Source organism: Acinetobacter sp. AB03 (assembly GCF_058107045.1).
In genome coordinates, this window is sequence record NZ_JBUEBA010000002.1 from 488,447 (window position 1) to 543,801 (window position 55,355).

The following is a 55,355-nucleotide window of genomic DNA, read 5'->3' on the forward strand; positions in this document are numbered from 1 at the left end:
TTAATATATAATTACAGCCTTTTTTTAAGCTGTAAATCCATTCTTGTTTTTCTTGAATTTGTTTATTGTTTTTTGATATATATTTTTTTATTCCCCATAATGTTGAAAAAAGCTCTTTATCAATTTTATTTTGAATTGGGTATTTATTTAATAGCTTATGTAAGATAATTGCATTATTTATAATGTAATGCATTTTTTGATTAATTTTCTTGGTTGTGGAGTTTGGGTTGTATTGATAATAATAAATTGAATTTATCTTTATAACCTTTTCTGAGTGTAAGAAATTTAATCTGGTTATTATTTCATCATTATTCAAAAAGTTTTCTTTTTTGGTATTTAAGGTGTGATAAAGATCATAGCTTTTTAAAAAAATATTCTTTTTCGTACACATGAAACCAGAGATTTTCCATCCTCCTATAGAGTTTTCTAAACATTCAAAACCATTATAAATATTTCTGCTTTCATCAAAGCAGGGAAGAGCTTCATATTTACCAGATTTATCTTGCATCATTACATCAAAAACAATAGTATCTACTTTAGAATTTTTTATTACATTAATTATATTGTTAATCATATCATTTGATATAGAGTCATCACAATCAATAATTAAACAGTATTCCTCTTTTACTATTTTTATTGCATTTAGTCTAGCTTGGGCTGCTCCTTGGTTTTTTTGACTAATGATAGTGTACGAAAAAATATTTGATTTTAAGTTTTGATTCAATAGTGAAACTGTTGAGTCAGTAGAGCCATCGTCAATAAAATATACATGAAAGTTTTTATTTTTTTGGTCTACTAAGCATTGAATAAAATTTAATATATTTCTTTCTTCATTAAATAGAGGGGTGATGATAGCAATTCTTTCGATGTCCACTTAGATTGTACCTATGATTAATAAATTTTCACTATTTTACATAAGTGACTTAAACTATAATATATTTTTCTCTTTTTTTATCATTTATGAATATCATGATAGAGCCAAATATAACGATTGTGACAGCTTTTTTCGATATTGGTCGCGGAGATTGGACTAAAGATAAGGGACATCCTGGTTATTTACATCGGCCTACGTCTCAATATTTTGAATACTTTAAAAACCTTGCTGAATTAGATAATCCTTTCATTGTCTATACTTCATCTGATTTTGTGGAAAAAGTTTTAGAAATTCGAGAAGGTAAACCGACGACTGTTATTTCTATTGACCTTAAAGAAAAATTTTCATCTGTTTTAGAAAGAATAGACGTGATACAGAATGATGAACATTTTCGTTCAAAGGTAGATGATAAGCAGCTACGAAATCCCGAATATTGGTCTCCTTATTATGTATTGGTCAATAATTTAAAGTCCTATTTTGTTTATGAATCTATCAAGAAAAATTTAGTCACGACAGATTTAGTTGCTTGGTTGGATTTTGGATACTGTCGAGATAAAAAAACTTTAAGCAAGCTACGACAATGGAACTATAGCTTCGATACTTCAAAAATACACTTGTTTACCATTGCGGAAGAATTCGAATTCAGTGAAGCTAATGTACTTAACTCAATTTTAGGTAATGTACCTTATATCATTGGTGGCGGTATCGTTGGTAGTGTTGAAAAATGGCCAGATTTTTACAATCTAATCTTACGTAGCCAAATGGAATTGCTTAATAAGAATTTGGTTGATGATGATCAAGGAGTTTATCTCTTATCAAAATTGAGAAATCCAGATATGATCCAGTTAAACTATTTAGGCAAAAACAATTGGTTTGGAATATTTAAAAAATTTAGACAAACAAATGGCTTGCTTGATAAGATAAAATTATTCCTGAATTTTTAGTAGTCTGTTTTTATGGAAAAGTGTTCCGAATTTCGCCCTGTTATTATGGGAGCAGCAACAGGTTATTCACCCGACAAAGTTGAATTATTTCTTAACAGTATATCTCGGACAAATTATACAGGTGTCGTAACTTTATTTTTAAATGGATCTCAGGTTACTGAATATAAAGATTTTTTCAAAAACAGAACGAATTATAAGTTTAGTTTAGAGTTTGTGGACTCTAAGATAGGAACCTTCAGTAGCTCTAAGAGCATTAGTAAAAACTTCAAGAAATGTATTCGTTTTTTAAGTAAATTTATTGTCTCTTCAGAACCTAAACTTAAGAAAGATTTTATCTATTTTCTTGCACCGCCTCATGTTTCTCGTTTTTTTGATTACTATGATTATTTGCAGCGCAATAATTTTAGTCATGTCGTGCTGACTGATACTCGAGATGTAATTGTTCAGGGTGATTTGAACGAGCTAAATCAGGATGGGCTCTTTTTAGGAATGGAAGATAAGAGTTTACTATTAGGTAAAGATTCTTTTCATATTAAGTGGATTAGTGATGTTTATGGTAAAAACTATCTGAAAGAAATTGCTGATAAACAGATTTCTTGTGCTGGGGTAACCTTCGGTGATTATCAGTCTATGAGCAAATATCTTGATGTAATGATCAATGAATTTATGAGCTTGCCTTACTATACGATGGTGAGATCGAATTACGATCAAGGTATTCATAACAAGTTATTGTATTCTGGTGCATTTTCTGCATTGCACTTATGTCAGCCCTTAGAGTCTAAAATTGCAACATTAGGTGTTATGAATGTTGATAAAATAAATTTAAATGAGGATGCCATCCTTTTAAATTTAGATGGAACAACCCCTCTATTTGTTCATCAATATGATAGACATGAAGAGTTAGAAAACATCTTCACAGCGAAATATTTATAATTATTGAGTGAAAGGGCGGATAATTACTCCTTATCCGCATTTCCTTTTAAGACCATATAAATTAAACCGACAAAAATGACAAAAGCACCCGCAAGGCTACTTACACAGAAAAAGACAATACGGTCATAGGTGGTTAAATTAAATAATTGATTGTCTAGAATATAGCGCATGAAAAACCATTGCACGATTGCAAAAACAATTAGCACAATACCACGACGACGGACTTCAGGACGCATAGCCATTTGGTTGCTCACAACTTATCTAAAACAGTGCGCTATTATGCCACTGCTGAGAATTGATCTCAAATGAATAAAAGTATTCTATTCAGGCCGTTAGAAAATAGCATAAATTATTCTTTCGAAATTCTTGAAATCACATGCTGGTTTGTGGAGTCTACCTTGGTGGCTGTATCTGATAAGCATTGATGTTGCCATAACAATTTCGAAAACGTTTATAGGACCAAATATATTGTTCAGGTGCTTGGTTAATTATATCTTGCATAGCAAGGTTTAAACTATCTACAGACTGTTGTAGATCTTTCGATAAAATATCTTGAGATAACTCAGTACAGTACACATCAAAACCCGCTGCGTCAGCATTACGAATACAACTTAATCCAATCACATTGCATTGCGTTTTAGCCGCCATTTTAGAGACCAGTGTCGTGGACAAAGTATTCTGCTGGAAAAAATATGAATAAATACCGCCACTAGGTTTGGGTAGATGGTCCGGTAAAATCACCGTCAGCCCACCTTGTTTTAAGTGTCTGAAGATACTGCGGATACCTTTTTCATCAGTAGGAACAAGGGTTGCATTAAACTTTTGCCGTGCAGCTAGAATATAGCGGTTAATTCCTTTAATTTTATAGGGTTTATACATGATCATCGGTTGCGTATAGACATTTAACCATGCATTTAACAGCTCCCAACAACCAAAATGCGGAATGACCACAATCACGCCTTTTTTATTGGCTAAAGCCTCGGTTAGAACAGATTCACCATGAATGTTTTTCAATAAATCTAGGTTGTATTGTGGAGGCATTCCCCAACATTTTAAAAATTCAATATAGGTCTGACACTGGCTTTGAATACTGAGATGAACGCGTTTCTGGAGTGTTATTGGGTCAAGTTCAGGGTAGGCCAACTGAACATTAATGGTGGTGATACGCTTGATTGAAGAGTCACTATAGTAAAGCAGGTGCGCAATTCCGCGTGCGATGTATTGTAAAAAGGACAATGGAAAAAGTGAGATGATTTTAAGTAGATAATAAATAGCCATATTTTGACTCAGAAATCTTTTTAAAAGATGAGATGAGAGAAAATTTTGCAAAGAGACTTAAAAATCTAAGATAGATAAAATCAAAAAAAGATGAGCGTCTTAAGAACAAAATAAATGAATAAATCAATAGAGTGATTCAGTGCCAGAACTGCTGCAATAAAATATAGACTATCGTGAATCACTGTAAGGGGGATAGATCAAAAGTTCAAAAGAAATTTTGGAAAATTTGAAGCGAAAATAATATCTATGGAATGGATGGTCTGGTCTTGAATGAAAAAACCCTGCGCATGGCAGGGTTTCTTTAATCAAAATCTAAAGATTATTTAGTTTCTTCAGCTTTTGGTTTTTCACGTAAGCGAATACCTAAATCACGTAGTTGATTTGATTCAACTGGTGCAGGCGCTTGCGTTAATGGACATTCAGCAGTCTTGGTTTTCGGGAATGCAATCACATCACGAATAGAAGCACCACCCGTCATGAGCATGACTAAACGGTCTAGACCGAATGCTAAACCACCATGCGGAGGAGCACCGTAACGTAATGCGTTGAGTAAGAAACTGAATTTCTCTTCAGCTTCTTCTTCACCAATACCTAAAGCTTCAAAGATTGCTTTTTGCATTTCTAGGTTATGAATACGTAGTGAACCACCACCAATTTCGGTACCGTTTAACACCATGTCATAAGCCACAGAAAGCGCAGCACCTGGGTTATTTTTCACATCTTCAACGCTTGATTTAGGCAGTGTGAATGGATGGTGAACAGAAGTCCATTTGCCATCATCTGTTTCTTCAAACATTGGGAAGTCAACCACCCAAAGCGGTGCCCACTCGCAAGTCGACATTTTTAAGTCATGACCGACTTTAATACGTAAAGCACCCATGGCATCGTTCACAACTTTAGCTTTGTCTGCACCGAAGAACACGATATCGCCATTTTCTGCGCCAACACGTTTCAATAGATCAAGCACGATCGGCTCGATGAATTTCACGATTGGAGATTGTAAGCCTTCGATGCCTTTTTCAAGCTCGTTTACTTTGATGTACGCTAAACCTTTTGCACCGTAGATGCCGACAAATTTCGTGTATTCATCAATTTGGCTACGTGGTAAAGAACCTGCACCTGGAACACGTAATGCAACGATACGGCCTTTAGGATCTTTAGCAGGACCTGCGAATACTTTGAATTCAACGTCTTGCATCAGGTCTGCAACGTCAACCAATTTCAAAGGAATACGTAAGTCTGGTTTGTCCGATGCATAGTCACGCATAGCATCTGTATAAGTCATGCGTGGGAATTTATCGAATTGAACGTCAAGAAGTTCTTTGAACATCTTAACCGTCAACGTTTCCATTAAATCCATGATGTCATCGTCACTCATGAACGATGTTTCAACGTCGATCTGGGTGAATTCTGGCTGACGGTCGGCACGTAAGTCTTCATCACGGAAACATTTTGCGATTTGGTAGTAACGATCGATACCACCCACCATCAACAATTGTTTGAATAATTGTGGTGATTGTGGAAGTGCGTAGAAGCTACCATTTGAAACACGGCTTGGCACTAAGTAGTCACGCGCACCTTCAGGCGTTGCACGGGTTAAAATCGGAGTTTCAACGTCTAAGAAACCATTGTCTTCGAAATAGTTACGAATGAGGTTGGTTAGCTTAGAACGGAAACGTAACCGATCTAACATTTCAGGACGACGGATGTCCAAGAAACGGTATTTCAAACGAATTTCTTCAGAAATATTGGTGTTGTCGTCATTCAATGGGAACGGCGGAGTTTCTGATGCAGCAAGAACTTCGATTTCTTTACCCAACACTTCGATTTGACCGCTCACCATATTGGCATTTTCTGTGCCTTCATAACGGCGACGTACACGACCTGTAATTTTTAATACGAATTCTGAACGTACTTTGTCTGCAGTTGCGAATGCTTCAGGAGTGTCTGGGTCAATAACCACTTGCACAAGACCATCACGGTCACGCATATCAAGGAAGATGACACCACCGTGGTCACGGCGACGGTGTACCCAACCGCAGAGGGTTACTGTTTCATCAATTTGAGTTTCGGTTAAAGAACCGCAGTAATGAGTTCGCATCATGGCGTTAAAAATCCAACTATATGGCTAAAGGTAGCGAATACGTAAACAGCGTACCGCCAGAAATAAAGGTAGGATTATGCCTCTTTGGGCATTGACTCTCAAGGTATAGCTTAAAAAAGGCTGGAAATAGCATTTAAACGTTGGTTTAAATTCAGCCTAAACGATAGTCTCGATCTAAAAATAAAAACAGAATGCAGCCAAAGATTAGAATTAGCAAAGCGACTTGGCTAAACTCATTAATACTTCGCCCAGTAAAATAATACAGGTCTGACTGCCAAACTTGCGTGGGGATATAACGTGCATAGTCCCAAACACTGACTAAACCACCCAACAGGCTCAGTATGAAAAGCCCCATCGCAAAGCGTTTGATTTTTAGACTGACAGGAAAATGTTGCTGATAGGTTCGGTAATAGCGCCAACTCATCCACGCCAACAAGGGGAGGGCCAGTGCTGATGTGCCAATTTGTAAAATGCGGTGTAGCGGATAATATTGCCCTAACAGTGAGACCTTCTGGCTTAGAAACTCATGTCCGAACAAGGTGCGGAAGTCAGCATGGGTGAGTCCATCCCATAACAGATGCGTTGCTGTACCCAGCAGTATCGCAAGAATAACGGCCATAGAAAATTTAAAAAAACGCAGCATACTGCTGAGCATTAACTCATGCTGAATACCTAAAAAACGATAAAAACAGGGCCGCAATAGCGCGTACCACAAAACACAAAAACTGAGTCCAATCCAAAGATCGGGGTGAATCAGTGAAGTCCAGTAGTGGGTCGTATTTGAATTGGCTTGTGTAAACAGTCGATAAAGATCAGGGGTCATACTACCAATAGCAATGGCAGCAATGGGTAATCGGTCACCACTGAGTTTGGCTAGAGGAGGCGCGAGAACAGCATGTGAAATGGTAAAGGGCATTGATCTGTTGGCGTTGGCATCGACTTAGATGGATAGGGAAGTTTATCTTTTTTCTATGATTGGAATGTTTTTTATTGCAATGAATTTGAAATGTTATATTATAACAATATTCAAAAATTGTACGCTTGAGTGAGTTCCATGTCTTTCCATAAAAATTTGAAAAATTTGATAACGCTCTCTATTTTGGCGGTGGCCACACCTGCCGTTTTTGCAGATGACACAACAACACAACAACTTGAAACGTTGACCAGCCAAGCACATCCACTCGTTCAGACCGCTGCTGATTTTGCAGTCGCCGATCAGGTTATCGAGCAAAAAAGTTTAAAAGAACGTGCACCGACTATTGGGGATGCTTTGGCCGATGAGTTGGGGGTATATTCAAATCAGTATGGTTCAGGTTCAAGTCGACCCGTGATTCGTGGTCAAGATGGCCCACGCGTGAAAGTCTTACAACATGCTTCAGAAACAGCCGATGTCTCGAGTTTATCGCCAGACCATGCCGTGACGGTCGATCCGATTTTGGCCAAGCAAATTGAAATCATCCGTGGCCCTTCAACCCTGTTATACAGTGCAGGCACCGTAGGCGGTTTGGTCAATGTCACCGATCAAAAAATTCCAACCAGCATGCCTGAAAAAGGTTTAGAAGGTACGGCTGGATTACGCTACAACTCTGGCAGTGATGAAAAGTTGGCCAGCGCTGGGGCGACGGTTGCTTTGGGGAGTCAGTTTGCTTTGCGGGTTGAAGGTTCAAAGCGTGAAGCGAATGACTATATTGCGCCGAACTATTTCCATGAGCATGAGGGGGAACTCGAAAAAGAACGTCGTGTCGGAAATACCTTTGCCAAAGGCGAAACTATCAGTGTTGGTGGTTCATGGATTGGTGATCGTGGTTTTGCGGGTATTGCTTATACCAACCGTCAAGATCAGTACGGTTTACCTGGGCACAGCCATGAATATGAAATTTGTACTGTATCAGGTAATTTATTAATGGGATGTGGTGAGGAAGATTATGGCGACGAACATGAGGCAGGGCCTTGGGTTGACTTAAAGTCGGAGCGTTATGACTTCCGTACAGAAATTTTAAATCCGATTGCAGGATTTGAGAAGTTACGTGCCCATGCCAGTTATACCGACTACCAACATGATGAAATTGAAGGTGATAGCGTTGCAACTACCTTTAAAAGTAAAGGTTATGATGCGCGTCTAGAAATGGTGCATCAGCCGATTGCGGATTGGGAAGGTGTGGTTGGCGTACAGTACAATCAACAAAAACTAGATATCACGGGTGAAGAGTCTATTTTAGAACCGACCAAGACGCAAAAGTGGAGCGTGTTTGGTTTAGAACACAAGCAGTGGAATGACTTCCATTTTGAGTTAGGGGCACGTGTCGATCAGCAGACCATTGATATTGAGTCAGATCGAAAAGACTATGATGATTATGCCGTGTCTTATTCGGGTGCTGTGAATTGGATGTTTGCACCGAACTATAAACTGTCTTTGGTCGGGTCACATCAAGAGCGTTTACCTTTGGCGCAAGAGCTTTATGCCGATGGTAAGCATCTTGCAACCAATACCTATGAGCGTGGCAATGAAAATCTCGATGTCGAAAAGTCTAATAACCTAGAGTTAGGTTTCCATTACGATACGGATAAAATTGATTATCACGTTCATATTTACCACAACTGGTATGACAACTACATTTATGCTCAAACTGCCTACCTTTACGAAAACTTCCGTCTAGTGGACTACACCCAAGACAAAGCGCGTTTTTATGGGACTGAAGCAGAAGCCTCTTATGCCATCAATGATGTTTATAAAATGAGTGTCTTTGGTGACTATGTACGTGGCAAAATTGACAATGAAAATGCTCCACGGGTGCCTGCTGGCCGTTTAGGAACAAAAGTGAATGCGAACTTTAGTGGCACGTGGTCAGGAACAGCAGAGTACTACCATGTGTTTGAGCAAGATCGAATTGCAAGCTATGAGACCGAAACCGAGGGCTATAACATGGTGAATCTGGGCTTGGCGTATAATGGTCAGTATATGCAGGGCAATGATTATCGCGTGTATTTCAAAGTCAATAACCTCTTAGATGAGACGGTTTATTCGCATACTTCTTTCTTATCGACCATTCCACAAGTGGGGCGTAACTTCACGGTCGGACTCGACTTTAGTTTCTAAGGTGCTATTTCAAGCTTCAACCCAACCTCTCCTTAAATGAGAGTTTAGGGAGAGGTTGCCAAAACATTGACAACAGAAATCCTCTTGAAAAATCAAACAATAAAACCTAGTCTGAGTATATTGGATTAGGTTTTTTGTTATGCGTATCTTTCGAAAATTACATCAAAAGCTCAACTGGACATCGACCCGTTATGTCGGTGTCGTGGTGGGTTTATTGGCTCTGACTTATTTAACGTCTGCAGTTTACCATAGCGTTAAACCACTGCCTGATGGGCTGGACTATACTGGCAAGTTACGTCATGCCGATGTCAAATTTATTGCAGATCAAACCTACATCGATGTACAAGGCAAACAGCAACAAGATCATCATATTTTCAACGCAGTGTTTAAACTGATTGAAGATGCACAAACCACGATTGTGTTGGATATGTTCTTGTTTAATGATGAAGTGGGGACATCTCAAGCATCACAACGTGCTTTGACTCGTCAGCTAACCGATGCGTTGATTGTCAAGCGAAGCTTGCATCCGAATATTGGAATCAAAGTCATTACTGACCCGATTAACTCGGTATATGGTGGGCTATTACCTGAGCATTACCGTAAGTTACGTCAGGCAGGCGTGGATGTAATTGAAACCGATTTACGTCCGCTCCGCGCATCGAATCCCATTTGGTCTGGTTTTTGGTATATCTGTTGTCAAAACGCAGGCAATAATCCCGACGGTGGGTGGTTAAAAAACCCGTTTGGGGATGAAAAAATCACTCTACGTAGTTATCTCAACTTATTTAACTTTAAAGCCAATCACCGCAAAACTTTGGTGGTCGATACCGTTGAAGGTTGGAAAACCTTGGTCACATCGGCGAATCCACATGATGGAAGTTCGCGACATTCCAATGTAGCGCTGTTGGTGACAGGCAATACCGCAATTGATGTGTTGAAAACAGAGCAAACTGTGGCTCACATGTCTCAGGGCGATGTACCGATGGTGATTTTGGGCGAAATTGCAGGAAATCCATCGCAGCCTCAGGTGCAGGTGCTGACTGAAAAAGCAATCCTAGATGCAACCCTCAATTTGTTGAATACAGCAAAAGCCAATGATCAGATTGATTTGGCGATGTTCTATTTATCTGAGCGTCAAATTATCAATGCTTTAAAAGATGCGCAGAATCGCGGTGTTAAACTTCGGATTTTACTCGACCCAAATAAAGATGCATTTGGTCGTCAAAAGAATGGAATCCCCAACCGTCAAGTTGCGTCTGAGCTTAACGATGCCGGTATTACAGTGCGGTGGTGTAATACTCAAGGAGAGCAGTGTCATAGCAAAATGATTTTAAAACGCCATGCACAAGAAGCAGAGCTCATTTTAGGTTCAGCGAATTTTACCGCACGGAATTTGAAGAATTATAACTTAGAGACCAATTTGCGTGTGATTGGCCAGTCTAATGCAGCGGTGTTTACAGATGCACAGCAATATTTTGATGGGGCATGGTCGAACTTAAATGGTCGTCAAATGAGTGTGGGCTATGAGCAATATAAAGATGAGTCAAAACTCAAATATGGGCTATACCGCTTTATGGAGTGGAGTGGTTTATCGACGTTTTAGAGATTTTTTTCCTTGTTAGAAAAGGCGTAGCACAGCTAGGTAAGAGAAAAACTAAAATAGAAAAAGCGCAATATGCGCTTTTTTTATTTGGACTTACTGTTCAGGATTCGGCGGGATGATTTGATCCAAATCTTTATCGGTCATCTTATCGAGTTCATGTAGATCGGTTTTGATTTTCCATTTTTCGGCATCATCCACTGGGCTCGGTAGACGTGCTTCTAACCAGTCACAAATGACATCGGGTGGAAAATCAGGATGGTTACACTGAATGACCCATGCCAAGAATTGCTTGGCTTCACCATTCATATACGGCGGTGGTGACACAGGTAAAAACTGCGTCGGTAGGCGCTCATTTCTAGAAATATAGTTCAGTACATGTCCCAGCTCTTGTACCGTTTGCCATGCCAAAGGATGATCTACATCAATTTGAAACTTAAACCACCATGCACTTTTTCCATCTGTGCCATAAGCATCAATCAGATTTTTTTGAATACTGGGCACTTTTGCAAAATATTCATAGAGTCGATCAAAACTTAATTCAGCCACGATTGTTCATCCAATACATTTATAAACAAAGATTAATTATAAACTGAAAACTCATGCATTTTTTGCTTTTCAAAGAAATCCTGCTTCAAACCTTATAGCGGTGATAATGGCTAGTGATCTAAAATTGATAACTTGTACATTTTTTATCCATAAAATAGGTTTAAAATAATAATATTCACCTCAGTGGAGGAAGAAGATGATGAAATATTTAAAAATAATCTATGGAATAAGTTTACTCAGCTTATTTCCTGCACTGAGTTTTGCTCAACCAGCGACGCGTTATTATGGAAAACCGCTGACTTCGCAAACGCAGCGTTTCCCAACCTATGCTGGGCCGTATCAAGGAGCAATGCCCAGACCTACATCACCGCCTCAAATTGAGCCCCCCCATCACAGACCACCTCCACACCATCCACCACATGGCGGATATCCGATGCGACCGGGTGTGAGTATTATTTACCGAGCACCCAGCTATTCAACCTATAGTCAGGAAACCAATAGCTATGTGTATGGGGATGGCGACTCCAGTATCGAAAGCCGTGATTATGTGTTGATTACCGATTGGCGACGTTTAGGACTGCCAGACCCACCTGAAGGCATGCACTGGATCTATGAAAATGGACGCTACGCTTTAGAACCTGATTCAAAATAAATGAATCTTTGACTGATACAGAAAACCCTCCGTTGTTTAGACGGAGGGTTTTTTAGTGGTCAATAAAGAATTAAGCGAGTTCATCATCTTGTGGGCGTGGTGTTTTTCCTTCAGGTAAAGGCTTGTCGGCATGTTTATCCCGAATTACTGAAGGATAATTCCACGATGCATAACGGACCACCAAGATTGCAATCGCCATAATTAAAATTGAACCCGTAATAATCACCAAATCCATATCCGCTTTGTGGTCATGCTGGATATCGGAAATTAAAAGTCGGGTGAGGGCAGTGATGGCGATATAAATTAAAAAGCGGACAGGCATGTGGTTGGTTTTAAAATAGATACCGACCATTGCGCCCAGTTCGAGGTAGATGAATAACAGCAAAATATCATCAATTGAGGCATATTGTTTAATGGTCAGGATCTCATAAACGGTATGTCCTGCCGACCAAATCACCATACAGCCAATAATAAATAAAGCCACATAGTGAAAGCTTTCTACTGCAGTATTGCCCAGTTTATCGAGGAGGGTTTCTATTTTCTCTATTTTAGGGTCACGGTTAGTCATGGCTGCCTCCTGATATGTTGATGGTGGTTTATTGCATCATAAGCAAATTTCATGCACATGACGTATAAAAGCAAAAATAAAGCTGAGTAATAAAAAAACGCCTGACGAAGCAGGCGTTTTTTTATTCAGTCTTTAAGCGATTAAGCTTGGCTAGTGAAATAGTCTTCAGAGAAATTCATGATGACTTCTGCACCTGCTTTTACTTTTGCAATACGTAAGTCGATTTCAGGCAAAATACGTTGAGCGAAATAAGCTGCAAGCGCCAGTTTGTTTTGATAGAAGTCACCATCTTTAGCTTTTGCAGCATTGGCAATTCTTGCAAACATATAGGCAAAGCTGAGTAGGCCGACTGCATGTAAGTAATCTACTGCTGCTGCATTCGGGAACTCTGCACTTTCAGCAGCACGTTCAAGGATATACTTGGTCACTTCTTCCACTTCAGTTGCTGCATCGAGTGTTGCATCTTTAATGAAGTTTAGGTCTGCATCTAAGCTGTTAGCAAAGTCACGGATTTCAGTAATGTAGTCTGCGATGAAGGCACCACCACATTTAATGGTTTTACGACCGATTAAATCTTGAGACTGAACGCCGTTGGTGCCTTCATAGATTTGTGCAATACGTAAGTCACGTACACATTGCTCCATGCCCCATTCACGAATATAGCCATGACCACCGAAGACCATTTGTGAATCAATTACTGCGTTAAATGCAGTATCGGTTAAATACGCTTTTGCAATAGGAGTTAACAGTGCAACGCGGTCATTGGCTGCTTTCACAGCTTCAGGGTCTGTTGAGAACTTAGTGATATCCAGTTGCTGACCCACGTAAACTGCAAAGGCACGAGATGCTTCATTGTTCGCACGTGCATTCAGCAACATACGACGCACATCACCATGAACTAAAATGCTGTCCGCAGGTTTAGCTGGCGATTGAACACCCGACGCGCTACGACCTTGTAGGCGGTCTGTTGCGTACTGTGCAGCATTTTGGTAAGCAAATTCAGATGCGCCTAAACCTTGAATACCCATCGACAAACGTTCGTAGTTCATCATCACGAACATTGCCGCAAGGCCTTCATTTTCTTTACCCACCAAGTAACCTTTGGCACCGTCAAAGTTCATTACACAAGTTGCAGACGCTTTGATCCCCATTTTGTGTTCAATTGAACCTGGACCTGCCGCATTACGCTCGCCTACAGAACCATCTGCATTCACTAAGAATTTAGGTACGATGAAGAGTGAAATACCACGTGAACCCGCAGGTGCATCTGGTGTTTTCGCTAGAACCAAGTGAATGATGTTTTCAGCTAAGTCGTGGTCACCGCCAGTAATAAAGATTTTGGTCCCTGTAATGTTATAGGTGCCGTCTTCGTTACGTTCAGCTTTAGTTTTGATAATGCCTAAATCTGTACCTGCATGTGGCTCAGTTAAACACATGGTCCCAGACCATTCGCCTGAGTAAATTTTAGGTAAATAGGTTTCTTTTTGTTCTTGCGATGCGTAGCTGTTCAGCGCCATACCTGCACCGACAGAAAGAAGCGGGTAGAGCATGAATGATGGATTAGTTGCGAACAGCATTTCATCTGCAAGAACCGTCAGCATTTTTGGCATGCCTTGACCGCCCCATTCCTCATCAGCCGCTAAGCCAATCCAGCCGCCTTCAGCATACTGCTTAAACGCTTCTTTAAAACCAGCAGGGGTAGTCACTGCACCATTGCTAAATGTTGCGCCTTCTTCATCACCTGTACGGTTTAAAGGCAGGGTTACGTTTTGCGCAAATTTAGCCATTTCTTCGAGGATCGCTTCAGCCGTCGCACTGTCTACATGAGCTAGATTTTCATTAGACTGCCAGAACTGATCTGCATTGAAAACGTCATTGAGGATAAACTTCATATCCGCAAGTGGGGCATTATAAATTGGCATGTTCGTTCACCTGTTTATTGTTTAAATCTCTGTAGACTTAGGGCAGCTTAATTAACAATGGAGAGTGTTATCAGATGACCCAAGCGAAATAACGCTCTATTTATAAAGAAAAAGGACCGCCAAAGCTATGACTGTCCTTTTTCATTTCTGTACTCTTGAGTACAACTATTTCGAATATCGATTTAGTTATTAACTACTTAGAATGCAAAGTGCTCTGCATCTAATGCGAGTAACGGTTCTACGCCACCAGCAATCACGTCAACGTGTGAGCGAACACGTGGAAGAATCTTCTTGAAGTAGAAACGAGCTGTCGTGACTTTCGCATTATAGAAGTCAACGTCAGTTGTACCTGCAGCCAATGTTTCTTGAGCCACAAGTGCCATACGTGCCCATAGATAAGCAAGCGTTACATAACCAGAGAAGTAGAGGTAATCGACCGCAGCAGCACCCACTTCATCTGGGTTTTGCATTGCTTTCATACCAATTTGCATGGTTAAGTCGCCCCACTCTTTGTTTAGAGCAGCAAGAGGTTCAACAAACTCTTTCATTGCAGCATTGTCTTTGTTTGCTTCAACAAATTTGTGAATAATCTTAGTGAAGTCTTTCAACATTGCACCTTGAGTACCCAAAACTTTACGACCTAACAAGTCAAGCGCTTGGATTTCAGTTGTCCCTTCGTATAAACACGCAATACGTGTATCACGAACGATTTGTTCCATGCCATGCTCTGAAATAAAGCCGTGACCACCAAACACTTGAACGCCGTGTTTTGCAGATTCAGAACCCGTTTCAGTCAAGAATGCTTTTGCAATTGGCGTAAGCAGTGACAAGATGTTGTCAGAAGATTTACGCTCTTCTTCAGTTGCACCTTGTTCAACCACGTCCGCATGTAGAGACAATAAGTAAACCAGTGCACGACCACCTTCAGCAAATGCTTTTTGAGTTAACAGCATGTTACGAACAGCAGGGTGAACAATAATTGGATCGGCTTCTTTTTCTGGTGCTTTAGGACCTGTCAAAGAACGCATTGCCAAGCGGTCTTTCGCATAGGTTAATGCACCTTGGAATGCACCTTCAGATGCAGCAAGACCTTGAACAGCAGTACCAATACGTGCGGTGTTCATGAAAGTGAACATGCAGTTTAAGCCACGGTTTTCAGGGCCAATCAGGAAGCCTTTTGCATTATCAAAGTTGATTACGCAAGTTGAGTTACCATGGATACCCATTTTGTGTTCGATAGAACCACAACGTACAGCGTTACGCTCACCCACAGTACCGTCTGCGTTTAAGTTAAACTTCGGTACGATGAATAAAGAAATACCTTTGGTGCCTTTTGGTGCGCCAGGAAGACGAGCAAGAACGATGTGAACAATATTCTCAGCCATGTCATGTTCACCCGCTGAGATAAAGATTTTCTCACCCGTGATTGCATAGCTACCGTCAGCTTGTGGCTCAGCTTTCGTGCGGATAATACCCAAGTCAGAACCAGCGTGAGATTCTGTTAAGCACATCGTGCCTGTCCAAACACCTGAAACAAGGTTTGGTAAGTAAGCATCTTTTTGTTCAGCTGAACCGTGATGTTCTAAAGTACGAACTGCACCGTGAGAAAGACCAGGGTACATACCCCATGCCCAGTTTGCAGTACCGACCATTTCTGAAATCACGTTACCTAAAGAAACAGGTAAGGCTTGACCGCCGTATTGCTCTTCAGCAGAAAGAGAAGGGAAGCCAAGTTCGATATATTTTTGATACGCTTCTTTAAAGCCTGTTGGTGTGGTTACAACGCCATCATTCCAAGTACAACCTTCGCGGTCGCCGCTTTGGTTGATTGGAGACAATTCGTTTTCACAGAAATCTGCAGCAGCTTCTAAATATTGGTCAACCAATTCACGGCTTACGGTTTCCTGAAATGCAGGCAATTTAGAATAGTGTTCTTCTGCATTCAATAGCTCATGCAGTACGAATTGCATATCACGTAAGGGCGCTTTGTATTGTGGCATATCGGTTTCCTCAATACTGGTTTAACCAGCTTATAATCCTAATAAACATAAAAACGTGTCTTCTTTGACACGGATTGGAATAACTTAATCGTGCAACATCTTCTAATTTGGTACAAGCGGTTCGGGTGCTTTTCTTGGTGACTGTAAAGTCAAATAAATATTATTCAAAATCGCTAAGTGCACTGAGTGTAAACAGTTTTGCTGCTTTTGGCATGACATAAATAGTCAAAAAGCGTAAAAAGTTATGTCCAATAAAAAAGGCGCAATTTGCGCCTTTTTGATCTATTTATACTTTTTAGAGTGGTTTAAGCAGCCTTATTGGGTGCTGAAACAGGAGCTTTAGGTTGGAAGTGAACGATACATTTGCCATCTACTGTTTGTGTGCCAACTTTTAACTGCACGGCTTTACCATCGGTTTGACCTTGGCAGGCTTTGGTCGCAGCTTGTTGGCGCGCTTGACGTTCAGCTAAACGTTGATCGTATTGCTGAGTTAACTCAGCACGTTTCGCATCGGTTAGTGGTTCGCCGCGTTGCATATGCATACCACGGAATTCACCACGATCGGCTTGATCGCCACGCATTGGGCGATGTTCACCACGTTTCATTTCATCACGGTTAGGTTTAAATGAAATCGCACATGTACCTTCTAGTGTTTGCTCACCTGCTTTGACTTGGACTGCTGAACCCACCGCTTTGCCATCGCAGGCTTTTTTAATGTCTTGCATGACTTGTTTACGTTCAGTACGCATTTTTTCAAATTGTTCGCGTTGTTCAGGTGTCATGTGACGGTCTTTCTGATAATGACCATGCATATGTTGCGACTGCTCCATATCTTTTGGTGCTTGGGTAGATTGACAGGCTGTCAACGCACCTACAAATAAAACGCTGGCAGTGGCTAAAGCAATTTTTGTCATCTTATTCATTCTACAACTCCCCCATACAAGAGCATGTCATTTTGGATGATTAAAGATTAAATAATAAAGATGTAGAAACAATGGAGAGTTTTTTGATGCAGTGTTCTATACAATAACAAGGCAAAAGAATGACCGAGAGATTGCTTTTGAAGATTCGCCGCGTACCGATTGCTTTACGCTTATTCCTCACTGTATTGCTGACCACTTTGGTGATTACCACGGTGAGTTTAGGTGTGTTGCATTGGACGATGCAAAAGAATTTTGCCAAATATGTGGCGGACGTGGAAATGCAAAAGCTCGATCATCTGATTGATAACTTAGCAGGCGTTTATAGCACTTATCATGACTGGGGCAATGCCATTCAAGCGCAAATTTTGCAGATTGAAGGACATGCTGCGCCAGATGATTATGACCGTCTCTCTCGTTGGTGGTTACGTCGCCAGTACGACATTGCTTTGCAACAGCGTTATTTTAAAGAAAATACCAAAACCTTACTCAGTGATGTCTCTACCACTGAAGTCAAACATGAAAAACAGATTTTAACCGAACAAGAACTGCAAGCTTTGGAGGAAAACTTACCTTCGGAGTTTCAACCCTTTGAAGGTTTAAAGTTCCCGCTCAGCGCTAATCAAAATGTTTTCCGTCCAGATCGTAAAAAAGAAGAGATTGAACAAGAGAGCAAACAAAACACAGGCAAAAAACAGTTTATTTCCACGCCTGACCGTTTAGGTCTTAGCTCGCGTTTGTCTTTATACGATACGCAGCGTCAGTTCGTGGTCGGTGAACCTTCGGATGATCAAGTTTCTTTCCGTCCTATTGTGGTGAATAACCAAGTGGTGGGCTACTTGGGGCTGAAACCAGTCCTCGATCAAGATGATGCGTTGAGTATCAACTTCTTTAGTAATCAAAAGCGTTATTTATTACTGGTCTATGGTTTAACCGTTTTTGCCAGTTTAATTGCTGCGTTGTTACTTGCGACTTATTTTAAGACACCGATTCAACGCTTGTTAAATGGTACGCGTGAATTAACCAAGGGTAATTTTCAGCATCAAGTTAAAGTGAATCGAAACGATGAGCTAGGTGATTTGTCCAATGAACTGAACCAACTGGCGGTGATTTTAGATCAGCATGAAATTTCACGTCGTCAATGGGTGTCAGATACCTCACACGAGTTGAAAACACCGCTGGCCGTGTTACAAGCGCAGATCGAAGCTATGCAAGACGGGATTCGAAAGCCAACGCCTGAGCATTTTGAATCGATGTTACGCCAAGTCACCAGTTTGAAAAAACTCACGCATGATTTGGCCGATTTGGCACAAGCGGAAGCACAGCAATTAAACTGTTACTTTGCAACCGTGAACCCTTGGACGGTAATTGAGCAAGAAGTGGAAAACTTTAAGCCCAAATTTGAACAGGCCCATTTAAGCATCAGTGTCGAAGGTGAGGGCGCTGAGTTACAACTTGATATTGACCGCTTTAAGCAAATCATGGTCAATTTGTTGGGTAATAGCATTCGTTATACCGAAGCAGGTGGTCAGGTTCGAGTTCATACGGAACAGTCCACAACATCTTGGACGGTCTATGTTGATGACAGTCCTTATGGTTTAAGTGATGAGCAACTAGCAAGACTCGGTGAGCGTTTCTACCGAGTCGATGACTCGCGTACGCGGAGCACCGGTGGTACGGGTTTAGGTTTGGCTTTATCGGCTAAACTGGCACAGGCTTTAGGCGGCGAATTGAGTTTTGATCATTCGCCTTTGGGTGGTTTACGTTGCAAGTTAACGTTCCCAAAAAAATGAAACACAAAAGGAAGTATGTATGAAACATATTATGCTGGTTGAAGATGAAGTAGAACTTGCACAATTGGTCCGCGATTATCTTGAAGCAGCGGGCTTTGAAGTCAGTATGTTTCACGATGGTCAGGACGCATTTGATAGCTTTACGCAGCGTAAACCGAGTCTGATGATTTTAGATTTGATGGTGCCGCGTATGGATGGCTTGACCATTTGCCGTAAAGTCCGTGAACAGTCGGATTTGCCGATTATTATGGTCACCGCACGCACCGAAGAAATTGACCGCGTGCTTGGCTTGAACATGGGAGCAGATGACTATGTGTGTAAACCCTTTAGCCCGAAAGAATTGGTAGCGCGTGTCCAAGCTGTGTTACGCCGTTTAGAGCGTAAGGCTGAGCCTGAAGATCAGTCTTTGTTCCGTATGGATAAAGCGCAGCAACGTATTTGGTATCAACAAAAGCCTTTAAACCTAACACCGACCGAGTTTCGTTTACTGGAGTTGTTTTTAGAGCATGTGGGTCAAGTTTATTCACGTGCACAGCTACTGGATCATATCAACCCAGACAGCTTTGAAGTGGCTGACCGTGTGATTGATAGTCATATTAAGAACTTACGTCGTAAGATTTCGGATGCAGCTGAAACAGGCAACCGTCATGAATGGGTTCAGGCGGTATATGGAGTAGGCTACCGTTTTGAATATCCTGAAGATTAATTCAGTTTTCTGAACGATAGAAGAAGCGGATAAGCCTAGGCTTATCCGCTTTTTTTATGGGATTCAAGCAAAGGCGGCAATCGAAATCAGCAGTTCGCTTAAACCTCTAGCTTGTGAAATGAAACCGAGCAATCTGCAATTTAAAAGGACAAGACTGGTTGATCGTCTGTGCAAGCGGTACAATTCATTTTTTTATCAGATGAGCATGTGTTTTGAGCAGCGAGACGCCTAAACTTCAGCGCCGTTTAAAGAACCGCCATATCCAGTTGATCGCCATGGGTGGAGCAATTGGCACAGGGCTGTTCTTAGGTTCAGCACATATTATTGAATCTGCTGGCCCATCGATTATTTTGGGTTATATGATTGGCGGTTTGATTGCATTTTTAATTATGCGTCAGCTCGGTGAGATGATTGTGCATGAGCCAGTGACGGGTTCATTTAGCTACTTTGCTTTTAAATATTGGGGGCGGTTTTCAGGCTTTTTAACGGGCTGGAACTACTGGGTGCTGTACATCTTAGTGGTGATGACTGAGCTGACCGCGATTGGTAAATATGTGAATTACTGGTGGCCACATATTCCTGCGTGGGTCTCGGTGCTGGTGTTTTTTGTGGTGATCACACTGGCCAATCTTGCCAATGTCAAACTGTATGCGGAGTCTGAGTTTTGGCTGTCGATGATTAAAGTTGTGGCGATTATCGCCATGATCATCTTCGGGATTTATCTGTTGTTGACGGCTGATGTCGGTTCAACTGCATCCGTCACGAACTTATGGGTACATGGCGGGTTTTTCCCACATGGCTTTGAAGGCTTGTTTTATATGCTGGCCTTTATGATGTTTGCCTTTGGCGGTATTGAGTTGATCAGTATGGCGGCTGCGGAAACCGAAGATCCTGAAAAGAACATTCCAAAAGCCGTCAATCAAACGGTGATTCGGGTTTTCCTATTCTATATTTGCTCGCTGGCGATTCTTTTGTCTCTGGTGCCTTGGAATCAATTGGATTTGGGGGGCTTAGATAAAAGCCCATTCGTACTGATTTTTAAGCAAATAGGCATTGATTGGGCAGCGCATTTACTCAATTTTATTATTCTGACGGCATCGGTTTCTGTTTGTAATAGTGGGATGTATGCCAATAGTCGCATGCTATTAGGTCTGGCCGAACAGGGCAATGCCCCGCAAGTTTTTAAGCAGGTGAATCGGCAAGGGACACCGATTGCGGCTGTTTTATTTTCAGCATTACTGATTTTTGGTTGCGTGCTGTTGAATTACTTTTTGCCTGAAAAAGCGCTCAGTTATCTGATTTATATTGTGGTCAGTGCTGCGGTGTTGAATTGGATGATGATCAGTTTGATCCATCTTAAATTTAGACAGAGTATCAAAAAGCAGGGCATTCAAACTAAGTTTCCAGCGTTATTTGCACCGTTTAGCAATTATTTTGTTTTAGTGTTTATGCTGATGATTTTATATATCATGTGGAATCAGGGTTTTATGCTTTCCGTGTTGATGCTTCCTGTGTGGATCCTCGTGTTATTTGTGTTATTTAAAACATTGAAGGCGAAGAAGAGCTAAAGCGCAAGTGATGATGTTGAAAAGGACTCATATTGAGTCCTTTTTTTATTGGGTTTTTGATCATTTAGGGTTCTGGTTCATGGGTGAATTATAAGTATCTAAAATAATGTTTTAATTTGTCTTTTTACTTTTACGTTTGTTTTAGACAAAGTCGATGAGTCGATATTCAAATCAGCAACTGAATATGAAAATGAACAAGATTTTACTGATTCTCAATGGGTCTTTATCTGAGGTTTGGCATGACCTGCTGATTAACTTGGGTGGAGAGTGAGCTACTCTCATACTTCAACTTTTCGGATTGATATGTATAGATAATTAAATAGGCAAAATTGAGAAAAGAGTGCTTGTATTTCCGACAGATTGAAGCAGTGGGCTATAAAGTTGCTTTTAAAGTACTCAAAAATTAACTTTAAGGAGTCAGGTTTAGCTTCGGTTATCCTGAAAACTATCCACAATTTCTGCGGATAATTTTGGGGGTAAGTCTAATTAAGCTTATTTTTCCATGTACGTTTTGGCTTACAACTATTCAAGTCGATTGCGTCTAGGTCAGTCCCAAGATTTTTTATATGATGCAGTCATAGAGAACAGGAAGTTCCAAAACATAAAACAAAAATGATAAGTTCAATACTAGGATGTGAGGTACGACAGGAGTTATACCTAGCTAACCAATACGAAAAAGCTCGACAGGATGTCGGGCTTTTTTTATGATCTATGAATGCCTCATTTCACTTTTCGTTTCAAAATTTGGGTTCAAATGGGCAATACGTAGAAAACGTCGAAAAACTGTTTAGCCGAGACAATATACCTTCAAATCCATGACCTGTTTGATGCAGTGATAGGGTTGTGCTTTAGAACATGTAATAGGAATAATTAACAATCTTTTTCACTCAATACATATTTAGGTGATGGCTTGAAGCGCAGCGATTCGCTGTCTTTGTCGTTTACTCAGCTTGGATACCACGAGCTCATAAGAGCTATGTAGCAGATCAATGACTAAATCAGGATCTAAGTCTTCATCTTCATATATCGAAATCCAATGCTTTTTATTCATATGCCAACCTGCATGAATATACGGATAAATATCACGTAGCATCGCGCCGTGGTCAGGCGTAACTTTTAAGTTACTTAAAGCCGCGCCACTTAAAGATGAATTGAGCAAAAACATTTTATCCATGACTTTATAGACATCACAGCCTTCACCAAAGGGCTGACTACACGTCACTTCTGGCAGGGCAAGTGCAGCTTTTGCAGCAATAAGGTGTAAGGACATGTTGATCATCACTCTAGTGGAAAGCCTTGTGGATATTGTTTAATTTATCCACAGTTTAAGCCAAATGCTTAAGAGGAACAACTCACCATCACCTCAGGAACATCCGTTGGCAAAGGTGCTAAATCTTCCGCTTTCTCTAGTGCTACATTTCGCTCAAACGGGCGGCTAAGCAGGTCAAATAAGCGTTCGACTTCTGAGAAATCATTCCGTTCAGCCAGCTCAATCGCTTTTTGTGCCATGTGATTGCGTAGGATATAAACAGGGTTGGCTTGTTGCATGGCTATATTAAGTTCTGCTGTGTCTTGATTCGCACGAATTTGTTCATATTGCGCGAGGAAACTTTCAAATTGACGACGGTCAAGGCAGTCATCTTTAATCATTTCATATTGCTGCTCTTGCAAACGCGTAAAGCTTTGTGTGTAGTCGAGCTGTTCGGTTTGTAGAATCCGTAAGAAAGTCATGGCACAGTCAAAACTCTCAGTGTGGAAATGAGGTAAGCCCATTTTCTGACTTAAACCCAGTTTGTAGTGCTCCAAGAACGTGGGTTCATAGTGCTCTAAGCAATCTGCAAGGTCTTGCTTCCATTGTTCTTTGTCATAGTCTTGCGGACAAAGCGGAATGAGGTTATTCAACCATGTCCATAAGTTCCAATGTCCAATGCTTGGCTGCTGCTGATAGGTATAGCGGCCTTGGTAGTCGGAGTGATTGTTAATCCAATTCGGACGGAAGCGTTCCATAAAGCCATAAGGACCAAAATCGAGGGTTGAACCTGTAATGTTTAAATTATCAGTATTCATCACTCCATGTGCGAAGCCGACCAGTTGCCATTTGGCAATCATTACCGCAGTCCGTTGAATCACTTGGGTTGCAAATGCCACAACAGGTTGTTCCGCATCTAAACACTCGGGGTAATGCCATGCGATACATCTTTGGGTAAATTCGCCGAGTAAATCAGGTTGATACTGATTGATCCACTCAAAATGTCCCAAGCGAATATGACAGTCTGATGTACGTAACATCATGGCACCGAGTTCCAACTTTTCCCGCTGCACGCCTTGAGCCGACGAGGTAAAGCCCACCGCGTTGCTTGAAGCCACGCCTAAACTATTCAGCGCATGTCCAGCCAAATACTCACGAATGACGGAGCGAAGTACCGCACGACCATCTCCCATACGCGAGTAAGGAGTAGAACCTGCACCCTTTAAATGCAGGTCAATGGTTTGCCCATGTTGATCAAGAATTTGTGCGATCAATAAACCCCGACCATCACCGAGCTGTCCTGCCCACTGACCAAATTGATGTCCTGCATAGACCATTGCCAATGGTTCAAATTCACTAAAGGTTTTTTGTCCGCTGCAAATCTCTACCCAAGACTGTTTGTCGGCTTCAGACCATTGCAACTGTTCTGCTAAAGCGGCATTGAAATGACCTGCTTTTGCCCCTTTTAGTGGCAAGGGCTGTTGATGGTGATAAAGTTTTGAAGGAAGGAGGGAGTAGCGTGAATTGAACTGCATAGTGAAGGATCACAATGGATAAGCCATGACCCCATCAATATAGCAAAGTTTTATGTTAAGACATATATCCAACTGTTTTAGTCAACTATAAACAGTTTGGCACCTTTTGAGGTGGACGAGCGATGGGCTTCGGCTTGATCCGCAACTTGGTAACTCATGCCAGCTGTGAGGGTAAAAGTTCGACCATCATCTAGTTCGGTGTGTAGTTCGCCTTCTAAGCACAACAGGATATGTCCTTTAGAACACCAATGGTCGGCCAGATAGTTTTCCGAATACTCCACCATACGTACGCGAATCGCGTCAAATTGCTGAGTACGCCATAGGGCATAACCCTGATCACCTGTATGGCGGGTGGTGGGTATCTCGGCCCAGTTGGTGATCCCGAAAGGAATATTCTTAATATCCATGTTGTTATCCTTTATGAACTGCTAAAAAAAGCCCCTTGCGGAGCTTTCTTTTGAAATGCTGAATCAGAGATTAATTACTGAGAAACAGGGGCTTTTTTAATGCTGCGCATCAGTGTGGTCAAGGTTTGACGGTGATGACCTAGACGCTGTTCGACTAACTGAAACTCAATTTTGAGCTTTTCATCCATTTGATGGATTTTTTCAGCCACTGCTGTTTTCTTGGCTTGAATTTCTTGTTCTTTCAATTTTGCCCAGTCATTCAAGGTTTGGGTAAAAGCATCATATTCTTGTGCAATACGAGCTTTCGCAGAGCTGATGTCATCATTGACATTGAGACCATGAACTTCTAAGTCTTGCTCAGCATATTTAAACTTCATCGCAAGTTCAGCTTTTTTAATATTGAAGCTCGGAATACGACGTAAGTTTTTAGCTAAACCGAGTTTTGAGCATGACCAAATCAACCATTTGGTTGGGTCATATTGCCACCATTTCACGCCGTTACGATAGTCGTATTGGAAAATGTGGTGGTAGTTATGATAACCCTCACCCCAAGTAGCAATGGCTAACCAGAAGTTGTCACGTGCGGTATTTTCGTCTGTATATGGACGTTTGCCCCACATGTGGCATAAAGAGTTAATGAAGAATGTAACATGGTGACTGAGGATTAAACGCATTAATCCGCCCAACAATAACACACCCCATAAGTCGCCTACAGCCCAACCAATTGGTAATAAAATACCCATGTGGACGCTGATCACTAAAGGAACATAGTATTTGTGTTGGAACATCACCAATTTGTCATTGAGTAAATCGGGTGCATTTTTAAAGTCAGGTTCTGCTGATGGATAGTCACGAAGCATCCAACCCATGTGCGCATACCAAAAGCCATTGTTAATCGAGTACGGATCTTTCTCGATATCATCGACATGGCGGTGGTGGGTACGGTGACCTGAACTCCAAAATAAAATACTGTTTTGCACGGCAAAGGTACCCATAATCATCAAAATGATTTTTAAGGGTAAGCTTGCTTCATAAGCACGGTGTGCCCATAGACGGTGATAGCCAGCAGTAATACCTAAACTACTAATACCCAGTAATACAAACATACTGATCCAAGCAGCTAAGCTAAAATCATGCTGAAAGGCATATAAGGGAATTGCAATCACAGCCACAATAGGAAGAAAAACCAATGCAAAAATTGCAACCCAGTTAAATGGGGCTTTGGGTAGGGGAGCATTCATCTCCAACAGCACTCCTGAAACCTTGGGAGGTATAAATGGAAGGTCAATCCATTACTTTTTGCATGGATTAAACTACATCATATTAGCATGAGCGAACCGAGATTCACTAGCATTATTGTACAGATGTATTGTACTAAACAGTAACAGAATACGAATGTTTAGGTATCGAAATGATCGAAGCATTTTTAGGCACTATAGTCGTAGAGTGATCAAAGTGAAAAATGAATATTTTAGTCGCGTTCCTCATGTAAAACTTAACTAAATCTTTAGCTTGCTCAATGTATATCTGTCAAATGTTGTAGCATCATTTTAGGAAAATCGGTAATTAATCCATCAATGCCACAGTCACGTAAATGTTTGGCGCGCTCGATGTCATTCACTGTCCAAACACTAATGGCTAAATTTGCTTGTTGTGTGGCTTTTAACAAGTCATCGGTTGCCAGTTGGTTCATCCAGCCGATTTGGCAACAGTCGTATTTGAGCGCTTGTTCAATCGCAAGATGTTGAATATCGTCTTCAATCAATAAGCCACGTTTAAATGTTGAGTGTTGATCTTGGAGTGCTTGTAGGATTTTAAGATCAAAACTGGTGATGACCGCACTGTGTTCAAAGCCTCTAAGTTGCTGTGTGAGATGTTGTGTTAGTCGCTCTGCTTCAGCTTGTGTTTGCACGGCTTTGACTTCAACTTCAAGATGTTCGAAGTCCTGCATAATCTGGAGGGCTTGTAGCAATGTTGGCGTACTTTGCTTTTCCCAGTCTAGCCAAATATGTGCTTGGTTATAGGCATCGAGTTGTGTGCTGCTTAATGGGTAGAGTGCTTGGTCACTACCTGTGGTTCGGAGCATGTTGTCATCATGCATAATGATCAGCTCATGGTCTTTGAGCTGACGAACATCAAATTCGACCGCACGTATTCCTAGATCATGAATATATTGAAAACCGCCGAGTGTATTTTCTGGGGCTTCACCACGTGCACCACGATGTCCGATGATTCTCATATTGAACCTAATCTATACGTCTTTGCGTGATTGTAGCGCTAAAAACATCGGATTGGGGATAGATTCTAAGGTGGAGATATCAGATATGTGTAAATGAGATTCGTAATGGTTTGAGGCAGAACTGAACTTGAATGAAAGGCTTCTGTGATATTCAAGATAAGAGAAGGCATTTGACGAGTTTTACGATTGGCAAATGGTTTGGGATACTTTTCCTGAAAGAAATGTAAGCTAAGAAAGCCTTCCAGTGAATTGATCACTGCAAGACTCCGAAAAAATCTATTTCGTTCTAAAAACTTAGAAACGTTTAAATAGTCTCATTAATATTTTTTTGCCAAAGTACTTCACTACCACCTTCGGCACGTTGCAAAGTGCGTGAAGCGACAAATAACCAATCGGATAAACGATTGAGTAATTGTAATGAAGTGGCTTGAATATTTTGGTCGCGGCTATGTACAGTCATCAGGCTACGTTCTGCACGGCGGCATACTGAACGGGCTTGGTGTGCGTAGCTACATGCCAACGTGCCCGCAGGTAAGATGAAATCTTTGAGCATAGGCAAGTCTTCATTCATACGGTCAATTTCATTTTCCAAAAATTCAACTGCAACAGGTAACACCATATTGTAGTTTGGAATGCAGACTTCGCCACCCAGATCAAATAACCAGTGTTGAATTAAGCTTAAAGATTTGTCCCAAGCGGCTTTATCTTCAATTGAACTGATAGTAATTTGTGCGCGTAAAATACCAATGCAAGAATTTAATTCATCGACATCGCCTAAAGCGCCGATACGTAAATCATCTTTGGCAACGCGTGAACCATCGCCAAGACCTGTTGTGCCTGAATCGCCTGTACGGGTGTAAATTTTGCTTAAACGGTGGCCCATAGTTTTTCCTAGAATTTTTAAGTCATAAAAAAGGATAATGTCGGTCAGAACATTATCCATAAACTGCGCTGTTTTAAATGTTTTTTGAGGCTTTAAGTTAAATTAATAACGGAAAGTGACTCCAGCAGAAGCAAGGCGACCGCCGTTGATATACCAATCTTTAGATGGGTAAGTATTTAATACCTCACGATATTTAACATCACCTACATTTTGAATATTGGTAAATAGTTTTACATTTGGATTGATGTTCCAAAAAGCATTGAAGTCAACAGTGGCATAACCTGGTACTTTTACAGAATTTTCACTATTACTGGCATTCGAGTTTGAACGAGCAATTGCAGAAACACTTACACCATAAATCGCATTTTCTAAACCAGTGGTTAAGGTAACTGTATTTTTAGGGCGGTAGGCAATTTCTAAACCAGTTTCTTTATTTTCGGTTTTTACATAGGCATATTCAGTTGATAAGAAAAGATCATTTTGTTTCCATTTAAGACCAACTTCACCACCAGTAAATTGCGCTTTATTGATGTTTTCATAAGTGGTTGTTGATATATTTGTTGCAGAATCATAACTTGGGAATGATGTAATTAAGTTTTTAATATCTGTTTTGTATGCTGATAAATAGAGTGCTAATGCAGACGTAAACTGATGGTCTAAACCAATTTCATAAGAAATACTTTCCTCTGGCTTGAGGTTGGTATTGCCATAAGTATGATAGATTCCATATTGATCAGACTCTTCGCTATAGTAATAGAGTTCTGTAAGTGCAGGAGCTCTAAATGCTGTTCCAACATTGGCATAAACACTGGTTGTCGGTTGTATAAAATAACGAATAGCGCCTTGTCCAACAGTATGATTACCAAAACGTTCATTATCTTCTAGACGTACACCAACTTGGGTATTAAATTTTTCGTTTTTAAATTGGTGTTGTACATAATAACCCGTGCTATCTACACTTTGGTTACTGTTTAAAATGGTATTACTTTTGAAATTTGCATCATTATAAGTTGCACCAACTAAAATGTTTTGATTCGGTGTGAATTTCCATTTTAGATTTAAGTCACCTTGATTATTTTCAGTATTATAGTATGAACCATAATCACGTACATCTTGCTTATCTTGAACATTTGCATATTGCGTATTCAAAACTAAATTAGGCAAAATGTTATAAGCAACTTTGGCATTGATGACACGATTCTCAAATTGACGAGGCGAATCGTTGTTTAAGCTTAGATAATGGAAAAGATTAGTCCCTTTATTTTCGCTAATAGAGACACTGGTATCAATTAGGTCTTTTTGAGTATAACCTAGTTTCGCATTGTAGCCCTTTTGGTCATATCCAGCTTTTTTATTTTTAGATTGGCTTTCGAAGATAGGTGTACCATCACTTTCTAAGCGTTGTCCACCAACTTGAGCATAGAAACCTTGATTGGTAACTAAATTAGCATTTACGATCGTTTTATAAGTATTATTTTCACCGTAAATCCCCGTTAATTCAGCACCTGATTTTTCTGGTTTTTTAGAAATTAATTGAATAACCCCGCCAATTGCATCACTACCATATTGTACTGATGCAGGACCTTTTAAGATTTCAATTTGTTGTGCATCATTGGTATCAATAAAGCCAGAAAATAAAGGTGAATAATGATTCTGATTATTTAATCGAGCGCCATCTTTTAAGACAAGTGTATGGGGCTGATACGTTCCACGTAGATAGATTTCTGGTACTTGTCCAATACCCCCCGATTGTTTGATATAAATACTTGCATCTTTTTGAATTAGATCAGACAAGTTAAGCGTGGGATTTTTTTCGATCGTCTTTTGATCAATTACATTAATACGTGCAGGTACATCTTTAATCTTTTCTTCAGAACGCGATGCGGTAACCACTAAAGTTTCTAAAGATGCATTGACAGAAGAATCTGTATTTGCTTGTGCCGATACGGAGAAACCCATCGCAATAGCGATAGCACCTACAAGTGCAGTAGGTTGAAAAAGAGTAGACATGTTTTTACGCTCCATACATTCACCCCCCGTGAATGATTGAGTTAAATGGCGCAACAAGCAGGTCTCCGGACTTAAATATAAATATTGCGAACAATATTGGTATATCCATCTTCCCACACGAGTGCAGTGATGTAAGTGCAAATACTTATAAAGATATACGTTTCGTTTTACCGTTGCGGGGGCAGTGTTGGATTCTCACCAACTTCCCTAAAGCATAGTGCTTAGACTTATTGCATTTGAGCGAAGTATAAGGTTTGTATGCGAATTAAACAATCTATGTAAAGATTTTTCAGGATGAACTTTACGCAAGGTGAAAAAATTGCATTACAATGATTCGCCCTGTTATTTATAGATCAGCTATAAATAGGGTTGAGCCAGAGTCATAACCTATGCGAACCCGTGCCAAAATTTGTGGAATTACCCGTAGCCAAGATATTCACGCTGTGGTCAATGCCGGGGCAGATGCAATTGGTTTTGTATTTTTCCCGCCTAGTCCACGCCATGTAAGTGCCGCTCAAGCTAAAGAATTGATTCAACACGTGCCTGCGTATGTGCAAACTGTTGGGCTTTTTGTGAATGCCACAGCGGATGACATTGCCGATGTGTTAAAACTAGTAGCGCTGGATATCATTCAATTTCATGGTGATGAAACACCAGAAGACTGTCAGGCAATTGCGGCACAGGTTGGGCGCCGTTGGTATAAAGCCATTCAAGTAATATCTGAAATGGATGTGGTGGCAGAAGTTCAACGCTTTCAACAGGCAGGGGCAAGCGCAGTGCTCTTAGATGCATGGCATCCTGAACTGAAAGGGGGAACAGGACACAGTTTTGACTGGTCACAATTCCCCAAACTGGATATTCCTTTGATTTTAGCTGGTGGTTTAACCCCAACTAATGTTGAAGACGCTATAAAGACGACTGGGGCTTATGCTGTAGATGTCAGCGGAGGCGTCGAATCCGCTAAAGGTATAAAAGACCAACAACTTATAGAAAACTTCATGCAAGGAGTCCATCGTGGATCAGCAAAGTAATGTGATTGACTATACCCAATACCCAGATGCAAAAGGGCATTTCGGTATCCATGGCGGACGTTTTGTGTCAGAAACTCTAATGGCTGCATTAGAAGACTTAGAAAAGCTCTATTTCCGTATGAAAGATGATGAGCAATTTCTGGCAGAATTCGACCGTGACCTCGCCTACTATGTAGGTCGTCCTAGTCCTTTATATTATGCTGAGCGATGGTCGAAAGAGTTGGGTGGGGCGCAAATTTACTTAAAACGTGAAGATTTGAACCATACTGGCTCACATAAAGTGAATAACACCATTGGTCAGGCACTATTGGCAAAACTGTCTGGTAAAAAACGTATTATTGCCGAAACAGGTGCTGGTCAGCATGGTGTAGCAACGGCCACGATTGCCGCACGTTTAGGGCTTGAATGTGTGGTATTCATGGGTGCTGAAGACGTGAAACGTCAAGCCATGAACGTGTACCGTATGCGTTTACTCGGTGCGACCGTTGTTCCTGTGGAAAGTGGCTCTAAAACATTGAAAGATGCCATGAACGAAGCTATGCGTGATTGGGTGACCAATGTTGATTCAACTTACTATGTGATTGGTACGGTTGCAGGCCCACACCCATATCCGCAGTTAGTTCGTGACTTCCAATCCATTATTGGTCGTGAAGCTCGTAAACAAATTCAAGAGCAAGCAGGGCGTTTACCTGATGCTTTAGTGGCGTGTGTGGGCGGTGGTTCAAATGCAATGGGCTTGTTCTATCCATTCTTAAATGATGCTGATGTGAAAATGTACGGCGTTGAAGCAGCAGGCTATGGCATTGAAACGGGCAAACATTCTGCACCGTTAAATGCAGGTCATGTCGGTGTTTTACATGGTAACCGTACTTACTTGATGTCGGATGAACAAGGTCAAATCATTGAAACGCATTCGATTTCTGCTGGTTTGGACTATCCGGGTGTAGGTCCTGAACATAGCTTCTTAAAAGATATGCACCGTGTTGAATATGTTCCGATCAATGACAATGAAGCCTTACAAGGCTTCCGTGATTTAACCCATATTGAAGGGATTATTCCTGCACTGGAAAGTTCTCATGCGATGGCTTATGTCACTAAACTTGCGCCAACCATGTCTAAAGATCAAATTATTATTGCGACTGTTTCAGGTCGTGGTGATAAGGACTTAATGACTGTGGCGCGCATTGATGGCGTGGAAATGGTTGAGATGTAAGAATCCTCCACTAACCACTTTTGAAAAAGAGAGAAAAGCCTCCCCCCCTTTTTTAATAAATGAGGGTTGGGTAGATTACAAAAATCGTGCTGAAGTAATTCAGCACGATTTTTTTTGAAATAGACGTTTATCCAAAACATGAATAAGTGAAGGTGACCTAGATGTTGCCCGTTGAGCAGCATTACAGGGATGTAATGTCTGCTCAATAAGATGGTTTTGTTACTTTTGACGAAACAAAAGTAAGATATTTCCTCCCAATGAAAGCTCTGGTCAAATCTATCTTACTGGTCATGTAACGTTATCTGTATTTTGACGGAGTCTTACCGCTTACACCTCAAATGTAAGGAGTTCATAATGTTACTTTGGATAAGCCCAAAGTAACCAAAGGCATTGTCATTCGCAAAACTCGTCCTATACTTTCATGTGATTAATATCGTTGCAAAAACATTTCTCTCGCAGTGTGGTCTACCTCGAACAATTGCGAATAACGTTTCCGTGAATCTCATGTTAGCTGTAAAAATGTGTCAAAAAAAGGAAATAGAATGCCCAACTTATTTATGGTCATGCTTGGTGGTCGCCATGCCCACGCCAATACCGAAGTTCATGATGTTGTATTTGCTGTCGCTGACAGATTACAAGACACCTACCCGCAACTTAAAAATGCGTGGTTTGGTGAACAAAAAGGCTTACATATTGATGCTTGGACGCAAGTGAATGGTGTTGAAAGTGCAGGGAGAAAATACCAAATACAGTTTAGTGATGCACAGCCTCAAGTCACAGATGAAAAACTGTGGCTCATAAATTTAGGTGGGTATGACACACATGAATTTGGGGAGTTACATCGTTATGTACTCGTGGTTGCTCCGCATGCCGCAGAAGCCAAACAACTTGGCAAACAACATTTTGATCAAAAGTGGCAAAAGCAACATACTGACCGTATTTTAGAAGTCGATGACTGTATCTCGATTGATTGTGTACATGGGCGTTATGTGGCTTTGGTTGAAGCTGAGTTTGATGCAAATACGTGGGAAAATACATATCTCATGTTAAATTAGAATCAACAGGTTCGCTCTTTCTGGCATAAGATGGATTAAAACGAAAAAACGAGTTTCATGAATAATTTGATGAAAAAAACAACTAAATACTATTCATGATTAAAATTATAGGCATAATATGCCTATGGATATTCATTAACTTTTGCTTAAGGATAAAGCATCAATGGATTTGATACAGTCCAACGGACAACCACATTATGGTCGGTTTAGCGAACTTCCAAAAACCATTGATTTAAATAAGTATCAGTATAAAACCCCGTATGGCGAAGTCCTCACTGGCTGGCGGAAAAAGCTGAAATATAAGAAGTTTAAGTTTTGTAGCATTCAACATGAGCATTACACCATTGGCTTAGCGATCGCTGATATTGCTTGGGCTGGGCATGGTTTCGTTTATATTTACGATCATCTTAAAAATGAAGTGCTTGAATGGAATGCCGTGAATTTTCTGGCGCGTAAAACCGTATTAGATGAACAACCTTTGTATAACCAAAGTGTGTTTGCAAATTCACCGTTTCAAATTGAAATTCAGCATGCCAATGGGGTGCGTTATGTTCAAGTCACTAAGTATGGTGAGATTAAGCTGAGTGCCCGAATTTTCTGCGCAGGTACTGATCCATTGAGTATGTGTAGTCCAACAGGGATTAATGGTTGGACTTATACTCAGAAATTGACCACCTTAGCGTGTGAGGGTTTTTTTACCAATAAAGCGGGGCAGATCATTCAGTTTAATGAGCGGACCTTGGCTGCGCTAGATGATACCTGTGGTTTCCTCCGACCGGAAACAGCTTGGTTTTGGCTTTCTTGTAGTTTTTGGGATGCACAGGGTAAGCGTATTGGTCTGAACTTAGCCTCTGGTGTGAATGAAAGTTTTGGCAATGAAAACTGTCTGTGGGTGAATGGAAAGCTCTACACTGTGAGTGATGTTCTGTTCCAAATGGAAGAAGAAGGGCGTTGGAGCATTCGCTCGCTAGATGAACGCTTAAATTTAACCGTGACCACGGGGTGGCGCCGTTTTGAAAATCTAAATTTGCGTCTCGTGGGCAGTCAGTTTAGTCAGTGGCAAGCCAAAATTAGCGGTACGATTCAGCAGGGTGATCAAGAGATTGTATTGCTAAATGAATATGGACTGCTCGAACAGCACTATGCAAAGTGGTAAAAACACTTGTGATAAAAAAACCGGCATCATGCCGGTTTTTCTTTTGCCTTTATTTATTAAAACGACTAATTTGCTCCAATGCTGCTTGAACATGAGCATAGTTTGGCTCTTGATCTGACATTGGCTGATTCTTTTTGTCTAAGATTTCGAATTGCCCAATAGCCCCCACTTCTAAGATGTTTTTAGGGGTAACAATGCCATATTTACTATAGCTTGAGGTTAAAATCCAATCACGTTGAATTTGTGCTCCCAACAAATCTTCACCCACTGAATAGTCGTGAATTTTTGTGGTCACACCCAAATAGTTCTTCATGAGAGTTGGAACAATATCTTGATGGCTAGTTAAAACTTGGTTATTCCATAGTTTATCAGCTTGAATCTTCGGACCAATGATTGCAAAAGGAACTTTGACTTGAGGGTCGGTAAAGTTACCATTATGTCCCCAGAAGTTTTGAAGATTATCATTCACCTCTTGTCCGTGGTCGCCAGTAATGATGACCAATGTGTTTTCTGCATCACCCGTTTCTTTTAGTTTATCTAAAACCTGTTTCACAATGCTGTCGACGTAGTGCACACTGGTTTTATAACGATTCATCATTAATGAACGATCAGAATCATTACTTAACTTGAGATAATTAACCTCATCCAGCATAGGTTTGTACTGGTGTGGATAGTCTTTAGAGAAGCTGTATCCGTGTGGGGAGTCGTAAAATAAAAATGAAAAGGTCGGTTTGTTTCGATCTCTTTTTTCATACCACTTTAACCAATCCTGCGTTAGTTCTTCATCTATACCCCCCGCCACTTTGCCAGAAGAACCAATACGTAAATTTGGCACTTTTGAAAATGCGGTTTCGTGGAATTCAGGGTTGGTTAATTTGGCAGCAGCAAATAAACCGAGTTGATAATTCAGTGCTTGCAAACGGTCAATAAATACTGGACTTTGGCGGTTCACAATCATGCCATGCCAGTAAGTACCAGGAATACCATAGAACATCCCAAAAATACCTGTGCGTGTGGCATTTCCTGTTGAATAGTGTTGATTAAAAATCTTTCCGTTCTGCGCATAACTCCACAAGTTTGGTGAGTTGTCTGCATTAAATGTGTCTGCACGCCAAGAATCAATCACGATAAACATAATATTGGTGGGTTGCTTTGGAGCTTCTCCAACAATCGGCGTCAGCGGATAATTCAGGTCACTTTTACGTTCTAAAGACATAGCCTTTTGTTTTTCTAAGGCTTCTTCATCAATCCAGCCGTACTTTTTCATGGTTTTATTCGAGGTCATCGGATAAAACATCGGTAAATAGCGTTGTGTCATGGTCACAGGTTGATAGACATGTGCTGCAGCCCAAACGTGAATACCATTACTTAAAAGTAAAGCGACAAACACTAAGCCTGTAAACTTTTTACCAATGCTCCATGAAAAAGTGGGTAATTTTTTCTCTAAGAATCGGATCAAGTAAAATTGTGCCGCAAAAATACAGGTAATCGCAGCAATGACCATCAGCCATGTTGAGAGTGAGAAACTCACAACCTGACCTGACATCACCAGCTCCAGCATGACGGTATTGATATGGAAACGGTACTGTGCATAAACGAAAGTATCTATGATCAGTGCAATGAGTGCCAAGCTAGCAATACTTGCTTGCGTAATATGGCGTAGCGTATTGGGTAGAAATAAGCTCGGAATCAAGATCAAGCCAATCAGGGACGCAAGCACAGTCATGTGCGAGAATGTTCCAGTAAATAAGAAACTGAATCCCAGTAAATCTGTTGGAAACTCAGATAAATACAGGAAATATCTGCAAGCAATGAGCATCGAGATCACTGCATTGACCATGATCAGATAACCAAGAACGCGGAGTTTGAATTTAAACGACATTTTTAACTTCGGATGTAATCGGACATACAAATTCAACTTCATATGCCCATGTTTTAAGATGGCGTATGATACCTAAACTCATCCAAAGTGTATATTTGTTGCGCTTACTGAATTATTTCCCTGCTTGCCAAAAAGCTTCACTTGCTAAAATCGGGTCATGACTTTCTGCTAGGGTATCGATCCAAACATCGTACTGTTCAATCACTGGATGTTGATTGGGATGAAAGTCTTTCTTAAACCAATCGAGATATTGACCACGCATCCGTGACAGTATCCCTTTTTCCCCAAAGAACCAAGGCAGCCCTTTACGCATCATTTGCAAGCGTTGAATACGGCTAAAGCCATCATGCTTGAGCATGACATCTGCACGATAAGTGGTGAAACCAAACATCATCACCGTGGTAAAGGCCAATGCAAATAGACGCGTCGCTTCAGGTACATGTCCGACTTGTTTCATCACATCAAACGCCACATCACGGTGTTCCATTTCTTCAATGGCATGCCATGCAAATAAAGCACGTACATAGGGATGAGCTTCAGCCAACGTGGCTTTATGGCTATAAAAAGTCTCGGCCATCAGTGCGGTTAAATGTTCTGCCGCAGCCGTCATGGCAATGTTGTACTGCGGCGAGCGTTTGCTTAATTCGAACTCAAAGATTTTATTTAAACGCTGAATAAACTGATCAACAGGCATGCCTTGTTCTCGCATGACCTGATTCATTTTGTCGTGGGCAATGCCATGCTGTGCTTCCTGTTTAATAAAATCACTGACACGAGCCGCTAAGCTTGGGTCTGTAATTTGGTCCCTAAACAAACGCACGCTTTGAATAAAATAGCGTTCTCCATCGGGGAAAGTGAGGCTGAGTGCATCGAACATGCGCGTCCGAAATGGGTCACCGCCAAACCAAAAACGGGGCACTTCATCGAGCTTAAAATTAAGTTGGGTTCGCACAATCGGTTCAATAGGGGCTGTAATAATGGCATTCATTTTGTTTTACTTCATTTGCCTTGGATGATTGCAGTATGTCGGAGAAAATGCAGTTTGTTTTGACAGATATTGCCATTTTTTATACATTTTACGCCAATGTGAAAATATCGCATGTCAAATAGCGGGTAGGCCGTCATGCAAGAATTACAAATCCCCAATGGTTATTTTCAGCTCTGGAATATGTATCTTATAGAGCAAGGAATCGATTTTCATCAACTCGGTTTTTTAGCGCAATATCAGTATGAATTGGAGCATGTATTACAACTGTCAATCGATACCCAATCACCATTTTCTTTCTTTCAAACGATTTTGCAACTGACGCGAGAACAGTTGGATTGTCCTCAGTTGATTATGGAGATGGCAAAATTTATTCAACCTGAGCATTTTGGTGTTTTAGGTTATATGGCCACACGCAGTAATAGCATGGCTGAAGCACTGAGTTATGTGATGCGCTTTAGTCGTTTGGTGATTGATGGGGCAGAAGCTAGTCCCATGCAGATGCAGCAATGGGGCAATGAAATTTGGCTGACTTGGCCTTTTCTCAATGAGAAATATGCTTCACTGAATGAAATGACCATGGCATCCATTGTGCATTTGGCCAAGAAAATTTTCCCCGATCAATTACAATTCTTAAAAATCCAAATGGCGCATCCAGCCCAGATGGCACAGTATCATTATCAAAAATTTTATGGCTGTGAAGTGAGCTTTAATCAAGCCTGCTATGCCTATGTGATGAGTGCGGACAGTTTGACTTTAAAATCGGGCTTTGCTGATCCTTCTTTAACGCAGCTTTTACTGAAACAAGCAGAGGTAGCAATTGCCCTCAAGCCTCGTTATGAGAGCGTATTGCAACAGATTCATAGCGCCGTGGCTGATTATCTTAAGGCACATGCGGAAGCTCCTAAAATTGAACAGATTGCCAATGAATTACACCTGTCAACGCGGACCTTACAACGCCAGTTGCAAGACTGGGATAGTTCATTTAAGCAAGTACTTGAGTCAGAGCGCATGAAACGATGTGAATATCTCTTACAACAAGGTTTGAGTTTAACTGAAATTGCTTTACAACTCGGCTATTCGGGACAGTCAGCTTTAGCGCGTGCTTATAAACAGCACAGTGGACAGACCTTATTACAGTTGAAACGACAACTGAAATAACAGCTGGCATAAAAAAAGCGCCTTTGGAGAGGCACTGAAATGTATGAAATGATCAGACTGATTTCAGTCGTGGAAAACGGAATACAATCGCAAGGATGGCAAAGATTGCTAGTATCCAACAGTAGTAAATGCTGCCGATGAGTTCAACTGGTGAAAGCTTTGCAATTGAGCAGGCCAATAGAAGTTGTGCACCATAGGGAATAAGCCCTTGTACAACACATGAAAAGATGTCGAGCAAAGCGGCTGCACGTTTTGGGTCTACGCCATATTCTTTAGCGACTTCACGCGCCATATCGCCCGATAAAATAATCGCTACAGTGTTGTTGGCCACAAAAATGTTGGAGAAAACCACCAAAAAGCTTAATCCGATTTCACCTGCGCGCTCACGACCAACTTTAAATAAACGGGTGAGGCTGTAAATGCGTTGAATAAGCCAGTCGAGTCCACCTTCTTTTTGCATAATGGTCGAAAGACCGCCCAAGAACATCGACAGTAAAGCGACTTCAAACATACCGACAAAACCATCATAGATGGCTGTGTTGAGTTGAATGACCGTAAATTCTGGCTGTGTAATCAGTCCCATCACCCCAGAGAGCACTACACCGACTGTAAGTACCGCAAGCACGTGTAAACGACTGAATGCGAGGAAAAACACCACCACATAGGGCAATACTAGCCAAGGGTTAAAGTCTTTGGATTGAATGGTTTCGGTTTGATGGATGCTAAAGACATAAATCGCGATTGTGATTAAAGCCGCAGGTACTGCAATCCAGACATTGACGCGAAACTTGTCTCGAAGTTGAACTTTTTGACTGGTGGTGGCTGCAATGGTGGTATCCGAAATCATTGAAAGATTGTCACCAAACATCGCACCGCCCACGACCGCACCTATGGCATAGACAGCAGCAATATCGGTGGCTTGAGAGAAACCAAAGGCAATCGGTGCACAGGCCGCAATGGTGCCCATTGAGGTACCCATTGCTGTTGCAATGAACGCTGAAATAATGAATAGCATCGGTAACACAAAGGCTGGTGGAATCGCAGACAAGCCCATTTGCACTGTGGCATCGACACTACCAATGGCGCTGGTGGTACTGGCAAATGCACCTGCCAGCATGAACACCATAAACATTAAGATGAGGTTCGGGTGACTTGCACCGCGCAGAAAGGTTTCGATGCCTTGATTTAGCTCACCGCGGTAAATCAACACCGCCAAAATAATGGCAGGAATGGCCGCAACAGGCGCTTTCATTTGATAGAACGCAAACTCGGTTCCAATCACAGAATGGTAAATACCACTGCCTAAGAAAATGGCTAAAAAAACAATAAGCGGTAACAGCGCAAGCGCACGTGCTTGCACTAAACCTGAGTTATCGGTGGTCATAGGAGATAGGGAAATGAAAGAATGTGCGTAGTATAATGCAGGTTTTGCTATTTCATAAAACTTTAAATGTAAAAGCTAAGCCGTCTATTTTTATCATTTTTTTTCAAATAAAAATAAGTTTATCTAAAACTTAGACATTTTGGTATTTCCTAAAATTAGGCATCTTTGATCATTGAGAAAAAAACCGAAATATCAGTAAATGGTGCTTTACGGTTGTTCTGAAAATATTTGACGAAAAATGAATTGGAACGCGAACGCGATGTGCTCTATTCAATGAGTAAAAAATAGCGTTACAATGCAGCGTCTTGTATTTTTACAAAGCCAACTCCTCAGTAGTTTTAATTTTAAACAAGTTAAGGAAAGCACAACCCTATGTCACGTTTAGCCACTCGTTTTGGACAGCTTAAATCTCAACAGCGTAAAGCTTTGGTTTCTTATGTTATGGCTGGTGACCCTCATCCACAGGTAACAGTTCCTTTGTTACATCAGATGGTTGAGGCGGGTGTAGATGTGATTGAACTCGGTCTTCCATTTTCAGACCCTATGGCAGATGGTCCTGTGATTGCCCTTGCTGCAGAACGCGCATTGGCAGGTGGTACCAATACCTTAGATGCTTTGAATATGGTCAAAGAGTTCCGTCAAAAGGATCAAGAGACCCCAGTCGTATTGATGGGTTATCTGAATCCTGTTGAAGTCATTGGTTATGAAAAGTTTGTATCGACTGCGCATGCATGTGGTGTCGATGGCATTCTACTGGTGGACTTACCACCAGAAGAAGCAGCAGAGCTTGATGTTGTATTGAAGCAATTTGATATGGATCAAATCTTTTTACTAGCGCCAACCTCAACGGACGAACGCATTAAACATGTGGTGAAACAAGCGAGTGGTTTCATCTATTACGTGTCTTTAAAAGGGGTCACAGGTGCAGCAACTTTAGACGTTGCTGAAGCTGCAAACCGAATTGCAAAAATTAAAGCAGAAACAGATATTCCTGTCGGTGTTGGTTTTGGGATCAGTGATGCGACATCTGCCAAAGCAATGGGCGGAGTGGCTGATGCTGTGATTGTTGGTAGTGCTTTTGTTAAGCAATTTGCAAGCTTAGCACCAGAACAAGCCGTGGTTGAAACGGTTAATAAAGTCAAGGAGCTTCGAGCAGCGCTCGATGAGTTAGTATGAGTCAAGATGTTAAATCAGGGAAAATCCTAAGCCCATCGACGCCATGGACTGAACGTGGTGTACCCGGTATTCAAGTACCTGATGAGCAAACCTCACTCAAGGCGACGTTTACAGAACCAACGATTGAATGCCCTGAGTGCCATGCACTTGTTACACGTACTGCAATGTCATTTAACGCGTATGTTTGCCCTCAGTGTGATGAACATTTGCGTATGAAAGCCCGTGATCGTTTGAATTGGTTCTTTGACCAAGTGCAAACAGAATTGGGACAAGAATTTAAAGCCAAAGATCCGTTGAAATTTGTCGACTCAAAGCCATATCCAGCGCGTATGAGTGAAGCACAGACCAAAACAGGTGAAACTGAAGCCTTGGTGGTGATGCAAGGTTTACTTAAAGGTATTCCTTTGGTTGCCTGTGCCTTTGAATTTGACTTCATGGGTGGTTCAATGGGTACGGTTGTTGGTGACCGTTTTGTGCAAGCGGCTGAAAAAGCCATTGCGGACAAACAACCTCTGATTTGCTTTGCTGCTTCAGGCGGTGCACGTATGCAAGAAGGCATGTTGTCTTTGATGCAAATGGCGCGTACTTCAGCGGCCATCCAAAAAATGAAAGACGCGGGTCTGCCATATTTGGTGGTGTTGACGCATCCAGTTTACGGCGGTGTAACGGCATCTTTAGCAATGCTCGGTGATGTACATATTGCAGAGCCGAAAGCGATGATTGGTTTTGCAGGTAAACGCGTGATCGAACAAACGGTACGTGAAAAGCTAGAAGAGCCGTTCCAGCGTGCGGAATACTTGCTTGATCATGGTGTAATCGATCAAATTGTTCACCGTCACGCATTACGTGATACAGTTTATCGTATTGTCGCGAAACTGATGAATTTGTCTTGAACACAGCACCACTTGCAACAGACTCTTTAGAAACATGGCTCGATTATTGGGGCCATGTTCACGTTACGGGGATTGATTTAGGATTGGAACGGGTCATTCCTGTAGCTGAAAAGCTCGGTGTGACACGTCCCGATGCCAAAGTTTTAACTGTAGCGGGAACCAATGGAAAAGGTTCGACCACCACTACATTGGCTGCCATTTTAAATGCGCAAGGCTATAAGGTGGGATTGTATCAGTCACCACATATTTACCGTTTTAATGAACGGGTCAAATTGCGTGGTGTAGAGGTCGATGACCAAAGCTTGGTCGATGCTTTTGTACAAGTGGATCAAGCGCGCCGTGATTGTGATTTAAGCCTCTCGTTCTTTGAGGCGACCACACTCGCGGCTTTTGTCATTTTTAAAGACCAAGCATGTGATGTTTGGGTCCTTGAAGTCGGTCTGGGCGGTCGCTTAGATGTGGTCAACGTGATTGAACCCGATGTTGCGGTGATCACCAATATTGGTTTAGACCATACTGACTGGCTGGGCGATACCATTGAAAAGATTGCCTTTGAAAAGGCAGGCATTATCCGTCCCAATATTCCTGTGGTGTTTGGCGGCTTACAACAAATCCCTCAAGCGATTATCGATAAAGCGGATGCTTGTGCTGCAAAACTTTATGCAGTGAATCGTGACTATTTTTATCAACGCAGTGAGCATGGTCAGTCATGGATGTTTGCATCCAGCGGCACTACTTTAAATTTACCTCTCGGCACATTGGCGGTTGAGAATATTTCAACAGCTGTTGCTGCTGTTTTATTGAGTGGTTTAACTGTCACTCAAGCGGCTATTTCTGAAGGAATTCAAAATGCAAAATTGCAAGGTCGTTTTGAAATTCGCCAAATACAGAACAAAACGGTAATTTTTGATGCAGGGCATAACCCGCATGGTGTTGCTTTTTTATTAAATCAATTGCGAAATTTCCTAAAATACAATAAACAGTACACTGAAGTAGTCAGTGTTTTCTCGGTGTTGGCAGATAAAGATGTGAAATCTGTCACAGAGTTATTGAAAGATTCCATACAAATGTGGAAAATTGCGGCATTAACTGTCCCGCGTGCAGCTCCAATTGAACAATTGGATCAAGCGCTGCAAGGGCAACATGTGCAGCACTTTGACAGTGTGAAATTGGCTTTTAAATCAGCGCTCGACGAAACAAAGAATAATCAGCTGATTTTGGTATGTGGTTCATTTCATACCTTAGAAGCGGTATGGGAGTATTTGGAAGAATGTCAATGAATAGCAAACAACGTTGGATGGGTGGCGTTGTTTTATTAGGTGGTGGTGTCCTTTTGGCGGCATTACTGCTTAAAGGCAAAGAAGAAATACATCAAAATAATATTAAAACACCAGAGCTAGTCACACAAAATGTGCAACGTAATGCCGAAGGTGAGTTGGTTCAACTTCAGCCGTTAACGGTTGATGTTGAAACAGAAAAGCGTTTACTGGAACAACAACGTGTAGCACGTGAAAAATCGGTTGCTGAACAAGAAGCTCGTGCGGCCGAATTTTTAGCAATGCAACAGCAAGCCGAAGCAGATGCTGCACGTAAAGCAGCGGAAGAATATGCCGCGTTGAATGCGCACCGTAATGCTGCACAGCAAAGCTCGGACAACATTCCACCAGAATTGGTTGAAGATGAAAAAGCCAAGCAACAGCGACTTGCTGCGGATAAAGCCGCTGAAGTAAAGAAGTTGGAACAGCAAAAGCTGCAATCGCGTACTGAAGCTGAAAAAGCAGCGGCTGCAAAAAAACTGGCTGAGCAAAAAGCCTTAGCAGAAAAGCAAGCACTTGAAGATAAAGCTAAGCGAGAAGCTGAGGCTAAACGTAAAGCAGAAGATGAGCGTAAGGCTGAAGCGAAAAAAGAAGCCGAACGTAAAGCAGATGCTGAGAAAAAAGCGGAAGATAAACGTAAGGCAGATGAAAAGCGTAAAGCTGATGAAGCAAAGAAAAAGGCGGAAGCTGAAAAAGCACGTGATTTGCTTGAACATGGCGATAAGCAGTGGATGGTACAGGTGGCATTGGCTGCCAATGAAGCCAATGCGGATGCACTGGCGGCGAAACTTCGTGCCAAGGGCTATAAGGTCACTAAAAGTCCAACCTCTAAAGGCGTACGGATTATGGTGGGGCCATCTAAAGACCGTGATACTGCCGATGCAGCCCGCAAGAAGATTACTGCAGATGCGAGCCTGGGTATGAAGTCCGCATGGGTGATTGACTGGGTGCCACTCGACAAACGTTAAGATCGGGTTAAAACCAATTGCCTTCACTAAGATGGATTTAACAGTTGCTGTTGAATCCATTTTATATTTTCAGGGCTGAATAATGGCTCAATATTTTGCCAAATTGGATGAAAACCATAACCGCCATGTTTCATCTCAGCCAAGGCATCAGCGGTAGACCAGTTTTGAAAGATAATGCGGTACATAGCCACACTCGCACCTGTACGGTCTGAGCCATGGTAGCAATGCAGTAAAACTTTTTGCTGGTTTTGCTCCGCATGTTGAATTTGCTGCATCACCTTTAATAAATCTTCTCGGTCAATCGCCCATGTATGAATCGGGATATGCACCAATTCAAACCCTTGGTTGGACAGTTTTTTCAGGTCTTGATTGTGTGAGCGTAAATTAATAATCACATGAATTTCTTGTGCTTTTAAACTCGGAACTAAATCTTGATCGGGTTGCTCACTACGAAAAACAGTTTCACTGATTTGATAGAAATTATGCGCAGGTTGGATGGACTGTCCCCAGTGTTGTGGACGCTCGGTCTCGGGCAGCGCAGGCGCAGTCATACAGCCAGAAACACTGATACACAGAGAAAGCATAACAAGATATTTGGTCATAGGATCAGGCTCTGATGGTGTGAAAGTTCAACAGGGTCATGCGCACAAAAGATTTCGATACTTGGTTCAGACTGTGACAATTTTTGAATCTTATGCAGGTTGCTTAAGCGCTGTGCATTATCTTCGGCAAAAAATACTTCCAAGGTATTTAAGCTACGAAGTTTATTTTGAGGGTTAAGCTCTAGGTGGGAGTAGTAGGCATCCCCGCAGAAGAGTGTCCAACCCTGTTGGGTTTTAATGGCAATGCCACAGTGACCTTCAGTATGCCCAAACAGTGGAATCAAAAGAATCTCATTATGAAATAAGTCAAACCCTTGCACTTGAGTCAAATTAAACCATGCGTCACCATGAATCGGCTCAATAAAGTGCCAATGGCGATGTTGCTGAAATTGTTGTGTTTTATAACGGGCTTTATTTTTAAATGATTTCAGGTTTTGTGCCGCATTATATTCGTTAGACAGGATATGTACTGTTGCATTGGGAAAGTCGGAAATCCCCCCCGCATGGTCAAAATCCAGATGTGAAACCAAAATGTGTTTGACATCCTTTGGGCTAAAGCCAAGTTTTTGGATTTGTGCAATGGCTGTTAATTCTAAGTTTTGTTCAATTTTTCCAATCCGAGCCACCAAATGCCCCAAACGCTGTTTGGTGTGTAGATAGTCCTGTATGCCTAAGCCCGTATCAATCAGCACCAGCCCTTGATCTGTTTCAACCAAAAGACAATGGCACACAACCTTAGCTTGAAAACCTTTTTGACCAAAGAGTGGGGCACACACTGGACACATGGTGCCGCAATGTAAATGGTGAATGTTATAGATCATAAAGTCATTTTTATCGTATTGTTTTGACTGTTATAGCGGAAGATGTGAGTTTTAACAGTTTGATTTTGTTAAAGAGTCATGTGTATCTGCTTTAAGCGGAAAAAAGCCTGTCGATTGACAGGCTTTCAAAAGTTCAAACTCGGCTCGTCATTGGAGTTTGAAACGATCATACAAGGTGACTCTGAACGTATTTTTATGGGTTAGTTTCCTCTTTTAGATTGCTTGGAGTTCGGTACCCAATTTTTGTTTTCAATGGAGCTGCTCGGTCAAAACCTCGGGCTTCACTTGTCTGCTGCCACAGCAGAATATTTTATCCTTGCTCAGGCTGTGGAGTCAGGCGTAAATACGGGGTGACTGCTTTATAACCTTTCGGAAAGCGCTGTGCGATTTCAGCTTCATCTTTGAGTGATGGCACAATCACCACATCTTCGCCTTGTTGCCAGTTCGCAGGAGTTGCAACTTTGTGGTGATCGGTCAGTTGCAGTGAGTCAATCACGCGTAAGATTTCATGGAAATTACGACCAGTTGATGCAGGGTAGGTAATAATCAAACGGACTTTTTTGTTTGGGTCGATAATCACTAAAGAGCGAACCGTTAATGTTTCACTGGCATTGGGATGGATAAAACCATATAACTCAGACACTTTACGGTCTTGGTCGGCAATGATCGGGAAGTTCACCGTGGTGTTTTGGGTTGCATTGATGTCTTTAATCCAGCCCTGATGTGACTCGACATCATCGACTGAGAGGGCAATGGCTTTTACGCCACGTTTTTCAAATTCATCTTTGAGTTTTGCGGTAAAGCCAAGCTCGGTGGTACATACTGGCGTGTAGTCAGCAGGATGTGAAAATAGTACTCCCCAGCTATCACCTAAAAATTGATAAAAATCGATTTCGCCTTCGCTCGAAGCCTGTTGAAAGTTGGGTGCGATGTCGCCTAAACGTAAACTCATGTTGAACCTCAAATTATCTTTATGTCTATGGAATGAACATCACTATGGCGCAATTTCTTTTGCATGAAAAATAGTGTTTTATTATTTGTTTATACAAAATATTCATAATTGGTCGGATAGGTGTTCTGTATTTGGGGATGCCAAAGATGACCTCATTGTTGCTCTAGAGATCGCTTATTTGCATATTTGGTAACGGTGTTTAGACGAGATTATTTCTGCTTCTGAAGAGTATCGCTCTATAGAATTGATCGTGCATAGGATCGGTTTATGATTGGCTATAATTCTTTGCATGATTGATTTATAGTTGTTTTTTAAAGTAATTTCACAAAGTATAAAAAACTTGAGTATTAGAACAATGAAAAAAATAGGGATAGCCCTGACTTTAGTGTTATGGGGATTGGAAGTAACCCATGCGCAGAATGGTGGCAATTGAAACAAGCCCAAGTCAGTACTGCTTGTCAAACGCCACAACAAATTACAGATTAATATCTAGCGTCTCAAAAAAGCCTTACACAGCGGAAAGTGGCACTGTCTCAGGCTCTCGAGCGTGAGTTGGCTCAAGGTCAGAATACGAATGCGAGTAATGTCTATAATATTACCTGCGTACAGCTTGTTCCGATTCTTACCGCAATGCGGGTCAATGATGAACAACTCTTGGGTTTCCTACAGAGCATGAATCCAAGTCAGTCCAATAATGGGGTGAAAGCCTTGCTGCGGCAAAATCAAGCACTTGAAAGCAAAACCTTGAATAACTGCAAACAATTAAAGTCACTACTTTAAAAAAGACCTTGAATCCTGATGAGTTCGGATGAAATCTCTATGTCGGCTGTTTAAAATTTGTTACATTAGTTTGCCTTAGATTCGACGGGCTAGAAACAATGAATAGATTTTTTAAATGGTTTTGTGTAAAGCCCTTGTACTTCAAATTTCTAGCACCATAATAACGACTAAGAAAACATATTCATTTGACAAGCAAGATTTAGAGAGTCTATTCATGTTGGCAAGTCTGATCGGAGGAATCTTCGGTACCAAAAATGAGCGCGAACTCAAACGCATGCGTAAAATCGTAGACAAGATTAATGCGCTCGAGCCGACGATATCCGCTCTTGGCGATGCAGACTTATCTGCAAAAACTGAAGAATTTAAACAACGATATAACAAGGGCGAAAGCCTCGATAAATTACTCCCAGAAGCATTTGCCGTTTGCCGTGAAGCAGCTAAGCGTGTAATGGGCATGCGTCATTACGATGTACAGTTGATCGGTGGTATTACCTTACACGAAGGTAAAATTGCAGAGATGCGTACAGGTGAAGGTAAAACCCTGATGGGTACCTTGGCGTGTTATTTAAACGCGATTAGTGCTCAAGGTGTTCACGTCATTACCGTGAATGACTACTTGGCACAGCGTGATGCTGAGTTAAACCGTCCGCTCTTTGAATTCTTGGGTTTAAGCATCGGGATTATCTATTCCATGCAAGATCCAACAGAGAAAGCTGAAGCCTATCGTGCTGATATTACCTACGGTACCAACAACGAATTTGGCTTTGACTATCTACGTGACAACATGGTGTTCTCGCTTGCTGAGAAAAAACAACGTGGTTTGATCTATGCCATCATCGATGAAGTCGATTCGATCTTAATTGATGAAGCGCGTACGCCTTTGATTATTTCAGGCCAAAGTGATGATTCTTCACAGTTGTATGCCGCAATCAACAGTATTCCGCCCAAACTGCATGCACAGAAAGAAGAAAAAGTCGCAGATGGCGGTCATTTCTGGATCGATGAAAAACAACGTTCTGTTGAAATGACAGAAATTGGTTTTGAAACGGTTGAAAATGAACTAATTGAAATGGGCTTGTTGGCTGAAGGTGAAAGCCTTTATTCATCGACCAACCTAAACCTAGTTCATCATGTTACTGCTGCCATTCGTGCGCATTACTTGTATCAACGTAATGTGCATTACATCATCAATGATGGTGAAGTGATTATTGTCGATGAAAACACAGGGCGTACCATGCCAGGTCGTCGCTGGTCTGAAGGTTTACACCAAGCGGTTGAAGCAAAAGAAGGCTTAGAAATCCAGCCTGAAAACCAAACGCTTGCAACCACAACCTTCCAAAACTATTTCCGTCTATACAAAAAGCTTTCGGGTATGACCGGTACTGCCGATACTGAAGCTGCGGAAATGAAAGAAATTTATGGTCTAGACGTGGTGATCATTCCGACGCATCGTCCAATGATTCGTCTCGACCAAAACGATTTAATCTATTTAAATCGTAATGGTAAATACAACGCGATTATTCAAGAAATTCAACGCGTGCATGAGTCTGGTGTAGCCCCAATTTTGATTGGTACTGCAACGATTGAAGCGTCTGAGATTCTTTCTGATAAATTGCGTGATGCAGGCATTCAGCATGAAGTGTTGAACGCAAAACAACACGAACGTGAAGCGGATATTATTGCGCAAGCGGGTGCACCGCGAGCAGTAACCATTGCAACCAACATGGCAGGTCGTGGTACAGACATTCTGCTCGGTGGTAACTGGAAAGCTTTACTGGCAAAAATTGAAAACCCAACTGCTGAAGACGAAGCGCGCTTAAAAGCCGAATGGGAACAAAACCATGAAATGGTATTGAGTTCGGGTGGCTTACACATCATTGGTTCTGAGCGTCATGAATCACGTCGTATTGATAACCAGCTTCGTGGTCGTGCAGGTCGTCAGGGTGACCCAGGTGTGTCACGTTTCTACTTGTCACTTGAAGATGACTTAATGCGTATCTTTGCGGGTGATCGTGTTGTGGGCATGATGCGTGCGATGGGCTTACAAGAAGACGAAGCCATTGAGCATAAAATGGTGTCACGTTCGATTGAAAATGCGCAGCGTAAAGTTGAAGCACGTAACTTCGATATTCGTAAGAACTTATTGAAATACGATGACGTCAACAACGAACAGCGTAAAATTATTTACTCTCAACGTGATGAGGTTTTGGCCGAAAGCACATTGCAAGATTATATCGAAGAGATGCAACGTGATGTGATGCAAGGCGTGATTTCTAACTATATTCCACCTGAGTCAATTCATGATCAATGGGATATTGACGGGCTTGAAAAAGCGTTACGTGAAGACCTCGCGATTGATTTGCCAATCAATCAATGGTTGGAAGATGACCGTCGTTTAGATGAAGAATCTTTGGTTGAACGTATTACTGATGAAGTGGTACAGCGCTACCGTAGCCGCCGTGAGCAAATGGGCGATGAAACAGCAGTTATGCTGGAGCGTCACTTCATGTTGAACTCGCTGGATCGTCACTGGAAAGATCACTTGGCAGCGATGGATTATTTACGTCAAGGCATTCACTTACGTGGTTATGCACAGAAAAATCCTGAGCAAGAATACAAAAAAGAAGCGTATAACTTATTTGTAAATATGTTGGCGATTATCAAATCGGATGTTGTAACTGACTTATCTCGCGTACATGTACCAACGGCTGAAGAGCTGGCTGAAATGGAAGCTCAAAAGCAAGCTCAAGCTGAAGCGATGCAATTGAACTTGTCGCATGCCGACTTTGATGGTTTGTTGACCGATGATCAAAGCCAATTCGCAGAAGTAGATGCACAGTACGAGCCAGTCGAAGAGTTTGCGGCACCTGCGAGTCGTAACGCGCCTTGCCCATGTGGTTCAGGTCTAAAATATAAACAGTGCCACGGTAAAATCTAAACTGTGAACGAGTGAAAAAGCAGAACTTCGGTTCTGCTTTTTATTGATATGACTAAAAAATTGACGTTAAGATCAGTCCAAATACGATTCTGATTACAGTTAAAGCGTTGCATAATGTGAATAGCATTTGCAGTGTTAGGCATTAAATGCTATTTAGTTGCTCATCATCTAAACCTCTAAAGTGGAAAGACAATGAAAAAAGTATTAAAACCAATCATGATTGCAGCTTTAGCGCTTCCAACTTTTGCATTTGCAGATACCACTACCGCAGCTAAAGTTCAACAAGCACGCGGTGCAACCACAGCACCTGCGGCACAAGCCAATGGTAATATTACGGTACAAAGTCTGCGTACAGGTATTCGCTATACCTTTGCCAATCCAAATCAACGCCCAGTGGTTCTGCAAACGGCTGCTATTGCTCCTGTAAATGCAGCAACGGTGAACCGTATTGTGGCTTCAAACCCAGCGCTTTCTCCTGTAAGTCAAGAAAATGCTAAACAAGCGCTTTTGTCTAGCTCAGCACAGCTTGCTTCAAATTAATCAAATGCTGCTGCATAAAACCAATCTTCGGATTGGTTTTTTTATCCATTGGAGCGTAAAACCTCGGGGTTTAGCCCATAGGTATCTACACAATTTCCGAGCTTTGCGTTAAATTGAAGAGCATGCTCTTCAATTTAACATCTCTGGTCTGGATCAGCGTCTTGTCAAACGTTATAACAGCCTTGTAAAACTCAATATGAATCCTCTTGCTTCACTTGCTCCCGCAATCAAAGACCTGGCCTCTACCCAAAAGTCGAGTTTCTCAACTACACAGGCTGTTTGGCGATTCCTGAATAATAATAAAATCTCTTTTAGTCAATTAAACCAGCCGATTAAGCTTCTTGCATGCGAACAGATCAAGACATCACCGCATCAGTATGCATTAATCGTTCATGACTGGTCTCAACTGCAGTATGTGAAGCACAGTCATAAGGTTCAGCGTCTTCAAAGAACAGAGGCGAATTCAGGCTATGAATTGCAAAGCAGTTTACTTGTCGATGCGTCATCAGGGCTCCCAATTGCGCCATTAGCTCAGACGCTAACAGATGCATCCGGCTGTTATTCCACATTCAGTGAACAATACAGCGAGCGCAAGTCCCATTTGGACTCACTCGCAAAACAAATCAAAACGATTGAACAGTATCCGATTGAGAAAACAAAAGTCCATATCATTGACCGTGAAGGAGACTCGATTGCCCACTTGAGGGAAATCAGCAGCCATGGTTTCAAATGGTTGATTCGGGCCAAAGAAAGCCATCGGATTGAGCATCAAGGGGAAACCTACAAAGTTGCAGAAGTCGCAGAAAAAGTAGTAACTCAGCAAGTTAAGCCGATTGCTTATAAAGGAAACAGGCATATGCTGCATGTTGGAGAAACCGATATTCGGATAACGCGTGCAGCAAAACCGAAGAGAAAAGATGATTTAGGCCAACGGGTTGCTCCCCAGCCAGGCAAGGCAGTTACAGCCAGATTAATTGTTGCTGTGGTGAAAGATGCTCAAGGTAAAACAGTCGCGAGATGGTCGCTGATCAGCAATGTTTCTTCAGAGATTGATGCGGTAGAATTAACCACCTGGTATTACTGGCGCTGGACAATTGAGTGCTATTTCAAGCTTCTGAAGCAGGCAGGCCATGACGTTGAATCATGGCTTCAGACCACACCTGCAGCGATTTTAAGACGGCTCCTGATCAGCAGTATGGCGTGTGTACTGATTTGGCGAATACAGCGTTCTGAAGATGAACAAAATCAGAAAATTCGTATATTTCTGGCCCGTCTTTCAGGCCGACAGCAGAAGAGAGGTAAGTTGGAAAGTGCACCTGCAATATTGGCAGGACTTTCGATTTTACTGAACACTCTTCAACTGCTCTCAGAATATTCAATAGATGAACTGAATGAAATCGCAACAATTGCATTAGGTACATCAAGATGTGTAGATACCTATGCCTTTAGGTCGCGGAGGATGTCAAGTCAAAAATGAGTGTGCATTGAAAAGTTAAAGCAAACAAAGTCTTCTGCTCGATTTTTTCTGAAAATTCTAATAAGCTGTGTTTTTTCTAACAAATGAATTGGACGTTTAAAATGCCAGTAGGTGACGTATCAATGCCACAAATGCACGTGGTGAAAGGGGTAAGAATCGGAACGGCTGAAGCTTATGTGCGCTATCAGAACCGACGTGATCTTGTCATTTTCGAATTTGCTGAAGGAACGAATGTTGCGGGTGTTTTCACTCAAAATGCGTTCTGTGCAGCGCCCGTGCATGTGTCTAAAGCGCACTTACAAGTGGCGAATCCGCGCTACCTCATTATTAACACTGGCAATGCCAATGCAGGTACAGGCAAGACAGGCATGCTGAATGCTGAGCGTACTTGTGCAAAATTGGCTGAGCTTGCCGGTGTGCAAGCAACGGAAGTGTTACCGTTTTCAACAGGGGTGATTGGTGAACAATTGCCGTTGGAGCGTTTGTTAAATGGTTTACAGCCTGCATTAAATAGTTTGCGTGCTGATGCTTGGGGTGCTGCTGCTACTGGGATTATGACCACAGACACCACACCAAAAGGTGCATCTGAGCAATTCGAATTGGATGGCATCACGTATACCATGACGGGTATTTCTAAGGGTGCAGGCATGATTCGTCCCAATATGGCAACGATGTTGGGCTATGTAGCAACCGATGCACCTATCAGCCACGAGTTGGTTCAGCAACTGTTGAGCGAAACGGTCAATGTTTCTTTCAACCGAATTACCATTGATGGTGATACTTCAACCAATGACTCCTGTATCTTTGCAGCTACGGGTCAAGCGGGTGGTGTTGAAATTAGCTCAACCCAAGATCCACGCTATACCGTAGTGCTAGATGTACTCACGCGTATGATGAAACGTCTTGCACAACTGATTGTACGTGATGGTGAAGGTGCAACTAAGTTTATTACGGTTGCTGTTGAAGGTGGGTATGACACGCAAGAATGCTGTGATATTGCTTATAGTATTGCACATTCACCTTTGGTTAAAACTGCGATTTTTGCGTCAGATCCGAACTGGGGACGTATCTTGGCTGCGATTGGTTATGCTGGGGTTAAGAATTTAGATGTTGAAAAAATTCAAGTTTGGTTAGATGATGTGCAAATCTGTAAGGATGGTGGTGCGGCTGCCGATTACACGGAAGCGGAAGGTGCTCGTGTAATGTCACAAGCTGAAATGACCATTCGTGTAGATCTAGGACGCGGGGCAGCGAAAGACACAGTGTATACCTGTGACTTATCTTATGACTATGTGAAGATTAATGCGGATTATCGCTCTTAATCTTAACGAGTTTAAAAAAAGCCTCCTTTGGAGGCTTTTTTAGCATAAGAACTTTTGAATGATTGGTCAAAAGCCGAGAAGCCATTTGACCAATAAATTAAGTGCGGGACTTGCTTGCCGACAAGCATGAAGGGATGAATGAATGATGAACAATGCGACCAATTTAATTGCCAATGACGCAAAATCAATTGTACAGGCGCATTTGGACCGTTTGGGTGAAACCAAAGACTCCAAGCTCAGTGAAGAAGTGAAGCAAGAAAAATTTGCTTTAATTTTAGCCGAGTTGAAAAAGCGTGATGCAGTATTGGTAGCGCACTACTATTGCGATCCTGAAGTGCAGGAATTGGCCGAGTTAAGTGGTGGCTGTGTTTCTGATTCATTGGAAATGGCCCGTTTTGGTCGTGATCATCCAGCATCGACCTTGGTGGTGGCGGGCGTTAAATTTATGGGGGAAACCTCAAAAATTTTATCACCGAATAAAACCATTCTGATGCCCACTTTAGAGGCTACATGTTCTTTAGATTTGGGTTGCCCTGTTGAAGAATTTAGTCAGTTTTGTGATGCCCATCCAGACCATACAGTAGTGGTCTATGCCAACACTTCAGCAGCCGTTAAAGCCCGTGCCGATTGGGTGGTGACCTCAAGCTGTGCAGTCGAAATTATTGAGCATTTAGACAGTTTGGGTGAAAAAATTATTTGGGCACCTGATCAGCATTTAGGCCGTTATATCCAAAAGAAAACAGGCGCTGACATGTTGCTTTGGGATGGTGCATGTATTGTGCATGAAGAATTCCGTGCACGTGGCATCGCGCAAATGAAGGCGCTGTATCCTGATGCTGCGGTACTGGTACATCCTGAGTCGCCTGAGTCAGTGGTGGATGTTGCTGATGCTGTTGGAAGTACTTCACAGCTGATTAAAGCTGCACAAGCCTTACCCAATGAGCGACTGATTGTGGCAACCGATCGGGGTATTTTCTACAAAATGCAACAAGCGGTGCCCAACAAAATTTTGGTTGAAGCACCAACAGCCGGAGAGGGTGCAACCTGTCGTTCTTGTGCACACTGCCCGTGGATGGCAATGAATGAGCTGGATGGTATTTTAGAGGTATTACAGCGTGGCGATCAGGAAATATTCGTAGATCCTGCACTTGCTGAGCGTGCGAAATTACCTTTAGATCGCATGTTGGATTTTAGTGCATCGCTAAAACGTTAAAATTTGTATAAAAAATGCCTGAAACGCTTGATTAATATACATTTGACGTGATTTTTTTATTTTTTTTAAATATAGGTGTTGACGTTATCAAGCGTCACGCCTAGAATGCACACCGTACCGAACGAGATGTTCGATACAAAAGCTGAGATGAATCGGAGCATAGCACAGCCTGGTAGTGCACCTGGTTTGGGACCAGGGGGTCGTAGGTTCGAATCCTACTGCTCCGACCAATTCTTCAAGGCAAGGTTATCCATAATACCTCGTATTATTGGTCATGCGCCTGTAGCTCAGTTGGATAGAGCATCCGCCTTCTAAGCGGATGGTCACAGGTTCGAATCCTGTCAGGCGCGCCATTAGGTAGCTTGGTATTAAGAACCGACACGTTATGGTGGATGTAGCTCAGTTGGTAGAGCCCTGGATTGTGATTCCAGTTGTCGCGGGTTCGAATCCCGTCATTCACCCCAACTTTAAAAAGTTGAAATCGGAGCATAGCACAGCCTGGTAGTGCACCTGGTTTGGGACCAGGGGGTCGTAGGTTCGAATCCTACTGCTCCGACCATTTCTTGAAATGGTCAAGATAAAGATGCCGCGTTGAGCGGTTTTTTTATGCCTGAAATTTAGTAAAGTGCATAAAAAAGCCTTCGTGACGAAGGCTAAAG

At 41.7% G+C, this 55,355-nt stretch carries 46 protein-coding genes, 4 tRNA genes and 1 riboswitch; of the genes, 27 read left to right on the forward strand and 23 right to left on the reverse strand.

The window, feature by feature from the left end; translation table 11 throughout:
* Nucleotides 1–874, reverse strand: an 874-nt coding sequence (locus tag ACY3FQ_RS02705; protein ID WP_489773596.1) for a glycosyltransferase family A protein, incomplete at its 3' end; no start/stop codon positions are given.
* Between the two features lie 95 nt (nucleotides 875–969).
* Between ACY3FQ_RS02705 and yibB the strand changes: the two genes are divergently transcribed.
* Nucleotides 970–1,818, forward strand: coding sequence for a protein YibB (gene yibB / locus ACY3FQ_RS02710; protein WP_489773597.1), 849 nt, complete (start codon nucleotides 970–972; stop codon nucleotides 1,816–1,818).
* Between the two features lie 12 nt (nucleotides 1,819–1,830).
* On the forward strand, nucleotides 1,831–2,751 hold the full coding sequence (locus ACY3FQ_RS02715; protein ID WP_159153249.1) for a hypothetical protein: 921 nt from the start codon (nucleotides 1,831–1,833) through the stop codon (nucleotides 2,749–2,751).
* A 23-nt stretch (nucleotides 2,752–2,774) separates the two neighbouring features.
* Here ACY3FQ_RS02715 and ACY3FQ_RS02720 read toward each other — a convergent pair whose 3' ends face one another.
* The 4 genes from ACY3FQ_RS02720 to ACY3FQ_RS02735 form a co-directional block, all read right to left on the reverse strand.
* Nucleotides 2,775–2,993, reverse strand: coding sequence for a hypothetical protein (locus ACY3FQ_RS02720; protein WP_004983573.1), 219 nt, complete (start codon nucleotides 2,991–2,993; stop codon nucleotides 2,775–2,777).
* 151 nt (nucleotides 2,994–3,144) lie between these two features.
* Nucleotides 3,145–4,029, reverse strand: coding sequence for a lysophospholipid acyltransferase family protein (locus ACY3FQ_RS02725; RefSeq protein ID WP_489773598.1), 885 nt, complete (start codon nucleotides 4,027–4,029; stop codon nucleotides 3,145–3,147).
* Between the two features lie 319 nt (nucleotides 4,030–4,348).
* Complete coding sequence (gene aspS, locus ACY3FQ_RS02730) at nucleotides 4,349–6,133, reverse strand: aspartate--tRNA ligase (RefSeq protein WP_489773599.1); 1,785 nt, start codon at nucleotides 6,131–6,133, stop codon at nucleotides 4,349–4,351.
* A 151-nt stretch (nucleotides 6,134–6,284) separates the two neighbouring features.
* Nucleotides 6,285–7,049 (reverse strand): DUF4184 family protein, encoded by a 765-nt coding sequence (locus tag ACY3FQ_RS02735; RefSeq protein WP_489773600.1) that lies wholly within the window; start codon nucleotides 7,047–7,049, stop codon nucleotides 6,285–6,287.
* Nucleotides 7,050–7,187: 138 nt separating this feature from the next.
* On the opposite strand from ACY3FQ_RS02735, the gene znuD reads away from it, so the two are divergent.
* Nucleotides 7,188–9,230, forward strand: a complete 2,043-nt coding sequence (gene znuD / locus ACY3FQ_RS02740; protein ID WP_489773601.1) for a zinc piracy TonB-dependent receptor ZnuD — start codon at nucleotides 7,188–7,190, stop codon at nucleotides 9,228–9,230.
* A 139-nt stretch (nucleotides 9,231–9,369) separates the two neighbouring features.
* The gene (locus ACY3FQ_RS02745) at nucleotides 9,370–10,833 is read left to right on the forward strand and encodes a phospholipase D family protein (protein WP_489773602.1); all 1,464 of its coding nucleotides are present in this window, start codon (nucleotides 9,370–9,372) and stop codon (nucleotides 10,831–10,833) included.
* Nucleotides 10,834–10,926: 93 nt separating this feature from the next.
* Here ACY3FQ_RS02745 and ACY3FQ_RS02750 read toward each other — a convergent pair whose 3' ends face one another.
* The gene (locus ACY3FQ_RS02750; RefSeq protein WP_178928483.1) at nucleotides 10,927–11,379 is read right to left on the reverse strand and encodes a hypothetical protein; all 453 of its coding nucleotides are present in this window, start codon (nucleotides 11,377–11,379) and stop codon (nucleotides 10,927–10,929) included.
* Between the two features lie 196 nt (nucleotides 11,380–11,575).
* Between ACY3FQ_RS02750 and ACY3FQ_RS02755 the strand changes: the two genes are divergently transcribed.
* Nucleotides 11,576–12,031 (forward strand): RcnB family protein, encoded by a 456-nt coding sequence (locus ACY3FQ_RS02755; RefSeq protein WP_227518523.1) that lies wholly within the window; start codon nucleotides 11,576–11,578, stop codon nucleotides 12,029–12,031.
* Nucleotides 12,032–12,101: 70 nt separating this feature from the next.
* Here ACY3FQ_RS02755 and ACY3FQ_RS02760 read toward each other — a convergent pair whose 3' ends face one another.
* The 4 genes from ACY3FQ_RS02760 to ACY3FQ_RS02775 form a co-directional block, all read right to left on the reverse strand.
* Nucleotides 12,102–12,599: a phosphate-starvation-inducible protein PsiE gene (locus ACY3FQ_RS02760; RefSeq protein WP_004983586.1), complete on the reverse strand. Its 498-nt coding sequence runs from the start codon at nucleotides 12,597–12,599 to the stop codon at nucleotides 12,102–12,104.
* Between the two features lie 140 nt (nucleotides 12,600–12,739).
* Nucleotides 12,740–14,521, reverse strand: a complete 1,782-nt coding sequence (locus ACY3FQ_RS02765; RefSeq protein WP_428854227.1) for an acyl-CoA dehydrogenase C-terminal domain-containing protein — start codon at nucleotides 14,519–14,521, stop codon at nucleotides 12,740–12,742.
* Between the two features lie 197 nt (nucleotides 14,522–14,718).
* A complete protein-coding gene (locus ACY3FQ_RS02770; protein WP_004983590.1) occupies nucleotides 14,719–16,521 on the reverse strand; it encodes an acyl-CoA dehydrogenase C-terminal domain-containing protein in 1,803 nt (600 codons plus the stop codon).
* 305 nt (nucleotides 16,522–16,826) lie between these two features.
* Complete coding sequence (locus ACY3FQ_RS02775) at nucleotides 16,827–17,444, reverse strand: hypothetical protein (RefSeq protein WP_428870054.1); 618 nt, start codon at nucleotides 17,442–17,444, stop codon at nucleotides 16,827–16,829.
* Nucleotides 17,445–17,581: 137 nt separating this feature from the next.
* Here ACY3FQ_RS02775 and baeS point away from each other — a divergent pair, with 137 nt between their 5' ends.
* The 3 genes from baeS to ACY3FQ_RS02790 all read left to right on the forward strand — a co-directional run bounded on the left by baeS (nucleotide 17,582) and on the right by ACY3FQ_RS02790 (nucleotide 21,508).
* Nucleotides 17,582–19,234, forward strand: coding sequence for a sensor histidine kinase efflux regulator BaeS (baeS, locus tag ACY3FQ_RS02780; protein WP_428870331.1), 1,653 nt, complete (start codon nucleotides 17,582–17,584; stop codon nucleotides 19,232–19,234).
* 19 nt (nucleotides 19,235–19,253) lie between these two features.
* Nucleotides 19,254–19,940 carry a response regulator gene (locus ACY3FQ_RS02785; protein WP_004983596.1) on the forward strand — a complete coding sequence of 229 codons (687 nt, stop codon included), beginning with the start codon at nucleotides 19,254–19,256 and terminating at the stop codon, nucleotides 19,938–19,940.
* A gap of 212 nt (nucleotides 19,941–20,152) precedes the next feature.
* Nucleotides 20,153–21,508 (forward strand): amino acid permease, encoded by a 1,356-nt coding sequence (locus ACY3FQ_RS02790; RefSeq protein WP_308469522.1) that lies wholly within the window; start codon nucleotides 20,153–20,155, stop codon nucleotides 21,506–21,508.
* 898 nt (nucleotides 21,509–22,406) lie between these two features.
* Here the strand turns inward: ACY3FQ_RS02790 and ACY3FQ_RS02795 are convergent.
* The 7 genes from ACY3FQ_RS02795 to ACY3FQ_RS02825 all read right to left on the reverse strand — a co-directional run bounded on the left by ACY3FQ_RS02795 (nucleotide 22,407) and on the right by ACY3FQ_RS02825 (nucleotide 29,831).
* The gene (locus ACY3FQ_RS02795) at nucleotides 22,407–22,778 is read right to left on the reverse strand and encodes an MmcQ/YjbR family DNA-binding protein (protein WP_489773603.1); all 372 of its coding nucleotides are present in this window, start codon (nucleotides 22,776–22,778) and stop codon (nucleotides 22,407–22,409) included.
* 68 nt (nucleotides 22,779–22,846) lie between these two features.
* Nucleotides 22,847–24,292: a protein adenylyltransferase SelO gene (locus ACY3FQ_RS02800; RefSeq protein WP_428870051.1), complete on the reverse strand. Its 1,446-nt coding sequence runs from the start codon at nucleotides 24,290–24,292 to the stop codon at nucleotides 22,847–22,849.
* A 77-nt stretch (nucleotides 24,293–24,369) separates the two neighbouring features.
* Entirely contained in the window at nucleotides 24,370–24,699 is a 330-nt protein-coding gene (locus ACY3FQ_RS02805; RefSeq protein WP_489773604.1) for a DHCW motif cupin fold protein, read from the reverse strand.
* 74 nt (nucleotides 24,700–24,773) lie between these two features.
* Nucleotides 24,774–25,940 carry an acyl-CoA desaturase gene (locus ACY3FQ_RS02810; protein WP_428870049.1) on the reverse strand — a complete coding sequence of 389 codons (1,167 nt, stop codon included), beginning with the start codon at nucleotides 25,938–25,940 and terminating at the stop codon, nucleotides 24,774–24,776.
* 275 nt (nucleotides 25,941–26,215) lie between these two features.
* A complete protein-coding gene (locus ACY3FQ_RS02815) occupies nucleotides 26,216–26,938 on the reverse strand; it encodes a glycerophosphodiester phosphodiesterase (protein WP_428870048.1) in 723 nt (240 codons plus the stop codon).
* Between the two features lie 304 nt (nucleotides 26,939–27,242).
* Nucleotides 27,243–27,821 (reverse strand): cob(I)yrinic acid a,c-diamide adenosyltransferase, encoded by a 579-nt coding sequence (locus ACY3FQ_RS02820; RefSeq protein WP_428870330.1) that lies wholly within the window; start codon nucleotides 27,819–27,821, stop codon nucleotides 27,243–27,245.
* Between the two features lie 102 nt (nucleotides 27,822–27,923).
* Complete coding sequence (locus ACY3FQ_RS02825) at nucleotides 27,924–29,831, reverse strand: TonB-dependent receptor plug domain-containing protein (RefSeq protein WP_428870329.1); 1,908 nt, start codon at nucleotides 29,829–29,831, stop codon at nucleotides 27,924–27,926.
* A 39-nt stretch (nucleotides 29,832–29,870) separates the two neighbouring features.
* Nucleotides 29,871–30,077, reverse strand: a riboswitch (cobalamin riboswitch).
* A 143-nt stretch (nucleotides 30,078–30,220) separates the two neighbouring features.
* Between ACY3FQ_RS02825 and ACY3FQ_RS02830 the strand changes: the two genes are divergently transcribed.
* From ACY3FQ_RS02830 to ACY3FQ_RS02845, 4 genes are all read left to right on the forward strand, one after another.
* Nucleotides 30,221–30,862, forward strand: a complete 642-nt coding sequence (locus tag ACY3FQ_RS02830) for a phosphoribosylanthranilate isomerase (protein WP_428870047.1) — start codon at nucleotides 30,221–30,223, stop codon at nucleotides 30,860–30,862.
* Nucleotides 30,846–32,075, forward strand: coding sequence for a tryptophan synthase subunit beta (trpB, locus tag ACY3FQ_RS02835; RefSeq protein WP_058870266.1), 1,230 nt, complete (start codon nucleotides 30,846–30,848; stop codon nucleotides 32,073–32,075). The genes ACY3FQ_RS02830 and trpB overlap by 17 nt, the downstream gene beginning before the upstream one ends.
* Nucleotides 32,076–32,617: 542 nt before the next feature.
* Nucleotides 32,618–33,130 (forward strand): DUF1543 domain-containing protein, encoded by a 513-nt coding sequence (locus ACY3FQ_RS02840; RefSeq protein WP_428870046.1) that lies wholly within the window; start codon nucleotides 32,618–32,620, stop codon nucleotides 33,128–33,130.
* 163 nt (nucleotides 33,131–33,293) lie between these two features.
* Nucleotides 33,294–34,286 (forward strand): DUF2804 domain-containing protein, encoded by a 993-nt coding sequence (locus ACY3FQ_RS02845; protein ID WP_159153230.1) that lies wholly within the window; start codon nucleotides 33,294–33,296, stop codon nucleotides 34,284–34,286.
* A gap of 49 nt (nucleotides 34,287–34,335) precedes the next feature.
* Here the strand turns inward: ACY3FQ_RS02845 and ACY3FQ_RS02850 are convergent, their stop codons facing one another.
* Together ACY3FQ_RS02850 and ACY3FQ_RS02855 are read right to left on the reverse strand one after the other, a co-directional pair.
* Entirely contained in the window at nucleotides 34,336–36,168 is a 1,833-nt protein-coding gene (locus tag ACY3FQ_RS02850; protein ID WP_489773605.1) for a DUF3413 domain-containing protein, read from the reverse strand.
* A 112-nt stretch (nucleotides 36,169–36,280) separates the two neighbouring features.
* Complete coding sequence (locus tag ACY3FQ_RS02855; protein ID WP_428870044.1) at nucleotides 36,281–37,156, reverse strand: metal-dependent hydrolase; 876 nt, start codon at nucleotides 37,154–37,156, stop codon at nucleotides 36,281–36,283.
* Nucleotides 37,157–37,291: 135 nt separating this feature from the next.
* Between ACY3FQ_RS02855 and ACY3FQ_RS02860 the strand changes: the two genes are divergently transcribed.
* On the forward strand, nucleotides 37,292–38,314 hold the full coding sequence (locus ACY3FQ_RS02860; RefSeq protein ID WP_489773606.1) for an AraC family transcriptional regulator: 1,023 nt from the start codon (nucleotides 37,292–37,294) through the stop codon (nucleotides 38,312–38,314).
* A 52-nt stretch (nucleotides 38,315–38,366) separates the two neighbouring features.
* On the opposite strand, the gene ACY3FQ_RS02865 is transcribed toward ACY3FQ_RS02860, so the two are convergent.
* Complete coding sequence (locus ACY3FQ_RS02865) at nucleotides 38,367–39,698, reverse strand: Na+/H+ antiporter NhaC family protein (RefSeq protein WP_234304517.1); 1,332 nt, start codon at nucleotides 39,696–39,698, stop codon at nucleotides 38,367–38,369.
* 372 nt (nucleotides 39,699–40,070) lie between these two features.
* Between ACY3FQ_RS02865 and trpA the strand changes: the two genes are divergently transcribed.
* From trpA to ACY3FQ_RS02885, 4 genes are read left to right on the forward strand one after another with little or no spacing between them, the layout of a single operon-like run.
* Nucleotides 40,071–40,874, forward strand: coding sequence for a tryptophan synthase subunit alpha (gene trpA / locus ACY3FQ_RS02870; protein ID WP_004983629.1), 804 nt, complete (start codon nucleotides 40,071–40,073; stop codon nucleotides 40,872–40,874).
* Nucleotides 40,871–41,767: an acetyl-CoA carboxylase, carboxyltransferase subunit beta gene (gene accD, locus ACY3FQ_RS02875; RefSeq protein ID WP_004697788.1), complete on the forward strand. Its 897-nt coding sequence runs from the start codon at nucleotides 40,871–40,873 to the stop codon at nucleotides 41,765–41,767. Before trpA ends, accD begins: the two co-directional genes overlap by 4 nt.
* Nucleotides 41,764–43,047, forward strand: coding sequence for a bifunctional tetrahydrofolate synthase/dihydrofolate synthase (gene folC / locus ACY3FQ_RS02880; protein WP_489773607.1), 1,284 nt, complete (start codon nucleotides 41,764–41,766; stop codon nucleotides 43,045–43,047). The genes accD and folC overlap by 4 nt, the downstream gene beginning before the upstream one ends.
* Nucleotides 43,038–44,051 (forward strand): SPOR domain-containing protein, encoded by a 1,014-nt coding sequence (locus ACY3FQ_RS02885; protein WP_489773608.1) that lies wholly within the window; start codon nucleotides 43,038–43,040, stop codon nucleotides 44,049–44,051. The genes folC and ACY3FQ_RS02885 overlap by 10 nt, the downstream gene beginning before the upstream one ends.
* Before the next feature lie 26 nt (nucleotides 44,052–44,077).
* Here the strand turns inward: ACY3FQ_RS02885 and ACY3FQ_RS02890 are convergent, their stop codons facing one another.
* The 3 genes from ACY3FQ_RS02890 to ACY3FQ_RS02900 form a co-directional block, all read right to left on the reverse strand.
* Nucleotides 44,078–44,653: a dual specificity protein phosphatase family protein gene (locus tag ACY3FQ_RS02890; RefSeq protein ID WP_489773609.1), complete on the reverse strand. Its 576-nt coding sequence runs from the start codon at nucleotides 44,651–44,653 to the stop codon at nucleotides 44,078–44,080.
* On the reverse strand, nucleotides 44,650–45,474 hold the full coding sequence (locus tag ACY3FQ_RS02895) for an MBL fold metallo-hydrolase (protein ID WP_489773610.1): 825 nt from the start codon (nucleotides 45,472–45,474) through the stop codon (nucleotides 44,650–44,652). The genes ACY3FQ_RS02890 and ACY3FQ_RS02895 overlap by 4 nt, the downstream gene beginning before the upstream one ends.
* Before the next feature lie 310 nt (nucleotides 45,475–45,784).
* Nucleotides 45,785–46,426 (reverse strand): peroxiredoxin, encoded by a 642-nt coding sequence (locus tag ACY3FQ_RS02900; RefSeq protein ID WP_178928712.1) that lies wholly within the window; start codon nucleotides 46,424–46,426, stop codon nucleotides 45,785–45,787.
* A 522-nt stretch (nucleotides 46,427–46,948) separates the two neighbouring features.
* Here ACY3FQ_RS02900 and ACY3FQ_RS02905 point away from each other — a divergent pair.
* From ACY3FQ_RS02905 to ACY3FQ_RS02950, 10 genes are all read left to right on the forward strand, one after another.
* Complete coding sequence (locus tag ACY3FQ_RS02905; protein ID WP_428870041.1) at nucleotides 46,949–47,206, forward strand: hypothetical protein; 258 nt, start codon at nucleotides 46,949–46,951, stop codon at nucleotides 47,204–47,206.
* Nucleotides 47,207–47,420: 214 nt separating this feature from the next.
* Entirely contained in the window at nucleotides 47,421–50,144 is a 2,724-nt protein-coding gene (gene secA, locus ACY3FQ_RS02910; protein ID WP_114837870.1) for a preprotein translocase subunit SecA, read from the forward strand.
* Between the two features lie 192 nt (nucleotides 50,145–50,336).
* Nucleotides 50,337–50,684: a hypothetical protein gene (locus ACY3FQ_RS02915; protein ID WP_489773611.1), complete on the forward strand. Its 348-nt coding sequence runs from the start codon at nucleotides 50,337–50,339 to the stop codon at nucleotides 50,682–50,684.
* Between the two features lie 196 nt (nucleotides 50,685–50,880).
* Nucleotides 50,881–52,161 carry a transposase gene (locus tag ACY3FQ_RS02920; RefSeq protein WP_489773612.1) on the forward strand — a complete coding sequence of 427 codons (1,281 nt, stop codon included), beginning with the start codon at nucleotides 50,881–50,883 and terminating at the stop codon, nucleotides 52,159–52,161.
* A 101-nt stretch (nucleotides 52,162–52,262) separates the two neighbouring features.
* Nucleotides 52,263–53,483 (forward strand): bifunctional glutamate N-acetyltransferase/amino-acid acetyltransferase ArgJ, encoded by a 1,221-nt coding sequence (argJ, locus tag ACY3FQ_RS02925; RefSeq protein ID WP_114837919.1) that lies wholly within the window; start codon nucleotides 52,263–52,265, stop codon nucleotides 53,481–53,483.
* A gap of 145 nt (nucleotides 53,484–53,628) precedes the next feature.
* Nucleotides 53,629–54,696, forward strand: a complete 1,068-nt coding sequence (gene nadA, locus ACY3FQ_RS02930; protein ID WP_114837920.1) for a quinolinate synthase NadA — start codon at nucleotides 53,629–53,631, stop codon at nucleotides 54,694–54,696.
* A 153-nt stretch (nucleotides 54,697–54,849) separates the two neighbouring features.
* Nucleotides 54,850–54,926: transfer RNA gene (locus ACY3FQ_RS02935), tRNA-Pro, on the forward strand.
* 46 nt (nucleotides 54,927–54,972) lie between these two features.
* Nucleotides 54,973–55,049, forward strand: a tRNA-Arg gene (locus tag ACY3FQ_RS02940).
* A gap of 35 nt (nucleotides 55,050–55,084) precedes the next feature.
* Nucleotides 55,085–55,160: transfer RNA gene (locus ACY3FQ_RS02945), tRNA-His, on the forward strand.
* An 18-nt stretch (nucleotides 55,161–55,178) separates the two neighbouring features.
* Nucleotides 55,179–55,255, forward strand: a tRNA-Pro gene (locus ACY3FQ_RS02950).
* The last annotated feature ends 100 nt before the right edge of the window (nucleotides 55,256–55,355 follow it).

Excerpts from the sequence above, each read along its gene's own strand:
- ACY3FQ_RS02725 (WP_489773598.1), bottom strand. The coding sequence starts at position 4,029 with ATGGCTATTTATTATCTACTTAAAATCATCTCACTTTTTCCATTGTCC.
- ACY3FQ_RS02720 (WP_004983573.1), bottom strand. The coding sequence starts at position 2,993 with ATGGCTATGCGTCCTGAAGTCCGTCGTCGTGGTATTGTGCTAATTGTT.
- ACY3FQ_RS02860 (WP_489773606.1), top strand. The coding sequence starts at position 37,292 with ATGCAAGAATTACAAATCCCCAATGGTTATTTTCAGCTCTGGAATATG.
- ACY3FQ_RS02755 (WP_227518523.1), top strand. The coding sequence starts at position 11,576 with ATGATGAAATATTTAAAAATAATCTATGGAATAAGTTTACTCAGCTTA.
- ACY3FQ_RS02825 (WP_428870329.1), bottom strand. The coding sequence starts at position 29,831 with ATGTCTACTCTTTTTCAACCTACTGCACTTGTAGGTGCTATCGCTATT.
- ACY3FQ_RS02770 (WP_004983590.1), bottom strand. The coding sequence starts at position 16,521 with ATGCCACAATACAAAGCGCCCTTACGTGATATGCAATTCGTACTGCAT.
- ACY3FQ_RS02810 (WP_428870049.1), bottom strand. The coding sequence starts at position 25,940 with ATGAATGCTCCCCTACCCAAAGCCCCATTTAACTGGGTTGCAATTTTT.
- ACY3FQ_RS02800 (WP_428870051.1), bottom strand. The coding sequence starts at position 24,292 with ATGCAGTTCAATTCACGCTACTCCCTCCTTCCTTCAAAACTTTATCAC.
- ACY3FQ_RS02865 (WP_234304517.1), bottom strand. The coding sequence starts at position 39,698 with ATGACCACCGATAACTCAGGTTTAGTGCAAGCACGTGCGCTTGCGCTG.
- ACY3FQ_RS02885 (WP_489773608.1), top strand. The coding sequence starts at position 43,038 with ATGTCAATGAATAGCAAACAACGTTGGATGGGTGGCGTTGTTTTATTA.
- ACY3FQ_RS02840 (WP_428870046.1), top strand. The coding sequence starts at position 32,618 with ATGCCCAACTTATTTATGGTCATGCTTGGTGGTCGCCATGCCCACGCC.
- ACY3FQ_RS02815 (WP_428870048.1), bottom strand. The coding sequence starts at position 26,938 with ATGAGAATCATCGGACATCGTGGTGCACGTGGTGAAGCCCCAGAAAAT.
- ACY3FQ_RS02850 (WP_489773605.1), bottom strand. The coding sequence starts at position 36,168 with ATGTCGTTTAAATTCAAACTCCGCGTTCTTGGTTATCTGATCATGGTC.
- ACY3FQ_RS02745 (WP_489773602.1), top strand. The coding sequence starts at position 9,370 with ATGCGTATCTTTCGAAAATTACATCAAAAGCTCAACTGGACATCGACC.
- accD (WP_004697788.1), top strand. The coding sequence starts at position 40,871 with ATGAGTCAAGATGTTAAATCAGGGAAAATCCTAAGCCCATCGACGCCA.
- ACY3FQ_RS02805 (WP_489773604.1), bottom strand. The coding sequence starts at position 24,699 with ATGGATATTAAGAATATTCCTTTCGGGATCACCAACTGGGCCGAGATA.
- ACY3FQ_RS02890 (WP_489773609.1), bottom strand. The coding sequence starts at position 44,653 with ATGACCAAATATCTTGTTATGCTTTCTCTGTGTATCAGTGTTTCTGGC.
- yibB (WP_489773597.1), top strand. The coding sequence starts at position 970 with ATGATAGAGCCAAATATAACGATTGTGACAGCTTTTTTCGATATTGGT.
- ACY3FQ_RS02915 (WP_489773611.1), top strand. The coding sequence starts at position 50,337 with ATGAAAAAAGTATTAAAACCAATCATGATTGCAGCTTTAGCGCTTCCA.
- ACY3FQ_RS02855 (WP_428870044.1), bottom strand. The coding sequence starts at position 37,156 with ATGAATGCCATTATTACAGCCCCTATTGAACCGATTGTGCGAACCCAA.
- ACY3FQ_RS02830 (WP_428870047.1), top strand. The coding sequence starts at position 30,221 with ATGCGAACCCGTGCCAAAATTTGTGGAATTACCCGTAGCCAAGATATT.
- secA (WP_114837870.1), top strand. The coding sequence starts at position 47,421 with ATGTTGGCAAGTCTGATCGGAGGAATCTTCGGTACCAAAAATGAGCGC.
- ACY3FQ_RS02785 (WP_004983596.1), top strand. The coding sequence starts at position 19,254 with ATGAAACATATTATGCTGGTTGAAGATGAAGTAGAACTTGCACAATTG.
- trpA (WP_004983629.1), top strand. The coding sequence starts at position 40,071 with ATGTCACGTTTAGCCACTCGTTTTGGACAGCTTAAATCTCAACAGCGT.
- nadA (WP_114837920.1), top strand. The coding sequence starts at position 53,629 with ATGAACAATGCGACCAATTTAATTGCCAATGACGCAAAATCAATTGTA.
- ACY3FQ_RS02820 (WP_428870330.1), bottom strand. The coding sequence starts at position 27,821 with ATGGGCCACCGTTTAAGCAAAATTTACACCCGTACAGGCGATTCAGGC.
- ACY3FQ_RS02920 (WP_489773612.1), top strand. The coding sequence starts at position 50,881 with ATGAATCCTCTTGCTTCACTTGCTCCCGCAATCAAAGACCTGGCCTCT.
- ACY3FQ_RS02765 (WP_428854227.1), bottom strand. The coding sequence starts at position 14,521 with ATGCCAATTTATAATGCCCCACTTGCGGATATGAAGTTTATCCTCAAT.
- ACY3FQ_RS02895 (WP_489773610.1), bottom strand. The coding sequence starts at position 45,474 with ATGATCTATAACATTCACCATTTACATTGCGGCACCATGTGTCCAGTG.
- ACY3FQ_RS02795 (WP_489773603.1), bottom strand. The coding sequence starts at position 22,778 with ATGTCCTTACACCTTATTGCTGCAAAAGCTGCACTTGCCCTGCCAGAA.
- ACY3FQ_RS02845 (WP_159153230.1), top strand. The coding sequence starts at position 33,294 with ATGGATTTGATACAGTCCAACGGACAACCACATTATGGTCGGTTTAGC.
- argJ (WP_114837919.1), top strand. The coding sequence starts at position 52,263 with ATGCCAGTAGGTGACGTATCAATGCCACAAATGCACGTGGTGAAAGGG.
- ACY3FQ_RS02900 (WP_178928712.1), bottom strand. The coding sequence starts at position 46,426 with ATGAGTTTACGTTTAGGCGACATCGCACCCAACTTTCAACAGGCTTCG.
- ACY3FQ_RS02735 (WP_489773600.1), bottom strand. The coding sequence starts at position 7,049 with ATGCCCTTTACCATTTCACATGCTGTTCTCGCGCCTCCTCTAGCCAAA.
- znuD (WP_489773601.1), top strand. The coding sequence starts at position 7,188 with ATGTCTTTCCATAAAAATTTGAAAAATTTGATAACGCTCTCTATTTTG.
- ACY3FQ_RS02715 (WP_159153249.1), top strand. The coding sequence starts at position 1,831 with ATGGAAAAGTGTTCCGAATTTCGCCCTGTTATTATGGGAGCAGCAACA.
- ACY3FQ_RS02775 (WP_428870054.1), bottom strand. The coding sequence starts at position 17,444 with ATGAATAAGATGACAAAAATTGCTTTAGCCACTGCCAGCGTTTTATTT.
- aspS (WP_489773599.1), bottom strand. The coding sequence starts at position 6,133 with ATGATGCGAACTCATTACTGCGGTTCTTTAACCGAAACTCAAATTGAT.
- ACY3FQ_RS02760 (WP_004983586.1), bottom strand. The coding sequence starts at position 12,599 with ATGACTAACCGTGACCCTAAAATAGAGAAAATAGAAACCCTCCTCGAT.